Raw genomic sequence first — 57,671 nt, 5'->3', positions numbered from 1 at the left:
TCCTATTTGATACCGCCCTGCTCTTTTTACTGGTCTTTACCATTGCGCTACCATTGAGCGTTTTGCTGGTCTACATCGCAGTGAGACGACGTTTAGTGCCCGTTCAACAGTTTGCTGAGAATATGGCGACACGTAGCGGCAGTAATTTAGAGCCAATCGCACAAGCTGAGCTACCACAGGACTTTTTAGAGGTTCAAAGGGCCACTAATGCCCTACTTGATCGACTTAGAACCGCTCTGGTAGCGGAGCGTGAGTTTGCGGCCAACAGTGCACATGAGTTAAGAACCCCACTGGCTGTAGCGTCCGTTCAACTGCAGAGACTCTCTGATGAGCTTGGTTCGACGGATCAAGCTGAGCGACTCAAGATTGTTCAATCCAGCTTAGCACGCCTAACTCGTCTGATTGATAAGCTGCTTCAATTAGCGCGCGCTGAATCGGTAACCCTATACAAGGGTGAGCCAACCAATCTTGAGCTCATCGTTAAGATGATTGCCCGTGAGCTAGACCCTCGTAATGATCGAGTCGAAATCATCAGCGAATCACCGCCACTGTTAGATATCGATCCTGACGCCTTAGCCGTCATACTCAGTAACCTAGTCGAAAACGGCTTGAAGTATGCGCCCAATGAGAGCCCTGTCATCATCCGATTAGAGTCGAACGGTGCCTTTAGTGTTGAGAATTTGGCACCCGATTTAGCGCCAGAAGATCTAAACGGATTGAAGCAGAGGTTTGTTCGCGGTAATCAGAGATCTCAACCAGGCAGCGGCTTAGGCTTGGCCATAGTCGGTGCTATGGTTGATCAGTTAAATGGCGATCTGGATTTAAAAATCGCTGGAGAAGGTCGCGGCAAGCGGTTGATAGTAAAAGTAAAGATATAACCTAAAGGGCGGGCTCGCCCATCACATAGGTCTGTGCGATTGATCGATCATCCCCCAGAATAGAGAGTGCAAATAAGACATCTTCAATCTGATCAGCCCGTTTCATCCGCTCTTCGATCACCGGTGTAGAGGCCAAGTCGAGCAACACCATATCGGCCTCAAACCCTTCTGCTAAAGCGCCAATTCGATCATCCAGCCCCAATGCCTTAGCACCGGCCAGAGTGGCCATATAGAAGGCTTCTAAAGGTTTAAGAAGATGTCCCGCCATCTGCTGAATTTTATAGGCGTCACCTTGGGTGCTCAGCATAGAGAGCGACGTACCACCCCCAACATCAGTACCCATAGTCACATTAACGCCAGCCTGTTGCAGACGCTTCAAAGGAAATAACCCCGATCCTAAGAAAAGATTGGAGGATGGGCAGTGACAAATAGCGGAGCCACAGTCATGAAGACGTTGCATCTCAGCGTCATTGAGGTGAATGCCGTGAGCAAACACCGAACGATCGGTCACGAGTCCAAAGTGATCATAGGTATCTAAATAGCCCTGGCGATCAGGAAATAACTCCCCTACCCATGCGATCTCATCGACATTCTCAGAGAGATGGGTGTGTAGGTAGACATCACTATTCTCTTTCATTAGAGCACCAGCGACCTCTAATTGCGCGTCGGTCGATGTGGGTGCAAAGCGAGGTGTTACCGCGTAACCCAACCGTCCACTACCACGCCATTTGTCAATTAACGAACAGGAGTCGTCATAGGCCGATTGAGGGGTATCACACAGATCATCTGGTGCATGCCGATCCATTAAAACCTTGCCGCTGACCATACGTAGATTACGACGTAGGGATTCTGCAAAAAAGGCATCCACTGAGTTAACCGAAGAGGTCGCAAACACCAGGGCGGTTGTCGTGCCGTTCGCCAATAACTGGTCGAGAAACCGTCCAGCCTGCTCTGTCGCGTAATCAATATCGCGATACTTTAATTCCACAGGGAAGGTGTATCGATTCAACCAATCCAACAGTTGAGTCCCGTAGGCACCGATCATTTCAAGTTGTGGGTAGTGAACATGGGTATCGATAAATCCAGGAATCAGTAGATGCCCAGGACGATGCTCGATTTGAAGATCAGAGGGGATATGCTCTCTTAAATCAGTGTAACTGCCTACCCGTTTAATCAATCCATCGACTATCCAGATAAGCCCATCTGAGTGATAGAACCACCCTTCATCATCTTTAGGTTGAGAAGTACAACTCAGGATCTGACAACGTAACGCCCAGGATTGACTCATAATTCACCCCGCTGTTGCTGCAGCCGAGTCATGACATCAGCCGCAACCGAAATCGCAATCTCTACCGGCAATTTAGTATGCAAATTCTGCAAGCCTATAGGCGAGTGAATGGAGTCAATGATTTCCTGAGAGATACCCCGCTGAGCAAGACGCTGTCTGAATTTCAATGCCTTAGTTTCTGAGCCTATCATGCCAGTATAGGTCGGCAGACCTCCATCGATAGCTGCCAGTAGAAGATCCAGATCCAGTTGATGATCATGGGTCATAATCAACATCCATGCATCATTCGGAATATCTCGCGCCACATCAATGGGATCACGTTCAATGCGGGTCACACCATCTGGAATAGGCTGAACAAAGAGCTCATCTCGGTCATCCACCCAGTTAACGGCAAAATGCAGTTGCGCGAGCAGAGGCACTAACGCTTGAGCTATGTGGCCGGCACCAAATAGGTAAAGAGGCTGTAGAGAGGTATTAAAAACCTCAAACAGCACCCTAACCTCTCCACCGCAGCACTGCCCAAGATTACCGGCCAGAGTGTACTCAAGTTCGTGCAGACCATCTTTCTGCTCTGTCAGTAGCTGTCGTGCGAATTCAATCGCCTGATGCTCAAGATTACCCCCACCGAGTGAATCCACCGTGGCGTTACTGGTGACCAACATCTTGGCACCTGACGAACGTGGACTGGAGCCTCTCTCACCGACCTGTGTGATTAAAACAACCGGTTGCCCCCGCTTTAACAGCTCAGCAAGTTTGTAGCTCCAACGTTGAATCACAGAGAGTCCTCAAGGGTAGTAATGGCGTTTAAAATGGCCTCAGGGGTTGCCGGTGCATCTAAGGTAGGCGATATACCATAGCCGGAAACACTCGAAATTGCATCGCGAATTGCACACCAGACAGAGATGCCAAGCATAAAGGGTGGCTCACCGACTGCTTTAGATCTTGCTATGGTTGCCGCACTGTTCGGTTTATCCAGTAATTCGATAATTAGCCTAGTGGGTCGATCACTAATCGCTGGGATCTTGTAAGTTGCTGGGGAGTTTGTCAGTAGACGCCCTTTGTCATCCCACTTAAGCTCCTCACTGGTTAACCACCCCACTCCCTGAATAAACCCACCCTCTATCTGTCCCTTGTCCAAGGCTGGATTCAATGAGCTACCCGTATCGTGCAAGATATCGACTCGTTCGATATGAGTGGCGCCCGTTAGTCGATCGATAATGACCTCCGAGCAGGCGGCACCGTTAGCGTAGTAAAGAAATGGGTTGCCTTGTGCAGAAGCTCTGTCATACCAGATATTTGGCGTTTTGTAGAAGCCTGTGGCAGAGAGCTGAACACGATCCATATAGGCTGCTTTTACAGCCTCGGCAAAAGTGATTGAACTGGCACCCCAGCTCAATAGCCCCTGTTTGAATTCAATCTCTTCGGCACTAATCGATTCGCGATTGGCAATGAAATCTGCAATTCGACTCTTCAGGGTGGTCGCTGCGTCATGGGCTGCCATACCATTCATGTCGCTGCCGCTTGAAGCTGCTGTCGGTGACGTGTTGGGAACCTTGTCAGTTCGAGTGCTGCTCATCTTCACTCGATCGATCTCAATGCCCAATACTGAGGCAACCACTTGAGCCACTTTAGTGTAAAGTCCCTGCCCCATCTCAGTACCCGCCTGACTGACCAGAACGGAACCGTCTGTATAGATGTGAACAAGCACGCCCGCTTGATTGAGATGCTTAACAGTAAAGGAGATACCAAACTTCACCGGGGTTAACGCCAGCCCTTTAAGATAACGAGATGAAGCTAAGTTATGTTTAGCTATTTTCTGACGACGACGGTCATAGTCAGCACTCTCTCTAAGGCGGGTCATGATCTCCCGCAGCGTTGTTCCGTCGACGGTTTGACCATAGTGTGTCTGCTGACCTGAATAGAGGTTCTTAAGCCGTGTATCTAAAGGATCCTGTTTACAGGTGCGTGCAATATCATCCAACATCGCTTCAGCCGTGATGACCCCCTGAGGCCCGCCAAAGCCACGAAACGCCGTGTTAGAAACCTTATCGGTTCGCCAACGCTCACCAGTGATTTTTGCAGCCGGGTAATAGTAGGCGTTGTCACTGTGGAACATCGCACGATCTACAATGGCATCACTCAAATCTGGAGAGCAGCCACAGTCGCCATTAATGTCAATCTGTACCGCTTCGATTTGACCATCACTACGGAATCCCACTTGATATTGGTTAATAAAGGGGTGTCGTTTCCCCGTCACCGTCATATCAGTTGATCTAGGTAGACGAAGTTTTACCGGTCTGCCTAGCTTGTGCGCCGCCAGTGAGGCTAAACAAGCCCAAGGCGCTGCCTGTGTCTCTTTACCGCCAAAAGCGCCTCCCATGCGTCGTACTTCAACAACCACCTCATGAAATGGAAGGCCCAACACTTCAGAGACTAGGGTTTGCACCTCAGTTGGGTGCTGAGTAGAGCAGAGAAGATGAATACCTCCCTCCTCTGTTGGCACTGCCAAAGAGGCCTGCCCTTCAAGATAGAGATGTTCTTGACCGCCAATTCGCAATTCACCAGAGATCTGATTTTCAGATCTGTCCATTGTGGACAGATCGCCTCTCTGCATCACATGAGGAGGACGTACTCGATACGCCTGGGACTTGGCCTCTTCAATAGAGAGGATTGGCTTAGACTCTTCGTATTGAACCTCAGCCAATAATGCCGCAGAGCGAGCTTGCTTCTCATCCGTAGCCACCACAAGAAAGATCGGTTGACCGTGAAAAAGCACGTCGCCATCCACTAAAAGTGGGTCACCCGGAAAGACAGGACCGATATCTTTGATTCCAGGAATATCCTTGGACGTCAGCACGGCAATAACACCTGGAGCCTCTTGCACTGCACTCAGATCCAAAGATAACAGACGGCCTCGGGAGATGGATGCTTGCCCGATGGCAGCAAACAGGGTGCCTTCAGGTAAGGGAGTATCATCCACATATCGTGCTCTACCCGTCACATGCAACAACGCACTGTCGTGAGTGACTGAAACGCCTACAGGTTTCATACTGACTCCTTCGCACTGATTAGATGGAAGTGAATGACACGGGCACAGGCTTTGAGGCGATAATCAGCGCTGGCCCTGAGGTCTGATAGAGGCGTTAACTCGCCTAACGCATCAGTGACCTGATCCAGGGTAATGGATGAGGGGGCTGTACCTTCAAAAGCGGCCATAACACCCAGTGCCAAAACCGGAGTGGCTGCCATACCCCCTAACCCTATGCGCAATGAGGTTAACCGTCCCTCATGCATCCTGTAATGAGTCGCTACAGCGACGGCAGAGATATCATCATCCAGGCGCTTGGATACCTTCTCAAAATGCACTTGGGCCTGATCAGCAAGGTTGAAGTTAATCTGACTGATCACCTCATCCGAACTCAACGCGGTCTGCTTATAGCCTAAGAAGAAATGTTTTAGCGCAACCCTTCGCTCTTGTTGAACAGAGCTCAAAACCAACTCTGCATCTAAAGCGAGCATCAACGGAGCTAAATCGCCAATTGGAGAGGCATTTCCGATAGAACCACCCAAGGTCGCGCGATTACGGATCTGTTGTGATGCAAATCGACTGAGCAGCTGATCAAGAGCATTAAAATCAGACGCTTTTGCATGATCTTTAATTCGACTCAAAGTGACCGCTGCACCGACTGACCAGTGGCCACCCACAATAGTTAATTGATGTAAGGCGGCAACTCTGTCAGTACTAATAAGCGTCTCGACCTGTTCAAGCCCCTGAGTCGCCCGCAGCATCCAATCAGTACCACCGGATAACAAAATGGCCTCTGGATGTTCCGATTTTAATTCACAAAGCGCCTCTAATGTTCGAGGTTGATGGAAACCGGCAACGGATGCCGTTGAGTGTTGTAACTGCTTTAGGGAATGGATTAACTCAACTTCACATTGAGCAAATCGATCATGGCTGCAATCGGCCAATTGAACCGCTTTAACAATGGGTGAATAGCCGGTGCATCGACAAAGATTGCCGCCTAGGGCTTCATCGATCGCCTCCACATCAGGATTGGATTCGTGCTTTTTCAATGCAAGTGCAGAAAGAATGAACCCTGGGGTGCAAAATCCACACTGCGATGCGTGCTGATCTATAAACGCCTGTTGCAGAGGGTGTAGATCATCGCCTTGCGCTAGATCTTCAATCGTAATCAGCGCTTTACCAGCCAATTCCGCAACCGGCATCAAACAGCTATTGACCGCTTCATACTTAAGACTTTCATTATCATCTAGAGAGACAAGCACAACCGTACAGGCACCGCAGTCACCAGAGGCACACCCCTCCTTGGTCCCTGTGAGACGTTTAGATTCACGCAGGAATTCCAATAGAGTCTCGGTATTGGAAAGCGGACTATCCTGCTCAATGGAACCATTTTTCCAGTAACTGATCATATGAATGCTGCCTGAAGGGTCATATATAATAGACTTATTGTGCTAAAACCTAACCAAGTGGTCAAACAAATAAACTGACCTTGAAGTTAATTTTTATTTGATTTTTGAGTCAAATATTGGGTTCAATAGACGACTATTTTTCAATTATTAACAAGCTTTGAGATCCGCCAAAGTATGACAGACAATCTTCGCATCTGGTTATCCAATCCATTAGCCATCTACACGGGAAACGATGAGGATGCTTCTGGCGGTATTGTTGTCAGTGGCAAGACGATCGTAGAGCTGGTTGCCAAGGGTGAAACACCCGTTAATATTGATCAAACGATTGATGTCAGTGATCAGGTTCTGATTCCCGGTCTGATTAACACCCACCACCATTTCTATCAGACACTGACTCGCGCACTGCCCGCAGCGCTCAATAAAGAGCTTTTTCCTTGGCTTCAGACGCTCTACCCTGTCTGGGCCAATTTAGATCCTGAGGTTCATCGTGCCGCCACAAAACTGGCACTGGCCGAGTTACTGTTGTCCGGCTGCACAACCGCTTCTGATCACCACTATCTGTTCCCAGCCAATCTTACTGATGCCATTGATCATCAAGTTGAAATCGGCCGTGAGATGGGTGTGCGTATGGCGATGACCCGAGGCTCTATGAGTTTGGGCCAAGATCAAGGTGGATTACCGCCTAATACCGTGGTTCAAACAGAAGATGAGATCTTGCAGGATTCTGAACGCCTAGTCTCTCGCTATCACGACAGCGAACCCTATTCGATGTCACAAATCGCCTTAGCACCCTGTTCTCCCTTCTCTGTGACGACCGAGTTGATGCGTGACACGGCCAGTCTGGCCAAACAACTCAATGTACGACTCCATACGCACCTAGCAGAGACCATCGACGAGGAGAACTTCTGTGAACGCTCTTTAGGAATGCGAACGGTAGATTACCTAGAGTCTGTTGGTTGGCTATCCAGTAACACTTGGTTGGCGCACGGCATACATTTTAATGACGAAGAGATTGCCCGATTGGGTAAAGCTGGCGTCGGAGTCTGTCACTGCCCAAGCTCGAATATGATGCTGGCATCGGGCATTGCTAAAGTGAAGGAGCTTGAAGCGGCCGGTTCACCGGTAGGTTTGGGCGTCGATGGTTCTGCGTCGAACGATTGCTCGAATATGATTCAAGAAGTTCGCCAAGCCATGTACATCCAGCGCCTGCGTTACGGATCCTCTGCGGTCACCCATTTTGACGCCTATCGTTGGGGTACCAAAGGCTCAGCGCAGGTATTAGGCCGTAACGATATAGGTGAGCTCGCGGTGGGCAAAGCAGCCGACCTAGCTCTCTTTAAGCTTGATGAGCCGCGCTTTAGCGGTGCTCACGATCCATTAGCCGCCCTGCTGTTGTGTGGGGCACATCGCGCAGAAGCCGTAATGGTGAATGGCGAGTGGCGCGTTAAGGCTGGTGAGTTAGTCGGTCAAGATATTGAACAGATCATGCATGAACATAAAGAGGCTGCTAATACGCTTGCGGCTCGTACGATTTCCTAGGAGAAGATAATGACCCCTTACAGCAAAGACTTTCCCGTGAGCTGGGACGAACTGCACCGAAACGCACGAGCGCTGAGCTGGCGCCTTTTAGAGCAAGGCCCATGGAAAGGAATTATTGCCATAACGCGAGGCGGCTTAGTTCCAGCAGCGATCCTTGCTCGAGAGATGGATATTCGTATGATCGATACGATATGTGTTCTTAGCTATTCAAACTCTAACAGTGGAGAAGCCTCTGTCCAAGGGCAGATAGAAGTACTTAAAGGCATTGAAGGTGATGGCGAGGGGATGATTTTGGTCGATGACCTGGTTGATACCGGCCGCACCGCAAAATACGTTCGCGAAATGCTTCCTAAAGCGCACTTTGCAACTCTCTATGCAAAACCGGCAGGCAAACCACTGGTTGATACCTTTATTACTGAGGTCAGCCAAGATACTTGGATTCGTTTCCCTTGGGATATGGTGCAAACCTTTGCACAACCACTATCAGAAGTTATCGATAAGTAACTGATTTCAAAATAACTATTATTTTTATTGGGCGTTCTTTTTTACTTAAATAAAACGTCTAAAAATAAACCTGCAAAAACAAAATCCTCTGCTAGGCTTAAGCTTTCATATGTTTGGAAGGATTTTGTATGGGTTTTAGTTACCTAGTTTCCTGCCTATCTTTGTTACTCATTAGCCAACCTCTTTGGGCTAATGAGAGCTCTCTAATGGCTGAGATAAGACTCCACCCCGTCATCTTTTTAGTCTCTGTTACACTTATCATCATTGTGCTGGCCACAATGACTCGAACCCTGCAGCTACTTCGTTCACGTGGACATAAGCAGTTTAGACAGCTTAAGCGTGAGCGTCACAAGACACAGCGACATCTTGCCATCATCGACAAACATATCTTAATGGTGAATACCGATCCAAACGGCAAGGTGACTAAGGCATCTAGCGCCTTTTGCGATCACACGGGATATACAAAAGAGCAACTTAAATCAGGCACATTAGCTCGTTTAATTCCAGACGAAAACAGCGCACGCCTTTTGCAACAACGATATCAAGAGGCAAGTCAGAAAGGGGGCGTGAGTGTTGAGACCCAAGAGAAAAATGCCTACGGTGGACTCTATTGGGTCAAGCTTCAGATCGAGCCTCAATACGACCGAAACGCTAATCTGATTGGATTCACCGAGATTCGCGAAGACATTTCGACTCAGAAAAAACTGGAAGAGCTATGGATGACGGACCAGTTAACCGGTCTCTACAATCGTTCGAGGCTAGATGAGCTATTTGAAGCAGAGCTTCGACGTGCAAACCGATACGGCACTCAATTTTCGTTGTTGCTGTTAGATATTGATCACTTCAAACAGATCAATGATACCCACGGGCATCTTGTAGGCGATGACGTTCTCTATGCTGTCGCCAAACTACTTCAGAATAATATTCGTGATGTGGATATATTGGGTCGCTGGGGCGGTGAAGAGTTTATGCTGATACTTCCCAACACCAACCAATCTGAAGCGTTGATTCTTGCAGAAAAACTTAGAAACACACTAAGAGATCACCCATTCACACCCGTGAGTAAGGTAACGGCTAGTATCGGTATCAGTAGTTTTATTGCCGGTGTCGAAGCAGATGAGCTATTTAAACGGGCGGATGATGCGCTCTATCGAGCCAAAGCAAAAGGAAGGGATCGGGTAGAGTTAGGCATGGTCAGCATACCTAACCCTAATGAACAGAGTCGCGATCGCAGCGCTTAACTCCAACCCTTTATTTTGCGGTAGAGTGTAGAGGGGCTAACCTCAAGTAACGCGGCCGCTTTAGGGACATTGCCTTTACAGAGTTTGACGGCATTTTCGATGATTTTTCGCTCTAATACATCCAGAGGTTCAATCTCGTCTAAACTCTGAGCCATCACTTTCGAATAGGGTTTAGACTTCTTAGCGGATTTACTCGTTTGAACCTCTTCTGGCTGTTCTGTTTTGACGGGTTGGGGTGCCACAATCTCCTGCAGCGAATTTAACGGGGCCGGGAAATCGGCTACACCGACCATACCCCCCTCGTTTAATACAACGACATTACGAATCACATTCTGAAGCTCGCGGACATTGCCCGGCCAGTGGTACTCCAGGAGTCTACGCTTAGCTTCATCTTCAAAGCCCTCGAAATACTTGGTCTCTTCACGCGCGTAACGGTTAAGGAAGAATTCGGCAATCATTAAAATATCATCACCGCGATCCCGTAACGGCGGCAGGTGAACAGGAATTACATGCAGGCGATAGTAGAGATCCTCTCTAAAACGACCCGCTTGCACCTCAACCAGAGGGTCTCGGTTCGTTGCGCAGATGAATCGGACATCGACCACCTCATCTGAATTACTGCCCACTTTCTGGATAATGCCGGTCTGAATGAATCGTAGCAATTTGGTTTGCAAATCAAGACTCATTTCACCAATTTCATCTAAAAAGAGTGTGCCACCATTAGCCTTACTGGCTGCACCTTCACGATTGGCACTGGCACCGGTAAATGCACCCTTTACATGACCAAAGATCTCACTCTCCATAAGATCTTTAGGTATTGCAGCACAGTTTATCGCAACGAAAGGGCCTTCAGAGCGAGCGCTCTGTTTATGCAGGGCTTCTGCAGTGAGCTCTTTACCTGAGCCACTCTCACCTGTCACAAAGACAGATGCCTTACTGGGGCCCGCACGCTCGATAAGATGATACATATCTTGCATCGCAGGACTGGCACCAATAAAGCTATGGAAGGTTTCACGCTCCCTCTTCTCTGCCAAATCGACAGGAGCAAAGTTGAGTTTTGCCACCTGTGCAAATGCTGAGCTGATCGCTACCTTTAGTCGACGCGCATCAAAAGGTTTTTCTAGAAAATCATAAGCGCCTAAACGAATGGCATCGACGGCCACATCGATCGACCCGTGCGCAGTCATAATAATCACCAACGACTTAATCTGATGCTCAATAATTCGTTTAAGAAGCTCAAAGCCATCACCATCAGGCAGGCGCAGATCCAGAAGAACGACCTGATAGACCTTGGAATCAAGTGCGGTGTGAGCTTCAGCCAGTGTTGCGGCGGCATCAACTAATACCCCCTCCTTCTCAACGTACTGTGCATAGATACGTCGCAGACTGGCACTGTCTTCAACAATTAATACTTGATTCTGAGACATCAGAAATTTCCTCAATTAACTTTATTATGCCGATAGCGCTGATGAAAAACGGTTCAACTCTGCAAGGACAGATTCCAGCTGCGAGGATACAGAAGGCACAAACTGATCAACCGTCGCTTAATCGCCAGATTTGGCTGCTTTTTCTATGCGCTCAGCGGTAGAACGAAGCGTTTCAGCACCAAAGGTTGCTGAGGTACCTTTCAGTGAATGTGCTTCGATACCTAAAGTCGCTAAATCATTTTCAGACATCGCTTTACTGATGTTTTCTAAACGCTGTGAAGATTCTGATTCAAACACTTCGATAAGGCTTGGCAAAAAATCGATCGACGTGTCCTCTAAAAGACGCTCCAGTACTGCAAGATCCAGTACTTCAGAAACCTTTGAAGCAACCGCCTGATCCATTGAATCGATGATTTGTCCCATTTAACTATCTCCTTAAAATAACCCTTCTAAACAGTGAAGGTACAACAGGAGAAAGCAAGGTCCATGCCAACTCTTCTTACTGCTTATAAAAAGATCTATTCATAGTGATTCGCAAAATGCAAAAAGTCTAGATATTTGATTCAGAGCTGTTGGCACGGTTTGTGCTTACCCTCTTGCAATACGAACTAAATAAACCGAGTTTTAAGATGAATATTGCAGTATCAGCGAAGATTAGCGAACAAGACCATTTTGATATCAATAGAATCCTAATGGTTGATGACAGCCCTACCGAACGAGCTCGCCTTGGCGCGATGTTAAAAGACCTAGGCTATGAAGTCGTTGAAGCCTGTGATGGTAAAGAGGCACTCGCACTGTTAGAGAGAGACCAGTTTCAATTGATCCTCTCAGATCAAGTGATGCCAGAGATGGATGGCAAAACACTCTGTCGCACTCTGAGAAGTGACGATCGATACGGATCACCCTACGTCGTTATGCTGACCGCTGAAAATGATCAAAATGAGCTGGTCACCTGTATGGATGCAGGCGCGGATGATTTTTTGCGTAAACCCGCTGTTAAAGAGGAACTTCGTGTACGGCTGGCTGCAGGTGCGCGGTTGGTAAGCATGCGTAAGAGTGTCACCGACCAGAACGAGCAACTTAACGAAACCGTGACTGCACTGGAAGCTGCACAGAAGCAAAATGAGGAAGAGTTGCAATTTGCGACGCATCTTCAAGAGGAGTATGTGCCAAACAATCAGTGGTTATCACCCACCCTAGAACTCGCTACACACTTTAAAACAGCACGTGGCATTGGTGGTGATTCGATGGGATTTGTTACCACCAATAACAATCAAGTGCTCGTTTATCAGATCGACGTAATGGGTCACGGTGTTGCATCGGCAATGCTCTCCTTTACCCTACAAAATGCCATTCAGCAGATGCTGGGGTACTACATCAATCAGAGCGTCTTGCCACCGCTGCATCAAATTGTTCGTCGATTGAATGAGCGCTTCCCGAGTGAGCGTTTTTCAGGCCTCTACTTCACTATGTTCCTTGGCATGATAGATGAACAAGCCAATACCCTAAGGTACTGCCAAGCAGGACACCCTCACCCCTGCGTGTTAAGCGAACAGGGTGATATGATGCAGATAAGCCGCGGCAGCTTTCCAGTTGGAATGTTTGAGTTTGCCGACTTTGAAACACGATCCCTTCCCTTTTTACCAGGTTCTTCATTGCTGTTAAGTAGTGATGGACTGTTTGATATTGTTGATGAAACAAACTCAGCCATAGGCCGTAATGCGATCGAAAACATACTGAAACGTGAACGCAGTAAAGATGCCGCAACTCAGTTAGATATCATTAAGCAATTTGCCTATGATTGGGGTAACCAAGAGACCCCAGAAGATGATGTATCGGTCATGTTGATTAAACGCTCCTCGGAAAACAACCAAGAGACAGAGTTGAACGTCCAGCCATTTCTGACCAGTTTACGCCCTACAGAGAGCGACGTAGAAAAGACACTGGATCATATCTATCTTCACTTAAAACTGCTTAATACCGATGATCTAATCCTCTCTAAGATCAGAACCGCGCTAGCTGAACTACTGAACAATTTTGTTGAACATACTGTTTGGCCTGAAGATTATGTGGAGCTTCCAATAGAGATCATCACAACTACCTCTAAAAGCTGGATTGAGTTCAATATTCAAGAATATTCCGTTGAGCTTCCTCATCTATGCCCACCTAAGCCCTATTCAGGTGAATCAGAGTCAGGGCGTGGCCAACACATCATGATGAGTTGGATCGATCAAATCAGCTGTAAGCGTGCCAATGATGCAAACCTATGGCGACTGCGTTTTAAAAACAGCTAATAACGTCACTCAAAATAAGCCGCATCTATTGCGGCTTATTCATTTCCAGAACTGATCTCTCTATAATCTGAGCACATTTTGAACCGATGGAATTGACGTGAAACCTCTTTTGATTGCCGTTGCCGGTGCTTCTGGATCTGGGAAAACCACCGTAGCTAACGCCCTGTTGCAGGGCATTCAATCACAGGGATTAACGGCCACGCTGTTTAGCCAGGACAATTTTTACAACCCTATTGGCCACCCGCTAAGTAATTACGATGAGCCTCAAGCGCTAGAACTTGATCTACTGGCCGAGAAATTAAATGAACTTAAACAGGGATTGGCAACAGAAATTCCAACCTATGACTTTGTTGTTCACAGACGCCAGCAAGAGACTTTGATCATCGAACCCCTGGATGTAATTATTGTGGAGGGGCTTTTTCTACTGTCACAACCGAATTTAGTCTCAGCCTTTGATGTCAAAATCTACTTAGATGTCCCTCAAGAGATCTGTTTCCAACGCCGTTTTGAACGAGATCAAATTGAACGAGGTCGTGAACCTGACGACATTCGTCGTCAATACAACGACCAAGTGCGACCTGGATTCGAACGTCACATTGCCCCATATCGCGATCAAGCCGATATTAGAATTGACGCCCTCCCCTCAGATGTGAAAAGTTTTATTAAAAATAGACTAAATCTGCCTCGATAATCGGAACAAACCCCTAAGTTGGCACACCTATTGCTAAGGATATATAGGTACATAATTAACTTAGGAGTTACCGATGAGTTTTACAGTCAGTTCTTACGATTCAGCTAACGTCGTTCACATGCCAGAGAAACTTACTATGGCTAATGCGAACAGCGTTAAACAGCAGCTTACCGAGATGATCGAACAGGGAAAAACCAACCTTGTCATCGATTTGGCAGGCATGAGCTTTACCGATTCAAGTGGTTTAGCCGTGCTAGTCGCTGTCTACAAAAACATTCAAAAATTGGGTGGTTCAGCGGTGATCTTGTCGCCTCAACCAGCCGTGCAATCTCTGTTAGAACTGACACGCCTTCAAGAGCTATTCGAGATCTATCAAGATCCGAATGCTGCCATTGAGCGAGTCAGCAAAGCGGCTTAACCAATGTACGAAGCCCTTCGAGAACACCTAGACTCCGCCGTGCTAACATTGGCGGAGTCAAAAGGATCAAAGCTACCCAATGCACTTATTGAGTCGCGCATCACCTCAATTATCTTCTATAAGGCGGCCATTGAGTTGATTGAACGGTTCAATAATGGACAGATAAACATTCTGGACAAACTTCCAGAAAATGTCCGTCGTTCGCTCCTTACGCCCAACTGCATGATGAGTTATGAGCACTGGTTAGATGCCATTTCTAATCTGCATCTTGAGCTAGAGAAGGTCTACTACAGTGATACCCATTTAACGCACGAATCTTTGGCTGATATTCACCGCAATGCGATCGATATTGAGCAGTTTGTTCTCAGTGCGCCCTTTAACGGCAGAGCCAGCCTGTTAATGCCAGGATTAATAAAACGGGACCAGAAACTTAAATGTTTAGCGGCACCCTTTTTAGTCTTTAAGAGGCTAGGTTTACTGACTCCGTTGAAATCGGTTGTGAACGGATAGGAGTGATCATGAAAAAATATGACGGCATCAAGCTGGGTTCATTGGTCAGCTTACTCCTGTCTGGTTGCAGCCAACAGCCGATACAAAACGAAAACGAGACGATCTATTTTTCGCACTCGTTGCCGAATATCGCCACTCCCTTAAAGCCTCAACCAGTCGTCAACATTGTGCTACCGATCATCTACTTCGCCAACGACAGTTATGAAGTGACGCCAACCGAAAGGGTCAAACTTAAAGAGTTTGTTGAGACACTGGGTGAGCAGCGTCCGTCAATCATTTTGAATGGACATACCGATTGGAATCGCAGTGACCAATACAACGATCAGTTGGGGCTTAATCGATCCGAGTCCGTCCTACTAACACTGGTTGATATTGGCTATCCAGCTGAAAAACTGGCCACAGCCTCCATGGGCGAATCCCAACCCGTTGCGAACAACCGAACCGAACAGGGCCGTCAACTGAATCGACGAGTCACTCTATCACTATTCTAATAGAGCCAAATCATGACACGAGAAGACGCGATTGCACGTGATCTAAAGCGCAATGTATGGACAGTCATGGGACTGCCCTTTGACTGCACAACAGAGCAAGAGACGACAGATCACCTGATCGATGCGATGCTAAAAGAAGAGCGTTGCTTCTTCACAACACCGAACCTAAATTTTGCAATCACTGCACAAAATGATTCGCAATTTAGGGATTCAGTCATTAACTCAGATTGGGTGGTCGCGGATGGTATGCCGCTTATCTGGATTGCAAAAACTCTAGGTATTCCTTTGCCGGAACGCGTCGCTGGCTCTTCAGTGTTTGAAAGGGTTAGGCAAGAGTATAGAAACCCACATCGCCCCATCCGACTGGTCTTTTTCGGAGGCCCTGATGGAACAGCAGCTGAAGCGTTTAAAAAGATCGCGGTAGACAACAGCAGCATGGAAGTCGTTGGTTTTTACAGCCCCGGCTTTGGCTCGATGGATGAGATGAGTGATCCTGAGATAATCAAACAGATCAATCAGACAGATGCGGATCTTTTAATTGTTGCGTTAGGAGCAAAACGAGGCCAGCAATGGATCGAACTAAACCGTAAACAACTAGACGTACCGGTCATTTCACACCTAGGTGCCGTCATCAATTTCGTTGCAGGAACTGTCAGTCGCGCGCCGATATGGATACAGAAGTCTGGATTAGAGTGGGTTTGGCGCATATGGGAAGAGAACAGCCTCTTCAAGCGCTACTGGCATGATGGAATGGCGTTTCTGAAATACTACTTCAATAACCTGCGTCCATATAAGAATCTCATCGCTGAACAAAATAAGCGCCCCACTCGCGGTCTAGACACCAGTTTTGATCAAACTACAGGTACCCTGTTCGTCACAGGTGATGCTAGGTTTAATCAACTAGATATACTCCGCCAACAATTGGTAGAGCTCATTACTGAGCAACGTCTTCTGGCGCTAGACTTCTCTGGTATAGCGATATTTGATGCTTCTTTTACAGGATTATTGCAGCTTGTTAATAAGCATGTATCACTCTATGCAGCTGAAGGTTTAAAACTGCACAACCTATCAGAGGAGCATCAGGCTGTACTTAGATATCTAGCACTTAACGAAAAGCTCTAACAATAAATATTCTTTAGGCGTTGTAGAGTTTATCTAACCCTTGTGGTTTGCGCTTAACAAAGGCCGCTTCAACGATCGATGCAACCAGCATCACAAGAGTTGTAGTCTGATAAACAGTTTCAACGTATCCACTCGTAAATGGGTCAATCTTTTGCTGCCACTCCCATACAAGTACTACGAAAACCGCGGCTAACCCAGGAAGGAATGAGTATGAAAGGTTGCGTAGCAATCGATAGATTCGATCAGCAAAGCTACCCATAGCATCATGCAACACAACTAAGAATAAGAAGTAACTGCAAGTATGAACGATGGCAACAGCGCCCACGATAAAGAACCCTAGATCAAGTCGATAGATCTCATAGAGCTGATTTGTCATTAGATTTTGTAGAGTAACTGCAATCACCATCAGGGCAGTCAAACGAACCCCTAGCTCAATAAGCACCAAAAGTACCGGTGGCGCGCTCTTCAACTCGCCATCTGTCGCTTTTTCATGTTCTAGCAGTGATATAGCTCTTGGGGGACCAAAAGCTAAAAGGTAACCAATTAAGAAAAGCGTACTCCAAAAAAACTGCATGAGCCTACCCTTAGTTAAACTTTTAAACCAAATCACGCTTGTTACTGCAATATGGATGCCAACTCTTCATTTTGTTTGGTTTTCTGCTTCGTTTTTAACTATCAGAAGTGCTAGCGATTATGTTGGCACTTTAATTGCATAAAGAAGGGATTGAATCTAAGTGAGTAATGAGTGCCCGATGTCTAAATTATTGATGATTACCATTGAGCTTCCATATCCACCAACAAGCGGCGGTAGGATGAAAAGTTGGAATATGCTTAAGTTCTTTACGAACTATTTCGATGTCTCATTGGTATCCCCACTCAAATACGGCACATCAGAACTTGAGAGCTTCCATAACAACATAGATCTGGATGCCTTTTACAGTGATGCAGTTGAGGTTCCTCGAACCGGTTTAAATCTGGTTAAAAGCTACCTCAAATCAGTTCCACTTAATGTCTTTCGCTCTTGTTCAGAAGAGCTTAAAGCACGTGTTAAGCAGCTGGCCGATCAATTTGACGTCATCGTGTTAGATCACTACGAGTCCTTTCAATACCTTCCAAGTGATTTCAAAGGCAAGGTAATACTGCATACACACAATGCTACATTTTTGATGTGGGAGCGCTATGCTAATGGCGACGGTAGTTTTGTTATGCGGGCAGCATCAGCTCTTGAAGCTAAGCGCGTAAGGGCCTATGAACGAAGCGCATGCGAACGTGCAGACCTAGTGTTTGCATCTCCTAACGATATCGAACAGTTATCTGGATTGGGGGTGGATCTTGGGAAGTTTAGAGAGACCTACCACCTCGGTGATGACAGCCAACTGAGTTTACCCAGCATTACTTTTAGGGAGACTGAAAAACGTCTACTTTACGTTGGAACACTGAGTTGGGAAGCGAACGTCGATGGTTTGGTCTGGTTTCTAGAGTCTGTTTGGCCAAATGTAAAATCGGCACATCCCGACTTAGAGTTCGATATTGTTGGTGGCAATCCAGATAAGCGAATTGTGGATGCTGCAATGGATCTCGATGGGGTAAATCTTTTGGGCTTTGTAGAAGATCTAGAGCCCCTATTCTGTCGTTCTCGACTCTTTATGGCTCCATTGCGATTCGGTTCTGGTATTAAGGTAAAAGTATTAAATACTATGTGCCGTGGTGTTCCCGTTATAACGACCAGTGTTGGCGCTGAAGGTATTGCAGCAGAGCATTTGGTGCATCTCACAATTAATGATGATGCTAATGGCATGGTCGCTTCAATCAATCAGCTTCTTGAAGATGAAGAGTCTTGGAACAAAATTGAACATCACTCACGTCAATTGATCCGCGATCGTTATACCTGGGCAAAGGTTCTCGGATTTATGGTGGACGAAATTAATGAGTTATTAAAAGAGTAATGTTAGTTTCTGGTCGCACGCTCATCGCCTTTGCGCTTGGTATTGTCTTTTATACAGCATTTAAAGGTACCTACTACTTCCTAGCCAACCGTCTACAGGAGTTAGGGCTTCTAATCACCTTTATCCTCTTTGCTTATTCGGCACTAGTGGCCTCGTTAAATGTTAAAGAGAAAAATCTAAACTGGAGCACCTGGATATTTCTAACCCTTGCGTTGGTTGGTTACACCTTTATTCTGCCTGGCTATCAGTTTTCCACCCATGTTGGTGTCTCGATGCTACCAAGCATCATGGCGTCTAGAGAGTTTCTCATTGTCTTCATTGCACCTTCTCTCTACTTTCTCTATCGCATAGGTTTTAGTGCAGAAAAAATTATCGATATCGTTATGGTGGTTTTAGCGCTGATTGTTTTTTCATACATATTTCACTATTTCCGTATAGATCTCGTGGCTGCATACAACTCTCCAGATCCAACCATCAGCGGCATGACAACGCATGATGAAGCTCGCGGTTACCGATTAAAACCGCCACTGGTTGCTGTTTATATGACCTCAATTATTGCGGCCTACAAGTTAGTCACCAGCAAAGAGAACCTATCCAAACTTTTCTGGGCTCTCTCCTTTTGTGCGACGCTCTATGTCTGGTATCTGGTCCAAGCTAGGGCTCCTACAGCGATGCTGATAATAGGAGTGTTTTTCTATCACTTCTGGTTTGCGCGAAAGCCACGCTTAGGTCTTCTGTTTCTTTCACTTTGTGTAATTATTCCTGCTTATATACTGGCTGTTGAACAGTATTTTGCTGTTATGAAAACTGCTGATGATGGTGTTCGATACAAGGCGTATATGATTGCCATCAATACATTTATGGATTATCCATTCTTCGGCTTTGGCCAACAGAGTGCCGCTACGGTGACTGAGCAGGAGATATTTTGGTACAAGTTCTACAGCTCTGACCTAGGTTTGATTGGAATAGCTTTCAAATATGGCGCCATTGGAGCATTTTTGTATGTATCTCTTCTGATAACCGCACTGGTTAAAGCGGTTAAAACTAACTGGTTGTTTCTTCAATACCGGGGGCACGCGAACATATTTTTAGTGGCATCAATCGCTAAATTGAGTACGGATCTATTCAACACACTGTTAGGTGTTCCCTACGTCTATATCGAGGGCTTGACCCACGGCGCTATCATTATCGCGCTGAGTGCCATCTATAAAATCGAGTTCAGTCATAAGCCGAACTGATGGGAAGAGATAGCTGGGTTAATCAACCCAGCTGTTTGAAACTAATGCCTGATCAGTCTCTTTATCCTTATTGACCAAAGTGGCTACTGATGATTCAGAAACTTCTGGTTTATAAGCCTTCAGAGCGCGCGAAAGCTTTCTAAAAATCACCATCGCAATAATGAAAAAGATACCTAAAAAGAGCGTCCCTACGAACGCTAGAACAGTCCACTTCTTACCACTGGGGTAGGATTTAAAGAGTGGCGGATAGGCCGGAAGAATGGGTTCTAATGGGTAGTTCTCTCTTGCGTGAATGATTGATTCAACACCAAGTTGCGCTTCAAGAAGGCGATAGATCGAACGCTGTACCTCGAGGTTATTAACCTCAGTAAGACGTTTTTCAAGATAGGTGCGGCGTGCATTCATCGAATCAACAGAGCGAGCTTTAATAAAGTCATTGAAACTAATCACGTAGTTATTGACCAAATCTGCTGATAGCTCAGGTGAATTTGATGTCGCGTAGATAGTAAGCAATCCACTCTTCTCATCGTGAGAATAACCCATATGCTTCTCTTGGAGATTCTTTACAGCGACCCGGTAATCCACCTTAAATCCATCGATCCAAGTTGAGGTTGCACTATCCCACTTCTCTGGAAATAGCATCGGTAACAACTCAAAACGATTGATAAAATAGACATTAAACTCATAAGCGCCAAGTTTTGAGAGTAGTCTATCTAGCTGGTTACTTGGAGCCGCATCTAGGATGAAGTCGTGCTCGAGCAATCCCAAGGCATCAGAGCCTATGTAGTTTTCAGGACTTACTCCACCTGGTTTCTCGTTAATGTTGATCGCAGCAACCCCAGATGCTGTAAACCGTTCATCGAGCAGCTTTGAGAATATGAAGAGCGACGCAGAGACAATTAGAGCGACCAGTATTAGACGATATTTGTACTTTAATATCGCATCTAAATATTCAAGTAGATCGACCTGTTGATCGATGTTTAACGGCTGCTGACTTTCGCTAACACTGTTCATGCTTTTCACTTAAATAGGTATCACTTAAATAGGTAATCAACGCTTGCTGTTGAGAGCGCAAGCTTGTAGAAAATATCAACCCAAGACTGGGTAAACTCACGGCCATTGATACGATCGACACTTAGAGGCACATAGACAGTCGCACCAGGAGTTACTTCAACATTAGCCGGAGACATCAACCAACCCCAAGTACTCGCTTTAGAACGTACTGTCATCACCTCACCATTAGCCTGCACGATGTAAGCGTGCTCTCGTTGAGCTAGCTCTTTAGTACCACCACTTAAATTGATGTAATCAAGTGCAGCGCGATCGCTTCTAAACTTGTGTGAAGTCGGGAAATAGACCTGCCCCACAACAGATACTTCATCTTGATATTTAGGGATAATGATTCGGTCCCCGTCTTCAAGCACCAAGTCTGCTGTTTCATTACAATTGGCAACAGCAGCATCCATATCAATGACTAAGCGGCCACGAGCCTGTTTAGGTGCCAACTGTTTAATTACTTGGAAGGTGTCGTTAGTTCCTTGGTTAACTGGCATCTTCTGGTCTTTCTCATATCCAGGTGAGAGGTGGACCTCGGCTAGTAGGTCATCCATTTCAGCTAGGATTTTATCTAACGCCTCTTGCTCTTTCTTACGAACACTCTCGCGCAAAAAGACGGTGCCAAATAGATAGGCATCTTCTGTAAACCCGCCCGCTTGCTGAACTACGCCGCATAGAGTCTCGCGTTTATCCACCTCAAAAGTACCAGGATATAACACCTCTCCCTCAATGGTGATTCGCTTAGGTTTATTAATCCACTCAGGCTTCTGATGCAGCACTAAGCTGTCATAGGGCTGTAGGATTGAATCACCACTCTCAACCAACGCACTATTTGATGTAAGCGCAATATCAAAGCGATCAATTTTAGAAAATTCACCGTTAAGCAGGGAGCGACGAGATAGTGTTGCGGTTAACCCATAAGCACTCTCAGTCATTCCACCGGCCGCTATTATCAAATCGTTAATTCGCATGCCCGCAGTCATCGGATAGGCTCCAGGTTTCGCTACTGCACCACCAACTTCGATAATAGGTGCTAGCTCGCCAAAGCCCACCTGCTCTCTAAGACGCTTCACTTCATCTTTCAAGATCGCAGGACGATCACTCTCCGGCCCAAAGAGATAGAGTCGGTCGCCCGCATTTAATATAGGGTTGTGACTAGTTAAACCACGGTTGAAGCTCTCAAAACTGAGCGCTGTAATATCAACTAAGCCTGACGGCCGGATTGTTCGAGCCAACACGGCATAATGATTATCGGTACCAGATTTTAGACCGCCAGCATATTCAATCAGATCTAAAACCCGTGTTGTCGACTCAATCGGGTAGGCACCACCATGTTTAACAAAGCCGTATAGTTCAACAATAGGTGCCGGTTGTGCGGCTGTCGCTTCATTTCGCATCTTATTAACGATGGATGCGAGCTGATCTGCACGCGCAGTATGCGTATTGAAGACAATAACTCTATCTCGCGGCATTAAAACAGCATTTTGATCAGAGTTTCGACTCTGTAGGGCCTCTTCAAGAGAGAAATAGCGAATTTCAGTCCGTTTACTCTCAACATTTTCGCGTTCTATTGCAGCTATCGAGAAGTCAGTGCCCTGAAGAAGCATTTTTTTCGATGTAATTAGATCTGATACACGCATCTCTGGGCGCCATTGATAGCCGCCAGGAGTAATCACATGTCCATTCAGCAGCACCACGTTATCCATCTTTTCAACAACAGGCAGTACTCTAATTAGGTCGCCATTCTCAACTGCTGCATTAGAGCCATTAGAGAGATCGACCTGAACAAGTGTATAGCCATTATCCCCTGCTATTCGCTCAATTTGAGTTTTAGACTTAGCCGCTGTGGGGAGAAGCCCCCCCGCTAATGATATTAGTTGAGCAACTGTATTCTCTTTGCTCAATTCATAAATAGCAGGGCGATGCACTTCGCCTGCTACGCCAGCAGTTTTTCCTATGGGTGGTACAAAAACGATATCACCTTGACGTAGGTAGACATTGCCAGTTTCTACCCCTTTTAGAAGTAGTTCATAAAGGTCAAAACGAGCTATAACTGCACCCCCACGTTTCACCTGAATATCACGAAGTGATCCCGTTCGACTAATGCCGCCCGTCGCGATCAAGGTGTTGAGCAGTGAAGATAAGCCACTAACTGTATATGAACCCGGTTGAGCAACCTCTCCAACCATTAACACTTGAATTGTGTGAAGCTCAGATAAGGTAACAACAGTTTTGGCACCCACTCGAATTCGATTAAGAGACTCCCCTAGAACGGTTTTAGCCTCTTTAAATGTTAGGCCAGCTACTTGGATATCGCCGACCTCCGGAACAAGTAAGCGCCCCTCTCGGGTAACCACCAAGTTATATTCAACATCAGTGACACTAAACACCTGAACCTTAAACGAGTCACCAGGCCCTATTACATAATCCTCAGGTACAGGGATACCCATTACCGGCGCGAATGTTGAAGGGATAGCACTGAAAATATCGTAACCGAACTGCTCAAGCTTAGGCTGCACTGTCTGATCTTGGATACGCTCCTCTAAAGTGACAGGCTCTAGTTTCTGAGCAACAGTTTTCTCTAGCTCTGAGGGTTGATCCAGAGCAACGCTCACTAGTGCATCCTTCGGAAGTTGCACTTCAGAATCTACAAGCGGCTTGTCCGCACCAGATGGAGCTGCGGCTAGCGCACTCTGCTTCTGAAGGTCCTCTGGCTGCAACACGCCATATCGGCTTTGTGCAACGACAGAGTTAGAAGTTACAACAACGAGCAAACTCATAAGAGCTGGTAATAGATATCTACGGATAAGCATTACAAATTACCTTTTGCTTGAAGGGTGCTGAATTTTTCGCATCCTTTAAAATTGACGAGGGTATTAGCTTTACTGTTTGGGCATTGATCTTGATAGTCGTAGATCCCATCACCGTCGCTATCTTTAGGACCCAAGAGAACTGTTTTCTCTACGAAGTGGGTCATATCTCTGGGTTGAGAAATTTTGTCGGCGGCTACAGAGAAACCACAGCGTTCGGCTTTATCAACTAGGGTACGAGACATTCGATTACCGACGCCCACTAGATAGAAGCATAGCCCCTTTTCCTGTTTGGAGGTCTGCCAATTTGATACTCCATTTGAGATGGTCTTGCCGGATTCAAATTGGCTGTATTGATAGGCACGATCGATAGTGTCAAGTACACCTGGGGTAATCTGTTCCCAATTACTAATGAGCAGAATGCCATTTCCTACACCCATACCACTATCCGTCTCTTTAAAATGGCTGCCAATTCGCTCAATTGCCGCATTTAGATTCTCACCTGCTATAGCAATTTTTGAGGGGTTCGTTAGTTGATCAAGCAGCGTTTCGCGAGCAGTACCTGCTGGAATACTTTCTACCGCACCTCGATTGTTGATCTGCATGAGACTTACTTCGGCTTGAATATGGGTTGGCAAGCTTGCTATATAGCGACGCGCAATTTCACGCACATAGGTATCAAAAGGTACATCTCGATAAGAATTAGGAAGTGCATTGGATCTATCAATTAAGATAACCAATTGCGATACACGTTCTGTCAGCTTTTGCGTTGCTATTTTTTCATCGAGTGAGACTGGATCAAATATATGAACAGAGCGTTGGTGTGTCTCTGTCTCATAGCCAGTGATAGATGCACTGCCATTGTGTGCAGGCACATCGACCAATGCCTCCATAGAAGTACAACCCGCCAATGCAACGAGTGTCGTAAGAGTGAGTAATGCATGTTTCATAATCATAAGTACAAATCAGCCCTTTTGGCCCGGCATCAAATAGATATCAAATGGCAGTACATCGTGTAGATGAAAGTTCGGGAATATATCGATCCCCATCCGACTTTTTATAAGGTAGAGAACAGTAAATAGCGTGCTAAAAATCGCAAAACCGATCACCGCCGAAGCGGTTAAATAGATACCTCGCCTAAACCAACGGGGTAATCTATGTATACGCGCCAATTCAGAGCTTAAGGTTTTATTTCTTCTATCGCGGCCCGCAAAAAGCACGAAATAGTAAGTTCGTAACACTAAGGGTATTGTGAAGCGGATATCGATTGTGTGGCGGGCACTCTGATCCATTCCGATCAAAGCTTGTCGAATTGCCGATCTTTGAACTTCGCTCAATGAGTCACGAATCTCTTTAGGGATTCGACTCATTGTGAATTCAGCAAAGACCTCACCACGTTTATCCATTAACTCAATACTCTACATTTACCGTTCAACCTGAACTGTATATGCAAAGAATGGGCCAACTTGTTAGTTTAATTAATGCTAGCCGCTACTTAATGGCTTCAAGGTAGAGTGTTTCATATGCAGAGAGCATTTTCTCGTCAGTGTATTTAAGTGACTCTTCTCGGCACTTAATGCTTAATTGGCTGTAGTCCCATGAACAGAGAGTATTGAGGTCAGTCTCAAAACGTTTATGGTCTGTTATATCTGTAGCAATACCTGTCTCCCCCTCTCGAACTAACTCTAGTAGGCCTCCACTGCCATTCACCATAACCGGTACACCATGAGAGAATGCCTCGATAACAACCAATCCCATGGGTTCATACCACAGTGAGGGGACAATCAGATAATCGATTTCGTTAAAGAAGGCTGCAGGGTCCACAAATCCACGATAATCGATAGAACTGTCCGCTTTGAGTTGGTTCTCTATGGCCGCTTCACCTGCTCCTGCGATGATAAATCTATACTCATCGGTGTTAGCAAGAGACCTCATGTTATCGATGAGATTCAATACCCCCTTTGAGTACTCCAAACGACCTAGGTAGCCAATTTTCTTCGGGATATTGGGCGTACTCACATTCGAAAGCTGATCTATTGGAGCTTTACCTGAAGCAGCGTGAGAGACGCTATCAACAGAGTTATAAATCACCATGGAACTCCCAGATGGAAAGAAACCGTCGGTAAGATGGCTTTCAAGGATAAAATCACTCACGCCAGCAACACTTTTAACTCCTTCAGAAGCCCAACGTTTTGGAGTGCTATAGAGCCGACATGAGTCACAAATAGTTTTGCAATTTCGTTCACTCTTGCGACGTGAGTCTCGGTGGCACTGCAGGCTGTAATCATGGATTGTGTGAGCAATATTGATACCTAACTTCTTAGCTATACGCCACACAATCACAGAGATACCTTTGAGGTTATGAGTATGTATAAGATCGGGCTTAAATGAACTGATAGCATCAGTGATATCTTTACGGTAACGATAGTTATTAAGGTCCAAAAGCCGCTGAAAGAACTTGATTAACGCTCTCTTGATACGGTTTTTAGTTGTTAGTGTTACGAAGGGCCAGTAGATGTTTCTATCTGGTAGATAGATGGCTTCGACGCCATTATCTAAAACTGTTGTTGTCGTTTCTGAAACCTGGTCTGAGATACTAAGCACAGATACGGTATGTCCCCGCCTTACTAAACCTTCAGCAAGTTTATAGACCACCTTCTCAGCGCCACCATACTTGAGAGGATAAAACACTGAGTTAAAAATTAAGATTCGCATGCTGTACTCGCTGATTCTGGTGAATTCACAACCTGTTTTGATCGGAAGATAACTACCCCGATTAAGATGTAATAGAGCACTGCGTTTACAACACTTAAAGCGGCAACAGCAATGAGTGGATCGCCATAGATGACTCCCATATAAATTGCACTTATGCGAAGCGCTATAGAGACTATTTCATAAACAAGAAACAGCTTTTGCAGCTCGAATATAGCGATAGCGGATATAGCAGGACGTGCCGCCAAACTTGCCAATAGCCAAACTGATATCCACTGTGCATACTCACCAGATACCCCCCAGTCAGAGCCAAATAGAATCTCAAATAGCCAAGGGCCTAGAAGAGTGATCGATCCAAAAGGAACCACTCCTACCAGCAAAAGGGTTTTACTAGCACGCCACAGTAAAGAGGTAACATTTTCCCCTTTGTGAAAACGCTCAACAATTTCTGGATAGAAAACATCGCCTACACTTTTTCCTAAAAGAGTAACGGGTACTGTGAGAACGTTGTAACCAATGGCATAGAGTCCCGCGACCGCAGGGCCAAAGAAGGTTGCGAACATCAGAGTTGGAGCACTTAACGAAATCGAGTTCAACATTACTTGAGGCGCCCGGTATATTGGAAAATCTGAATAGCGTCTCATAAGTGGTAAAAACCTAATCCGACTCATTTCAAACGCTAGCTTCGGTGCACTTTTAAAAATAAATAGGATTTGGATAGCCATGCCGACTGTGTAAACCAGCACCAGGACCACACCTTTAGGATGAAACAGACCAATTAGAGACTGTGCTGTCCCGACAAGTATTGAACGAATAGTTAAAGATTTGGCCAAAACAGTAAATTTCTTAAAGCGAATAATCCACTGCTCTGCTATCTGAAAAAGTCCCGCAATAAACACCGCTATTGGGATGATCCAAGCAAATGGAAGTAAGGGCTCGGCATTAAGAGTTGCGAAAATTGGATCACTAAATAGGGTTAAACAAACACCCAGTGTTATCGACAATAGAGTAACGGCAGCAAGGGATAGTTTAGCAACGGCAAAGGCCTCCGAATGTTCTTTAGCAATCACTATAGCCATAGGTAAAGTTAACGCTATAGGTGGCGCAACGAGATAGACCATGGAGGTAAAAATTCCTAAATAGCCGTACTCATCAGGACCATAGATTCGTGTAATTACCATTGAGAAGAGCATGGTAATCGCATTAGCAAAGGCAGCGCCTGAAGCCAAAATGAGAACATTTTTAAATAGGTCGTTCTTTTTCAATGCGTGAAATTTAGATATCACAGTGACTCCGAAACCAAACAAAATCAAAAAGCAGGTGCAGGTTTCAATGCAGGAAGCGTGCCAAATATTTTATCCGCGCAATAAAAAGAGTTGGCACGCTTCCTGCAAACAGAACGCATAAATCAGTTATGGAGTTTTGTGTGAATACTCTTGATCAAAATAGAAAAATTGCATTTGTCACCTGTTCATACGGGCCAGATTTTCAGCGTTGTAGCAGACTCTGTGCCTCTATGGATGAGTTCGTTGATAGCGGTTTTGAGCATGTAATCATTGTGCCCAAACGCGATATGGCACAGTTTTCAAAACTACAAGGAGGCCGCAGAAAAGTTGTCTCGGTTGAGAAGACAGTGCCTGGGCTCTACCTACAACTCCCCTTTTCAAATAAGTGGTGGCTAGACTCACAGCTCTTTCCTGTTCGCGGTTGGATCATGCAGCAGATCACCAAGTTAAGCGCCGGCTTTGCAACAGAAGCTGACTACCTGGTATTCACAGACTCAGATTTGCAATTTATCCGCCCATTCTCTGCAGAATCAGTGCTTAAAGATGGTGAGTTACGTCTTCACCGAATCCCTGGTGTGAAAAATGATGGCGTACATCTTAAGTGGCACCACAAAGCAGGTGCACTGCTAGGCACAGAGCAGGCCTATGCTGGAGCTGACTATGTTGGACAACTAATTACTTGGCGCCGAGATGTTTTATTGCTGATGCTAGATCAGATTGAAAAAGCCACGGGTAAACGCTGGTATCACGCCGTGGGGCATAGCCTTACGTTCTCAGAGTACATAACTTACGGAATGTTTGCCGAGAAAGTGTTAACCAAAGATTCTGGTCACTATTTCGAAGAGCGCGACCTTTGCCATTGTTGCTGGACAGCTGATGAAGCTGCTGATCTAAAGGCTAGAAACGCAAATATCGATGATCAAGCTGTAGCTCTCCTTCTTCAATCCAATCTTGGCCTTACTGCTAACCAAGAGCGAGAGCTTATTCAAATAGCTAAAGAGATGATGAGCTTTAACCAAAAACAGCATGATAGGAAGTCAGTCGCATGAACAGACAAGAGATAAATGTTAAGGCTCAAGCAATTGTTGGCCTCCCCTTCGTGCGCCTATCTCAGGAAGAGTTTATCGACTATCTAAACCTTGCACTGAAGCAAGAGGACGTGACTCAATCGCTAGTTTTTGCAGATGCCGAAACTGTAACCTACTCAGTATCTGATGAACTAGTACGCGATACTATGACTCATGCAGACCTGCTAATACCTAGAGGCAAAGGGGTTAACGCGCGTCTAAATATGAGAACTCGTGGTCCAGTAGAGAGTGCAAACGTATCGCAACTTTACCGTGAACTGATCTATACCCTTGAATCCAATGGTTCCCGAGTAATTATATTCAGCGACAGCAAACGCGAGCTTGTTAAGTTTGAGATGCAGGTATCTAAGTTCTTTCCAGCACTTAACATTCAGTTTCAACTGCTAGATGTGAATTACGACCTAAGCACAGCCTCTATAAAATCGGTATTAGCTTCAAAACAGACTGAAGTAGCTCTATTTGCTGCAGCTTCTCCGATACAAGAGCAACTAGTTTCAAGGTTGCAAGGTCTAGCAAACCTTAAGATGATCGCCGCCTTGGGGCACCCATTTTTTGAAGCGATTTCTGAAATCGAGGGGCAATCACTTTGGCATAAAGTGCGTCACAGCCTACTACTTAAACCAGTGAAATTAATCCGTTTTCTTAAGGCAAGTATCGCCCTTAGGCCAAAGACTACTGATTCGAAACCATCACGATTTAATAGAGTTTTACAGGGTTGGGGTTGGACAACTCGTTTGAGTCGCGTATTGATTCGCCTCAAAGCGTGGCGGTGGTCAATGCGTTGCATAATGCAACGCATTACGAAACGCATTATCGATATGACGGGAGCCTTTTTTGGGCTGCTAGCTCTATCGCCCCTTCTCATTCCTGTAATGATTATCATCAAAGTCACATCGCCTGGCCCAATCTTTTACTCACAAATCCGAGTGGGCCACAAAGGCAAGCTCTTTAGAATGTGGAAATTCCGTTCAATGTATATTGATGCTGATGCTCGCAAGGCTGCTCTGCTCGAGCAGAATGAATCAGAAGCAGGGGTTATTTTTAAAATGAAGAAAGACCCAAGAATTACGCCGATTGGTCGCGTAATTCGCCGCCTATCAATTGATGAGCTACCCCAACTCTATAACGTCTTAACGGGTGATATGTCCCTTGTAGGACCAAGACCTGCTCTTGAGGCTGAAGTGGCTCAGTACCCAGTACTGGCGCGTGCCCGTTTAGAAGCAATTCCGGGTTTAACGGGATTGTGGCAGATCTCAGGTCGCTCTGACCTCCCCTTTGATAAGCAGGTTTTACTTGATACCGCTTATGTAAACCAACAATCAGCTGTCAACGATATCAAACTGATCGCTAAAACCATTCCTGCTGTTGTCAGTGGCAAAGGAGCATACTAATGACTACAACTACTGCTGTGCTGTTTGCGGATCGAAATGGTGACGAGCTCGCACCGCTCAATACGGTATACCCTACTGCACTCATGCCTATCGCTGGAAAATCACCGCTTGAGTATTGGTTTGAGTATCTTTGCGATAAGGGCTTCAAGTCAGTTTATATAATTACGTCGGCGATGACTAAGCAGGTGAAGGACCAGTTTCCAGATGGTGATCACTGGGGGCTTAACTTCACTTACCACAGCTCTTTGGGTGAAGAGCATCCTTCTAGCCTGATCGAACGCATGGGTCTAAATATGCCGTTTTTTGCAGCACGTGGAGACACCCTGCCATGTTTTGAAGAGAACCAGCTGATCGCAGCACTAGAGGTTGATTCAGCGACGCGTTGCCTGCTTGATAACTTAGAGTGGTCTAGGTTTAAAGAGATTAATGGCGAATGGGATACATCGCTTAGCTCGCTTAAAGGGCTCTATGAAGCCACATTCAATGTCCTCAATAGCAAACACACCTACCTCGTACCTCGGGGTTTACGTGCTGAAGATGGTAAATGGCTTGCAACACCAACCTTTAGTTCTGCTCGAGCTCATCAAATGAATGGGGCCCTCTACGTAGGACGTGACTCAATGGTTGAACGTGACGCCCAATTTGAAGGGAACGTTGCTGTAGAGGCTAATTCATACGTTGACCGTAACACTAAGGTAGCTAACTCAATCATCTTCCCAGGCACCTATGTTGGCCAGGATATGTCTGTGAATGAGTCCATTGTCTGCGGCAGTACAGTGATTGATCTTAAAAACGACACTGCGATTCAAATTAGTGATCCAGCACTCTTCAGCTTTCTAGTACCCGCTGCTGCGCTCGTTCGAACAACCAAAACAGAGCGTTTAGTTGCGGCGTTAGTCATGCTCGTTACAGCGCCGGTAGTGATGCCATTGGCATTGATAACAAAGCGCGGCAAGTTTTTTTCATCGGAGTTTGCCTACTCCAATAGGGGTTCACGCGCACACCCAATAAACTTTGAACTCTACAAATTTAACAGTCGCCTTACTTCTGTAAATCACTGGCCTAGATTGCTCCACGTTATTGATGGCGATTTAAAACTGTTTGGTTCGAAACTCGAGTCTGGAGAGGTTCAGGTACCCATTGAGGAGCTACCACTTTGTCAGGGTGTTATCACACCATCTCACCTTAAACCTAACTATGAATTTGATGAGATCGAAGAGCAGTTATGGGGATTTGAACTGGCCAATGAGAAGCAAGGTTTCTTCACCAGTCTGTTTAAAACCATTAAAGCGTCATTCTAAAAAGATACAAAAAAGGAGAGCATCTGCTCTCCTATCTTTTCTCTAATTCAATTAGCTATCGCTATTGAAGATATCTCGGGTAAATACCTTATCAATAACATCCTCTAGCTCTTCATCCATACGGTTGCAGACAATCACATCAGCGTCTGATTTGAATGCCTCTAGATCAGCATAGACCTTTGAGTGAAAGAAGCTCTCTTCATCCAGCACAGGTTCATAGACGATGACTTGAATCCCTTTGGCTTTAATACGTTTCATAACACCTTGAATAGCAGAGGCGCGAAAGTTATCAGAGCCAGATTTCATTACCAAACGATACAAACCAACTGTTTTTGGATTGCGCTTGATGATTGAATCGGCGATGAAATCCTTACGGGTGGTGTTTGACTGAACGATCGCGCCAATAAGGTTACTTGGTACGTCGTTGTAGTTAGCCAGTAGCTGTTTGGTATCTTTTGGCAGACAGTAACCACCGTAACCAAAACTTGGGTTGTTGTAGTGCGTGCCGATACGCGGGTCTAACCCTACCCCTTCTATGATCTGTCGCGTATCCAAGCCGTGTGACAGCGCATAGGTGTCCAACTCATTGAAATAGGCCACACGCATTGCAAGGTAGGTATTGGCAAAGAGTTTGATCGCCTCAGCTTCGGTACTACCGGTGAATAGTGTGTCGATATCCTCTTTAAGAGCCCCCTCAACGAGCATTGCAGCAAACTTCTCTGCACGCTCAGACCGCTCACCTACCACGATACGTGATGGGTATAGGTTGTCGTACAGAGCCTTACCTTCACGTAAGAACTCTGGCGAAAAGATAATATTGGGTGAATTGAACTCTTCACGCAGATTTCGAGTGTATCCGACAGGAATGGTTGATTTAATGACGATCGTCGCTTCAGGGTTAATGCGAATGACATCTGAAATCACCGCTTCAACCGAGCGAGTATTGAAGAAGTTAGTCACCGGATCGTAATCGGTCGGTGTCGCAACAATGACGTATTCAGCTCCTGCATACGCCGTTTCCGGATCCTTTGTCGCAACCAGGTTTAACGCTTTTTCGGCTAAATAGTGTTCAAGTTCAGTATCTTCAATAGGCGCTTTGCGGTCATTGACCAGTGCTACCCTATTCTCATCAAGATCTATGGCTGTCACTTCATTATGTTGAGCCAAAAGAACGGCGTTGGACATGCCCACATAACCAAGGCCTGCAACCGCTATCTTTGTCATATAAAAATCCTAATCGTTAAGTCTGTCTCTCTGCTAACAGCTAGCTAGAGTCACACACTCAAATTACAAATGCGTTAAGAACGGCCGTAGAGATCTTCAAAACGGACAATATCATCTTCACCTAGGTAAGAACCTGACTGAACTTCAATCAACTCTAGTGGGATCTTGCCTGGGTTCTCTAACCAGTGAACACAGCCAACCGGGAGATAGACCGACTCATTCTCGGTTAGCATGATCTCTTCGTCATCGCGCCCGACACGAGCCGTACCCGACACAACAATCCAGTGTTCAGCACGGTGGTGGTGCATCTGAACCGAGAGTTTATTACCCGGCTTCACGGTAATGCGCTTAACTTGGTAACGTTCGCCGCTATCAATGGAGTCGTATTTACCCCATGGACGGTAGACTTCACGGTGCAGCTCATACTCACTGCGACCCTCTGCTTTTAAGCGCTCAACGATCTTTTTAACGTCTTGCACCTGATCCTTGCCTGCCACCAACACTGCGTCTTTGGTTTCAACCACAACAATATCTTTAACACCGACAGTCGCAACCAGTTTACTGGTCGATTTGATCAAGGAGTCTTGGGTGTTGTGGGTCATGACATCACCACTGACGGCATTGCCGTCGCCATCCTTAGGGGTAACTTCCCAAAGCGATGACCAGGCACCCACATCATTCCAACCGGCATCCATTGGCACGACTACAACATTGTCAGCTTTCTCCATCACCGCATAGTCGATCGACTCATCCGGACAGGCTTTAAACGCCTCTTCATTAATGCGCACGAAATCTAGATCCGGAGTAAGAGTTTCTAAAGAAGCGGTACAAGCATCTAGGATATCTGGGCGGTGTTTACCCAACTCTTCGATGTAACGTGACGCTTTGAAGAGGAACATACCGCTGTTCCAGTAGTAGTCACCCGAATCTACGTAGGCTTGTGCACGTTCAAGATCCGGTTTCTCAACGAATTCCGCTACCTGATAGCCCTCTGCTTCAGCAGCGCCTCGTCGAATATAACCATAGCCAGTTTCAGGACCCGTGGCGACAATACCAAAAGTCACTAAAGCACCCGCTTCAGCAAGGGGTTTGGCTCTGTTCACTTGCTGCTGGAAAACCTCGACGTTTTCAATGACATGATCCGCCGCTAACACCAGTAGCAAAGGGTCATCTTCGGAAGTCAGTGCTTGCAGTGCAGCCAATGCAATGGCCGGTGCCGTATTGCGACCGACGGGTTCCAATAGAATATCGGCCTGGGTATCCATCGCACGCATCTGTTCTGCAACGATGAAGCGGTGCTCCTCATTACAGATCACCAACGGCTTTCCATCGCTGATACCGTCCACACGTGAAGCCGTTGTCTGCAGCATGGTTTGTTGGCCTGCCAAAGCTAGAAACTGTTTCGGATAGAGGGAGCGAGACAGTGGCCATAAACGTGAACCGGAGCCACCGGCCATAATTACAGTTTTCATTTAATCCATTCCTTTTAAGATCTATCCAAAACACTAAGCAATGATTGTGCCAAAATTAAGTCTCCATTGCGCGCTTTAGTGCCAAATAAGTCCCATTCGTCCAACCGAAACCATCTTGAACAGCATATTCTCCGCCACCGGCGATCTCACCGGGTGTGACAACGTTGTACTTCTCCAACATTTTGCCCGTTTGGCTAAAGACTAGCTCTAGGGTGCTCAGCCAGCGTTTAGCGCCCTCTTCTGCCAACTCATCAAACTGGTACTGTTTCAACCCTTGAAAACAGATCCACTGCAAAGGGGCCCAGCCATTCGGCGAATCCCACTGTTCACCCGACTCAACATTGGTCGTTACCCAACCGCCCGGTTTTAAAAACTCTTCATTTAACTTAGCAACGACGCAAGCGGCTCTCTGTGGTGAAGCAATACCAGCAAATAACGGGAAACTCATCGCCAGTGACTGATGGTCTCTCTGTTTAAACCCATCTAGGTCCAAATCGACATAACAGCCAAGATCGTCATTAAAGAAGTAGTATTCAATCGCATCGGCACGCTGCTTAGCCAACTGTTCATAATGGCTCGACAGTTCTGGTAAACCTTTTATCGTGGCCGCTTTGGCAATCACTCGTTCTACCATGACCAATAGCGAGTTAAGGTCCACAGGGATAATGTTTGACGTTGAGATGGAACCGAGATCATCACCGTTTAACCATCGAGATGAGAAGTCCCAACCCGATTCAGCCCCCGCTCTTAGATCTCGATAAAGGGTCTCTCCATCCCTATCAGAAGCCTTAGCAAGCGACTCATCCTCTCTGAAGCTCTCCTGACGCGGTGTGGCGGCGTCATCCCAGTAGCGGTTCAGTGGCCCTTTTTCGGTCATAACAACACGACGATTGGATTCACCAACAGAGAGTTTTGCAGCGCCATCCATCCAGAAGAGAAGATGCTCACGCATCATATGGGGTAGAAATTCAGCCAATACCGATTCATCGGTTTGATTCGCTAGCAGATCGACCATCAAAGCAAAAAACGGTGGCTGACTTCGTGTGGCAAAGTAGCTTCGGTTGCCGTTGGGTATAAAACCGAGTGTCTCGATAAGATGTGCAAAGTTCTCCACCATATGGCGAACAGTTTCCACGTCACCTGACTCTACTAAACCCAGCTGGGTGAAGTAGCTATCCCAGTAGTAGATCTCATTAAATCGCCCACCCGGCACGATGTAGGGATTAGGCAGTGGGATACAACTACTTCCCTCGACATGCTGATCAGACGGGCGCTTGAGCAGAGTCCAGAGCTGTTCGATGTGCTCATGAGGATTGATACTCCCCCGCTCTGATGCCGATGACTCAAGGGTTTCTCGCTTAAAGAAACGTGGAATAAAGTCAGCCAGCTCAAACCCCACTTCACTCTTACACTCTATGAATGCTTGGTTTATTTCATCAGCTGAGGCCCTAGGCACTAAATCAACAAAGGTTTTAGAGTCAGGAAAAAGGCCTGAACGTTGAACGGCAAGAAAGAGTTCCGGAAACATAGCGTCCGGTGGGGTTGGCAATGACACAGTATCCCTCCAATAATCACAAACGCCATTGTAAATAAAACTTCGAGAAAACCCATAACAGGTCTATGCTTAAGTTATCTAAACAGTGCTTAATTTGTTCGAGAGACCTTTATGAGCTACGAAAACCCAAAAGATCTTCAACTGAAACTGCGCAACCTAACCCTGGACGATCTAGATCAACTGGTCGAGTTGATGGATCGGGTCTACGACGATCTTGGGGGCAGCTGGCCAAAAGAGTCCCTAGCTCTGCTTCTAAAACAGTTTCCTGAAGGGCAAATTGTCATTGAAGATCGCGGCACCATTGTGGCTGGCGCGCTCTCTGTTCAATGTGCTTATAACCGCTTCACTAGAGCCCACACCTACGACGATTTGATCGGTCGACGTGAGACCTTCCAACACGACAAGAAAGGCGATGCACTCTACGGTTTGGATCTGTTTGTACACCCAGACTATCGTGAATATCGACTAGGCCGAAGGTTATATGATGCTCGAAAAGAGATCTGTATCCAATTGAATTTACGATCAATTTTAGCGGGTGGGCGCATCATAAACTACTACAAGCACGCTGAAGAGATGACGCCTAAAGAGTACATCGAAGCGGTGCGCAAACGTGAGGCTTATGACCCCATTCTAAGTTTCCAGTTTGCTAACCACTTTGAAGTGAAACGTATTCTTCGAAACTACCTGCCAGAGGATGAGCGATCTAAAGGGTTCGCGACTCTGCTGGAGTGGATCAACATCGATTACGAACCAGAAGATGAGTCTCTGCAAGCCGAAAACTTCAGAAAACGATCCGTTCGCGTCAGCGCCATACAGTGGCAGATGCGCACCACAGAATCCTTTGAACACTGGTTAACCCAGGTTGAGTACTTTGTCGACTCTATGGCCGACTACACGGCCGACTTCATTATGTTCCCAGAGTTCTTTAACGCCCCGCTCATGGGGCTCGGCAATCAAGAGAATCAATATGAGGCGATCAGATTCCTAGCAGGCTATGCCGAGAGAACCATTGAAGCGATCTCTGGCTTTGCCGTCGCTTATAACATCAACATCATCTCGGGCAGCATCCCGGTACTGGAAGGTGACACTCTCTACAACAATACCTACTTATGCCGTCGTGATGGCAGCATAGAGGTGCAACCGAAGCTCCACATCACACCGCACGAGCGTCGTGACTGGGTCATTGAGGGTGGTGACACACTGCAGGCCTTTGATACTGATGCGGGTCGTATCGGTATTCTGATCTGTTACGACGTTGAATTTCCTGAGTTGGGTCGACTGTTGCGTGATGAGGGCATCGACATTCTTTTTGTCCCTTTCTGGACAGATACAAAGAACGGATTTCTTAGAGTACAGCGATGTGCACAGGCGCGCGCTATTGAGAATGAGATCTATGTTGTCATCGGAGGCAGTGTCGGCAACCTACCGCAGGTACACAATGTCGATATCCAATATGCTCAGTCGGCTGTCTATTCGCCGTCTGATTTCGCCTTCCCGCACGATGCGATCATCGCGGAGAGTACACCGAATACTGAGATGGCACTGATAGCCGATTTAAACTTGGATTCGTTGTACGACGTCAGGGAGAAAGGGTCAGTGACCAACGGAAAGGACCGTCGAACCGACCTCTACTCTTTGGTGTTGCGGAAAAAAGCGACCGATGCGCTGAAAGAGAGTGAATAAACTTGTTGGAGCATCGCGGCCTTTTCAAGACCGCTCCAACATGCCAACCTTATTGTAGGAGCTAGCCCAAAGGGCGAAGCGACCTGTTGGAGCCTTATCGAAGATGAGGCGAACAGGTGTCAAGCTTAGCAAGAAACCTTGAAGGAGAGCATCGCGGCCTTTTCAAGACCGCTCCAACAGGAACAGCCATGTTTCGACGCAACCTGTTGGAGCCTTATCGAAGATGAGGCGAATTAGCCTACTTAGCCGTCAACACACCTTCAGGTAACTGAACGCCAGCCCAACCCGAATTCATGAAATTACGAATATTGCCGTGATCGGTTCCTTCAGGATTACCCAACACATCATCGCGGTAGTAAGTACCAAAACAGGCCAGCGTCTCTGATTCAGAAAGATTATTCAGCTTAGCAAAGCTCAAAATCTTAGCCGAGCCCTGGTTTTGCTCTGCTGAGTTTTCTAGATCACCGTTTACAAAAGCAGAAGGTTTATGGTCAAACGATGCATCAATAACCGCCATCACCTCAGCGAACTCTACGCTCTCAGGTGCCTGTTTAATCTGTTCCAATAATTCATTCATGTTCATTCTAATTACCCTTAACCTGTAACCTGTGATTTATAATGTGACCAGAGCATCTCAAGCTGATCGACCACCTGAATTGATTGGGCCAGCCAGTGGGTTAACGCCTGCTCGTCAAAAGCGTTCAACAGAGGCAACTGCATCAACTCACTTGCGGTAAAGCCTAGATCTCGAATTAACACCGCGTAATCCAACCATGCGATTCCAACGCCTGCGTACTCCCAATCAATAATGGTGGCGTCGCCATTCTGCCAGCAAATATTACCCGGGTGAAGATCATGGTGAACTAACACCCTAGGCATGTTAGGAAGGGAGAGTAGTTGCTGCTCAGTCTCATCAGTTAACTGTTGATGTCCTGAATCACGCAACTCGTCTCGATACTGCTGAAATAGCGCAGCATAATCTAACATGGGCAGTTCAGTAAGGCTCTGCATCTCAGTGATAGCCTTCAATAGAACCGTTTTTTGAGCCGATGAGAGCAGCTCTGAGCACTCACCTGCGTGACGCATAATCAACACACCCTGCTGAGGCTCGTTGATCATTAACTTAGGGGACCATTGAAAATGAGCGATGGCATCAAGAATGTTTCGCTCACGAAACGGGTCCACCCCTGGGAGGGTCTCTTTGTCAGGTTCTGCCCTAACAACAAACCGCTCCCCTTTTTCCTCAAGTAGATACATCCTATGACGCGTAGCAGACGTATCAAGAGGTGCTATCTGACTGTTCAAAGGAATTTTGTCTGAAATTAATTGCGACAAACTTCCCGAAACCGCCCTAGATGCAATGACAGCCTCTAGCTCACTTAGTATCATTCAACGCCTAACTTAATAATGGATGTTTAAGTTTTTTAAATTACAGGAGTTTCTTGATGGATTCAGCAACCACACTCAAATTATCTGTTGCCGGTGCAATGTTAACGGCTTCTTTTGCGGCAGTCGCTTCCGATAAGCCCGAACTTAACGTGTACACCTACGACAGCTTCGTCTCTGAGTGGGGTCCAGGCCCTCAGCTCAAAACAGCCTTTGAAGCACAATGTGGTTGTACTCTTAATTTCGTCGCAGCAGAGGATGGTGTCAGCATTCTGAATCGCGCACGTGTCGAGAAATCCAACACCCAAGCCGATGTACTGCTTGGCCTTGATAACGGTTTGATGACAGAAGCTACGCAACTGGGTCTGGTTCAATCTCACAGCGTCGACACCTCAAAGATCACCAGCGACTTAAACTGGAACAATAATCAGTTTGTACCCTTTGACTACGGCTATTTTGCATTCATTTATGACGCGCAAAAGATCCAAGCGCCAGCAACAAGCTTTGCTGAACTCTTAGCTTCCGACGCCTCAGTTATCTACCAAGACCCACGTACGTCAACGCCAGGCCAGGGGTTAATGACCTGGGTTAATAAAGCGTACGGTGAGGAAGCGGCGACTGCATGGGCAGATCTAGCTAAGCAGACCGTTACCGTCACCAAAGGTTGGTGGGAAGCTTACAGTCTGTTCCTAGAGGGCGGTTCTGACTACGTTTTGAGTTACACCACATCGCCTGCATACCACGTTGTTGCTGAAGGTAAGGATCAGTACAAGGCCGCAGAGTTTACAGACGGACATGTAGCACAGGTTGAAGTGGCCGCGATCAGCGCATACAGCGATCAAACTGAATTAGCGAACCAGTTCCTTGAGTTTCTAATCTCAAACGAAGCGCAGCAGATCCTACCAGTGACCAACTGGATGCTACCGGTTATTGATAATGTAGAGCTACCAGAGGCATTTGAGCAGTTGGTAACCCCACAGCAGATCAAACTTGGCAGCGACGAACTGGCCGAAAACCGTGCTCGCTGGATTCGTGAGTGGCGTACCGCTGTTTCACAATAAAGCGATCGCGTGAACCACTCCTGATGTTACTAGGCCGCACTTTCACCCCACTGATGAGTGCGGTTGCTTATCTGGGCACCCTCTCTCTGACGGTGCTCGCCTTTTGGGGGTTGATCGGATTCGAAGAGACCCGATTCACCCCCGAACTGTTACAAGACACATACCTACAAAACATTTTAAGTTTTACTCTCTACCAAGCCCTGTTAAGTGCCTTGGGCTCTCTTCTTCTGGCAATACCCATCGCAAGAGCCCTTCATCGTTTGCGACCCGCTGGTAGAGATCAGTTTCTAAGACTCTCACTGTTGGCGTTCGTGATGCCATCACTCATATTGATTACCGGCATCGTCAACCTGCTAGGACCGCAATCGCCTTTTACAGATCTGTTAAAAGAGTGGAAACTCTTTGGCCTCAATGGAATCTTAATTGCTCATATTTATCTGAACTTTCCGCTAGCCGTTCGTATTCTCTATCAGGGCTACAGCGCTATCCCTTTAAACCGAGAGCAATTAGCCGACCAGCTTAAATTCAGTTTTTGGCAACGCCTTCGACACATTGAGTGGCCTGCAATCAAGAGCCAGGTCGCAACACTGGCGGGCTTAATCTTTATTCTCTGCTTTAACAGTTTTGCGATCGTATTAACGCTCGGCGGTGGACCTAAAGCCACCACCTTAGAACTGGCCATCTACCAGGCCCTCAAATACGACTTCAACCTCAACGAGGCGCTAACCCTTGCCTGGTTGCAGTTTGCGATAGCCGGTCTTATTTATCTTGCCCTGATCTATGCCAGCCGAGTGAACTGGCTCGGTTCCACTCGCGAACAACCTGCTTATCGATTAGAGCAAGGTGTAAAAGTGCCTATTCAATTGGCTTTCTACCTGCTGGGGTGGGTCTATCTATTAGGGCCGCTAATTGCACTGTTCATGACACTCAATCAAGAGGCACTAATTAACTACCCCTACGCTGCTATGTTGAAAGCGATGGGTGTCTCACTGCTCATCGCATTAAGCGCATCACTGTTGGCACTTCTCACCGCCATCGCACTGCTGACACCCATCAGAAAAGCAGCCCAAAAAGTTAAGCCGATGCAAGAGACGCTATTCAGTTGGTTAGCCAATCAGTCACTGGTCGCTCCAGCCATGGTGTTGTCGACCGGTAGTTACATATGGCTAATCAGCCGTGGGCTGCTCGAGACATACGCCACACTTATGCTAATACTGCTTAACGCCTTTGTTCTGCTACCCTTTTTGCTTAGCCAGTTACGCCCAAGATTCATTCAATTTGATTCGCAATATGCAAAACTAGTAGGCAATTTAAAACTCACACCGATGGAGAGAGTGCGCATCATCTACCCGTTTATTCGACGCTCACTATTGGCCGCTTTCTCTTTGGGACTTCTGTTGGCCTTAGGTGATGTCTCCATTTTTGCTATATTTGGCAGTTATGAATCACCGTCCCTCCCTTGGCTGATCTACACCTTTGCTGGTACCTATCGCATGTCAGAGGCCGCTATCACATCGGTTATTCTGTTGGGACTTTGCTACCTGCTATTAATTCTACTGGAGCGCAGTGTTCACAATGAGCAATAACCTTGGCCTGCAGATCAACAACCTCATAGTCAGCTACCCCGATTGGGAGTACTGTTACGACTTGAATGTCCTTGACCAATCCAGAGTCGCTCTCCTTGGCCAAAGCGGTATTGGTAAAACAACCCTGCTGTTGGCTATTGCCGGCTTTGCACCGATTAAATCAGGTGAAGTGCGTTTCAATGATCAGGTCATTACTGATCAGCCTCCAGAAGAGCGTCCTGTCGCGATGCTGTTTCAGGAGGATAATCTCTTTGAACACTTAACCATCCAGCAGAACTTGAGATTGGGATTGGACAAACGTCAAAACCCGGACAAACGCATCCAAGAGGCGATGCAAGAACTGGATCTGCTCGGCTATCTCAACAAGATGCCTAATCAGCTCTCTGGCGGGCAACGTCAGCGTATTGGCATCATCAGAACCCTACTGCGTCCTGAACCGATTATTGTCCTGGATGAGCCTCTAACAGGCTTAGACAGCGAAACTAAGCAGAAGGTTTTGGACTGGATCGATAGACAATTAACCGAACAACAGAAGATGTTGATTATGGTGACCCACCAGCGCAGCGAAGCAGAGCGATTGGGGTGTGAAATCAAGAGTGTCTGACTAGCACCAAATCATGTTGGAGCGGTCTTAAAAAGGCCGCGATTACCTTCCTAGAGGTGTCTGGCTTTAGCCTGACACCTATTTCGCCTCATCTTCGATAAGGCTCCAACAAGTCGCGTCGAACTGTGGCTGCTCCTGTTGGAGCGGTCTTGAAAAGGCCGCGATACTCGTTAAGGCAACAACACGGTTGAACCGGTCGTTTGACGCGACTCCAAATCGATGTGAGCTTGCGCTGCATCAGCCAAGGGGTAACGCTGGTTGACCTCAATCTTCACCTGCCCTGATTCAACGCGCGCGATCAGATCCTTGGCCATACTCTCCAACATCGGACGATCATGGACATAGGTCATCAGTGTCGGGCGGGTCACTTTAAGGGACCCTTTTGCTGCCAACATGCCAATCTCGAACGCTGGAACCGCACCGGTTGCGTTACCAAACGAAACCATCGTGCCACGCGGTGCTAAACAGTCGAGTGACTGCATAAAGGTATCTTTACCAATAGAGTCGTAGACCGCTTGCACCCCTTTACCATCCGTCAGCTCACGAGTACGAGCAACAAAATCCTCTTCGGTGTAGATGATCGTCTCATCGCAACCAAAGCTCTTAGCCAAATCCGCTTTAGCCTGATTGCCGACCGTACCTATAACACGCGCACCCAATGCCTTAAGCCACTGCACAGCAATCAAACCGACACCGCCTGCTGCAGCATGAAGCAGGATGGTATCGCCCGCCTGCACCTTGTAGCTGTCATTCAGAAGGTACTGAACGGTTAGACCTTGCAGCATCATAGCAGCACCCTGCTCGAAGCTGATGCTCTCTGGTAGTTGAATCAACGTATCCTGCGGCATCACGCGCTTTTGACTGTAGGCGCCAAGAGGTTGCCCCGCGTAAGCCACTCGATCACCGACGCTGACATAGGTCACACCTGAGCCAATTGCCTCAACCACACCGCTACCTTCCATGCCAATCTTGCCCGGCATCTCTTGTGGGTAGAGACCGGTACGGAAGTAGACATCAATGTAGTTAAGGCCTACCGCTTCATGACGAACCAACACATCAAACTCGCCCAGTTCAGGAAGTTCGACATCAACCAACTTCATCTCTTCTGGACCGCCATTCTGCTCAATTCGAATCGCTTTAACTGTCTCGCTCATTATTAATCCTTTATTTTTGACACTGGTAAGTTAAAGAGGCCCAATCACTGACCCAATCCTTACCCTTAGCTCTTGGTTCAGATCCGTAATCAATACGAACGGCATTGATTAAAAATGGACCCTCTTGTGCAGTAAATCTTACTTTACCATTCTGGTTAGTACGGTACTGTTCTGTCCCGCGTTTACCTTTAACAAACCGTCTTACAAGGGCGCCCTCAAGCGGTTTACCCTGCCATAAGAGTTGGAATGTGGGGGCGGTGGAACACTGGGTGAAGGATGCAACCGGGATCAGCTCCAAACGGTGACCCAAAGGTTCGGTTAGCCATTCAGCCTCTTCACTGCCTTCAACAGAAAAGAGTGTTTTAGCATGGCGATAGTAGGTCTCTGTTACACCCTCTCTGGACCTACCCTGCTCCTGATACCAATCGAGCACCCACTTGAGGCCTTCGCCGTTGATATAGTCGACAAACTTCTTCTCACTATCAAAGGTTAGGTCATAGGCCTTAGACTCAAGCGCCACCCAGCGAAAACCCATTTCTGGCATTTTAGAGGTGTAAGCCGGCTTATCTCCGGTGATGGCATCAACGTTACGCAGACCAGCTGCATCCCGCTCAATGAACTGCGCTGTCTCATGTTCAAGGTAGGGATAGGCGTACCCTTTGAAGTTTTGCCCAATCCGGATATCCGCTTTTATCGTAGCTTTCGGACGTATCTGATACTGGCTAGGCTCTAACCATTGCTCATGAGCACTTGCGAACGATGAACTAATCGCTACTATCAGTGCTAATGGTTTAACTATTTTCACATCCAGCTCCGTTAAGGAAATTCAATGACTCTACGTGCTCGTCTCTATTTTGGCCTTCTTGGCACTCTACTATTATTAGTCAGCACGTTAAGCCGAGCCCATGAAATTACTCCAACCATCATTGAGATGGAAGTATTACCCGACAATAGTTTGGAAATGCGTGTTGATACCAACTTAGAGGCTCTGATGAGCGAAATCGGGACTGAACATGCGGATACTGATAACGCCCCCACCGCTGAGCAGTATAATCAATTAAGAGCACTGCCCACTGCTGAACTGTCAACTAAAGCAGATCCCTTCGTTGCTAAGCTGTTTAATCAGATCACACTCGCCTCAACAGATGGGCCAGTACCTAAATCACTCCTTAGCTCTGATCTAGCCGTTATCGATCAACCCGATATTGATCTGGCCCGCCAATCTTTGGTCACCTACCGCTTTACTGTCGAATCAACCTCGTCAGAGATCACCTTCAGCTGGCCAGAGGCCTATAGCGATGCCGTCGTCCGGTTAAGTGAACAGGGTGAGATCAAAGGGGCATCTTGGGTAGCCGCTGGCACTCAATCAGAATCGATCAATTTAAGTCGTCTTGAGTTGAAGCGCCAAGGGCTTTTGGATTACGTAAAGCGGGGCTTTGAACACATATTACCCTTAGGCCTTGATCACATTCTGTTTGTGCTCGGCCTCTATCTATTAAGTCAACGTCTTAAAGATCTTCTGTGGCAGGTCACCGCCTTCACAGCCGCGCATACATTGACTTTAGCACTGGCCATTTTAGGGCTTGTGAACATACCCCCATACATTGTGGAGCCTCTGATCGCCCTGTCGATTGTCTATGTTGCCATTGAAAACCTGTTTAAAGATCGAGTCTCTAAATCCCGAATTGGGTTGGTCTTTGGCTTTGGATTGTTACACGGACTAGGATTTGCGGGTGTGCTACGCGAAATCGGCTTACAGTCGGATAGCTTCGTGGAGAGCTTAATCGCCTTCAATATTGGCGTGGAGCTCGGGCAACTCGCAACACTTGTGATTGCGCATCTGCTGGTTGGATACTGGTTCTCATCCAAAGCCTTTTGGAATCGATGGGTACGCGTACCGTTAAGTTTGGGGATTTCGCTACTTGGAGCGATTTGGTTTGTAGAGCGGGTGTTTTATTAAAGCTGTTCGCTTCGCCCTGTTGGAGCCTTATCGAAGATGAGGCGAATAGGTGTCAGGCTGAAGCCAGACACCTCGAAGAAGAGCATCGCGGCCTATTCTAGACCGCTCCAACAGTGACGAACCCAATCGTAGGAGCTAGCACGGAGTGCGAAGCGACCTGTTGGAGCCTTATCGAAGATGAGGCGATTAGGTGTCAGGCTGAAGCCAGACACCTCGAAGAATAGGATCGCGGCCTTGGTAAGACCGCTCCAACGATTAAAGACCCGCTTTATCCAGCGCCTCTTTCAAGTAATCCAACGTACGATCAACGTTCATTAACTTATCGATACCGAACAGACCGATACGGAAGGTACAGAAGCCTTCCGGCTCATCACACATGAGTGGCACGCCCGCTGCGATTTGGAAACCTGCTTGTGCAAAGCGAGAGCCATTTTGAATATCGCTGTCGGTCGTGTGGTTAACGATGACACCAGGCGCTCCAAAGCCGTCAGCCGCTAAGCTCTTAATGCCACGTGATGCCAGTAGTTCTCGAGCCTCTTTACCTAAGCGTGCTTGAGCCGCTTTCAGTTCCGCAAAGCCAAATTTCTCAGCCTCGGCCATTACATCACGTAGCTGACGCAAACCATCGGTAGGCATAGTGGCATGGTAGGCGTGGCCACCGTTTTCGTAAGCTTCCATGATCTGAAGCCACTTTTTAAGGTCGCAAGCAAAGGAGTTACTAGTGGTATTCTCGATCGCATCACGAGCTCGTTGACTCATCATCACAAGGCCCGCACAAGGTGAACCACTCCACCCTTTCTGTGGCGCACTGCAGAGCACATCAACACCCAGAGCCTTCATATCAACCCAGATAGCACCTGAAGCTATACAGTCCAGAACAAACAGCGCACCCACTTCATGAGCCGCATCCGCAACCGCTTTAATGTACTCATCAGGCAGAATCATACCGGCCGAGGTTTCGACGTGTGGTGCAAAGACCACATCTGGACGCTCGTTACGAATGGCATCCACCGCCTCTTCAATTGGGTACGGCGAGAGTTGCGCTTGCGCATCGTCTGAATCAAAACGGGCTTTTAAAACCAACTCTTCACGAGGCAAGCCAGCCATCTCAAAAATTTGAGTCCAACGGTAACTAAACCAACCGTTGCGAATCACCATCGCTTTTTTGCCGTTAGCAAACTGTCGAGCCACCGCTTCCATACCAAAGGTACCGCTACCAGGAATGATCGCAACTGCATCGGCGTTGTAGACGGATTTTAACTGACCCGAAAGATCACGCATGACATGCTGAAAGGCATTCGACATGTGGTTTAGGGAACGGTCTGTGTAAACAACCGAGAATTCTAGCAATCCATCTGGATCAACGTTTGGCAGTAGTCCTGACATAGTCTGTCCTTATCAATAATTATTGAGCACATAATGCGAAAGAACCGTTTTTGAATCAAGGCATAATCAGGCAAAGTCACATGATGTAATCCTAGGTGAACAACCATCGGTTCCCTTATGATGGCTAAGCTTGCAAATAAATAGAGATCAACCGATTAGATGCCTACTTCACAACTGCTCAATCTTTTCACACTGTCGCTGCTTTGGGGTGGCTCGTTTCTATTTATCGGTATTGCCGTTCAAGAGATAGATCCCCTTCTACTGGTTTTTTTAAGGGTGATGATTGCAGCACTGGTGATGTTAAGCCTGCTGCCTCTTTTCAAAGTTCCGCTTCCTAAAGATGTTGATACCTGGAAGAAATTCTTTGCAATGGGGCTGCTCAATAACGTTATCCCCTTTACCTTCATCTTTTATGCACAAACACTGATCAGTGTCTCATTGGCCTCCATCATCAACGCCATGACACCGATCTGCACCTTTATTGTGTTAGCCCTATTTAAAGAGGAGTTACTCAAACCCAATAAAGTCATTGGTAGTCTGTTGGGCGTATTGGGAGTCGCGCTGCTTAGCGGCCTAACCCAATTAGCTCTCCATACCGATCCTCTGGGAGTTCTGCTAAGCTTTTTAGCGACCGTAAGTTATGGTTTTTCAGGATTATGGGCGAAACGCCACCTCGCCGGACGCAACTCGATTCAGTCTGCGACATGCCAGCTTAGCGCCTCAAGCCTTATCATGATTCCAGTACTGATACTGACCTCAACCAAATTACCCGAAACGCTACCCTCTTTCAGCGTGATCGCTTCAATATTAGCGCTGGCGGTGGCCTCAACATCCTTTGCTTACATACTCTTTTTTGAGTTAATCAGTAAAGCAGGTGCCGCTAACGCCATGCTGGTCACCCTTCTGGTTCCTATTAGCGGCACTCTGCTAGGTATCAGTGTTCTTAATGAGACCATTACACTGATTCAAGTGACGGGAGGTTTGTTCATTGGTTTCGGACTGCTTGTTATAGATGGGCGTATATTTTCTCTACTACAAAAGAAGTAAAACAAGTCAGGATCTATAGACTATAGTTAACGAATGAGAAACAGATGTTTATTGAGACAGCGCGTTGATTCGAAACTCCATTAAAACTAAGACGATCTTAGGGGTAGCTGCTATCGAAGCGGTCCTTCTGATCACGCTGATCGTTATGATGCTCGGTTTTATTCGTGATACGAACTTCAACGAGATGAACAAGCGTGCTAACGCGACGGCACAACTCTTTGCGATTACCGTTAAAGACGCTGTTTTAGCTTATGATCTAGCCTCTCTGAATGCGTTTGTCGATGAGGTCATGAAAAGTGACGACATTCTGTACGCGCGTGTTCTCGATCAACAGGGTCGCATCTTAACTCAATCCGATACCATCTCTCCGGGTGACATTGACCTAGAAGCGTCAGAGGTTGATGACGGTATCTTTGATGCAAAAGCGGTCATCGAGGTCGAAGGCGATCAGTACGGCATGGTAGAGGTCGGGTTTAGTATCTACCCTATACTCAACACGATTGAAGAGGCTAAACGTTGGAGTTACGCCATTGCCGCTTTAGAAATGGTATTAGTGGCAATCTTCTCTTTTGTCTTGGGACGCTATCTGATTAATAAGCTCTCCCTGCTTCGTGATGCTGCAGAGACCATTAGCCGAGGCGAACTTAGGACTCAAATAGAGGTTAAAGGAAACGACGAAATCGATGTCGTGGCAACCGCTTTTAACCGAATGAGCTCCACCCTCAAAGCGACGCGCGAACAGGAAAAGACCTTAGAGCAGCAGCTGCGTAATTTAAATGAAGAGCTAGAAAACAAAGTTGAACAGCGAACTCTAGCGCTATCAGAAAAAAACCATCTGCTTGAATTAGCCAATCATGAAATCAAAGCCGCACAAGCCAAATTGATTGCTGCTGAAAAACAGGCCTCACTGGGGGTTCTAGCGTCAGGCATTGCCCATGAGGTGAATAACCCGCTATCAATTGTCCGTTCTAACATCGACACCCTGCGCGATTACATAGAGCAGTGTGTCAGCGCGATAGAGCAGATTAAAAAAGAGTCGATGAATCCTGAACAGCTCAATCCAATCCTTGATAAAGCAGATTTTGATTACCTCTCATCAGATTATCCATCACTGATAGATGAGTCCGAAGCGGCTATTTTGCGGGTAACACTGATCATCTCGCAACTTCGTAATCTGGAGTTAAACAGAGAGGAGTCAGAGTTAGAGTTGGTCAACCTACGAAGCCTCGTTGAACAAAGCGCTGAACAAGCTGTACAGCAGTTACCTGATCGCTCTGCAGGCAATTGTCAGATACTGATTCAACTGCCCGACTCTCTATTTGTTCGAGCGAATGCACGCTTAGCAATGGATGCTATATCGGGCGTTGTCACCAATGCGCTTCAGGCTGTTCCCCCGGAGAAAGAGGCCCTGGTAAACATTCAATGTGAAAGAGAGGGTTCAGAACTTAAACTGACGATCGAAGATAATGGCATGGGTATAGAGACCCAAGACATCAACAACATCTTTGATCCCTTCTTTACCACACGCGAGATTGGAGCTGGAACGGGGCTAGGGCTCTTTAAGGTGCAAACCCTGATGAAAAGCATGGATGGTGATATTGAGCTGGTTAGAGCGAAACCGAGCGCACTTTTCCAGCTCAGGTTTCGCTTGGATTAAGTTCGCGGCCTTCTTAAGACCGCTCCAACAGTTCGAAATCTTTTCTTAAGTTCGCGGCCTTTTTAAGACCGCTCCAACGGTTCGAAATCTTTTCTTAAGTTCGCGGCCTTTTCAAGACCGCTCCAACGGTTCGAAATCTTTTCTTAAGTTCGCGGCCTTCTTAAGACCGCTCCAACGGAGCGAAATCTTTTTATGTTGGAGCGGTCTTGAAAAGGCCGCGATCGATCAATCCAACAGACTATCCAACAGCGTTAGCTTCAGCGCTCGTACATCATCCCAGTCACTGTCATTAGCGGCTCTAAGCGATTGAATACCTAAACCTGATAACGCAGCTTTACCCTCTTCAGAATTACCCATATCAGCCAATGCCGCTGAAACTTTCTTGGCTATATCGGCATCAACTCTTGGGTGGTTAGCAAAGGCATGGGGGGTGTACTCTTCGGTTTTCCAAAGAACTTTTAATTGGCTCTTAATATCATCTTTAGAGTTATTAAACGTGCGTCCTATGCCGCCTCCGGCCAAGAAAAACTCACGAGACACACCCAAATAAACTGAGTCATGCGAACTGACATAACGGGGGGTGATAGTAATACCCATTTTTGCCAACTCCCCACGTGGAACCAACGAAGCCGCAAAGGCTGCTGGCGAAGGGAAAGCGACCTCCTTACCCTCTAACTGGCTTAACTCAGTAATGGAGCTGTCGGTACGCGTAACAAGAAGACCCTGAATTCTCTTATCCGCTCGATGCGCAAGCGCAGTGTAACCCTTGTGCTCATTAAAGAAGGTGAAGTGGTAGGGGTTCATGTAAGCAAAGTCATACACACCGTCCATTAAACGCTGCTCAAAGGTAGGAATATCGGTAGCGGTAGCAAACTGAAACTGCATGCCCGTTTTATCTTCTAGATGCTTAAGAACAGGCCCCCACACTTTAGCTAACTTGGTTGCTGATTGCTGAGGGACAACACCAAAGGTGAACGTCTCTGCCCAAGCTTGACCACTAATCGCCGTCGCCAAAACGCCAACTGACAGAAAACGCTTTAATAACTTATTCATCACTCATTCCTCTTAACTATTAACGATTTTGACAGATTGAGAGTGCAAAAACGCCTCGACGCTGTCGATTTTTAATGGTTTTGCCAACACAAGATCAGCACCTGCTTTTAATAGCTGATCTCGCTCTCCTCCAATGGTTGCCGCTGTTACACCGATAATGGGTGTATCAACATCCATAGACCTCAGGGTTTTAATCATCTCATCTCCATCCATGACCGGCATCATTAGGTCAGACAGCATAAGATCAAAGGTTTGTAATTTAGCTTTTTGAAGACCCTCATCCCCGTTAGAGGCGGTCACAACCGATGCGCCTTTTGATTCCAGCATCTTTTTGGTTAACAGTTGTATTGTTAGGTTATCCTCAACGACCAAAACGGATAATCCTTCTAACACTGAGAGTTCCATCTGAGGTAACTCAGATGTTGGCAAAGAACTCTTAGCCTCTTCAATCGCCAATGAGAGTGTAAAGGTAAAACGGCTACCCGTTTTCCCGTCACTCTCTAACACCAACTCCCCGCCCATATTAGTCACCAACTCCTTACAGACACTGAGTCCAATACCGGTCCCCTCAGTCTGGCTATCACCTCTAGTAAAGCTCTCAAACACCCGAGCCTGAAGCTCTGGCTTAATGCCCTTACCATCATCGGTAATAGAGACTTCAAGACGTGCAAAGTTTGGGTTAATGCGTTGCAGATCGGCCGAGATAGATAAGGTTTTACACTGGCTGTGAATGATGGCGTTTCGCATTAGATTTGAGACGATTTGACGCAGCGCCTTCTCTGATGTTTTAACCTGCGTCCCGGTAAGCGCCATCTCATCGACTAAACGAATTCCATGTGCATAGGCTTGCTGTCGATAGCTGGTAATAAGACCACTGAATAGCTCACCCAAATCGACTGAATCGACGTTCATATCACGACCAGAACCCGCTCGTGCGACCAAGCTCATATCATCAATAAGCGATAGAGTATGTTCAACATTCGAGCGGATGCGATTGAGATTAATAGATTCTCTATTTTCTAACTCCATCATGATGATCGATATGGGCGTGCGGATCTCATGACCTAAAATGGCAAACACATCGGCTTCACGCTGTTTGGACTCTTCCGATAGTGTAAGCGCCTGCTGAAGTTCTTTGGTTTTACTTTCGACTTGCTGCGCTAAATTGTCCTGGGTTTGAGCCATAAGTGTACGAGCTTCAACTAACTCTTTGCGCATCCCTTCAAGCAGCTTAGCAAACTGCGAGATCTCATCATGGCCAATAATCTTCACCTCAGTATCTAGGTCACCCTTGGCAATCGATTCGACACTTTTAGAGAGCTCTCGTATGCGACAAGTCAGGTATCGACCAAGCAGGTATGAAAAGAAAGCTACCAACAGAAGCCCGCCAATCGCGATTTGAAAACCTAACAGTTTGGCAAAATTGGAGTTATCGTCAACGATTGAGATGCCATAGGTAAACTCCACCCAGCCAAAGGATTGTTGATCAATAATAATAGGCATCTGAACATCGTATATGGATTCAAGCCCACTAAGCTCACTCTGTGTCTGGCTCGCCATGACTCGATCATTAGCTGCTATAACTGAAACGCCCAATACCGTTTCACGCTGCATGAATTGAGAAATGGCCGATTCTATCTCGGCAATATCAAAGCTGATGACCGCGTTGGTGATGGACGAGGCAAAGAGCTCTGATATGTCTCGTGCAGACTCTTCATAAAGCGCTTTATTCGTATCATGAACAATGGCTGACTCTGTCAGAATCAAGAAAGAGAAGGCGCAGATCTCGATTAACGCCACACCAATGATGGTTTTAGCACCAATACTTAACTTGGACACAAACTTAAAAATACTGCTCTCTACAAATTTTCGTTAGTAAATTTAGAGCAAGTATCGTGCCAACTTATTAGATGCTGGAGTGTGTATGTAAAGCTATCGCGGCCTTTTTAAGACCGCGATAGAAATTGTTGGAGCGGTCTAGCAAAGGCCGCGATGATAAGTGTAGTAATAGCCCAAAGGGCGAAGCGAATTAAGCGTTAAAACGAAGCAGACAGCGTATAGAAAAGGTAACCCGCATAACCTATATAGACGGCCACTAACAACCCACCCTCAACACGATTAATGCGACGACGCCCCAACACTCCGTAACCCAGAACAAACAGGGACAGAGTTAACACGCCCATGATGGTCCAATCACGGTAGAGAGCTGCAGCTTCAATACCCAAAGGCTGAATAGCACCGGCTATACCAACAACGGCAAGCGTATTGAATAAGTTAGATCCAATGACGTTACCCAAGGCTAAATCATGCTCGTTCTTCTTCACCGCAATGATTGACGAAGCTAGCTCAGGCAGCGAAGTGCCTATCGCTACAATGGTCAATCCAATGATCAGATCACTAACACCCAAAGCCATCGCAATATCGACAGCGCCCCAAACCAACAGGCGTGAACTAGCAATCAGAATCACCAAGCCTAACACCAACCAGAAAAGCGCTCGACTTAACGGCAGGTAGTCGTCATCTTCAAACTCAGATTCAAAGTCCGCAGAGAGTGTGTCGTTTTTGGCTCTCATGCTGGAGTAGATCGACCAGCCCATGATCAGCGCAAACACAAACAACATCAGAAAAGCATCAAAACGAGTGATCTCTAAATCGTAGATCAACGCACCGACAAGCAGAGTTGCAAGGGCGAGTAACGGAAGCTCCGTCTTAAGAATCTTGGACTTAACGCTGATAGGACTTAACAGCGCGGTAATCCCCAAAATTAACGCTATATTAGTGATGTTTGAGCCAAAGCCATTACCAATGGCTAAGCCAGGGTTTCCTTGGGAAGCAGCTAAAGCAGAAACCACCATCTCAGGTGCAGAGGTACCAAACCCAATAATGACCATGCCGATTAATAAGGTTGGCATACCCAAATGTTTAGCGGTAGCAGCCGCCCCATCGACAAAACGATCGGCACTCCAAACCAGTAACACAAGACCCGCAACCACAGCCAAGATAGGCATCAACATCAATCAGTTCCTAATGAAAATATTAAATCTGTGTGTATTCTAAACGAAACCACCCACAGTAACAGCACAAGCCGCGATAAACCCTTGTGATTTAAACCATCTTTGCTAGAATCCGCGCTCGCGTTGAAGAGCACGCCTGAAGAGTGATGTGCCAATAAAAAGTTTAGGTCAGTTGTCCGAGTGGTCGATTAAAAACGCAAGGATAGCGTTTTTGAACGAACGAAGTCCGACCCCAAAGGGGTGAGTGTCAGGAGACGCGAATAACGAGCACGCCTGGAAAGTGTTGTGCCAAATTAAAGTTTAGGTTGAGTGTCCGAGTGGTCGAAGGAGCACGCCTGGAAAGTGTGTATACGGCAACGTATCGAGGGTTCGAATCCCTCCTCAACCGCCATCCAAAACAAAAAGCCTCGCACAAGCGGGGCTTTTTGCTTTGGGTTGTTTGGATAAGAACCCGACCAGAGGGTTCGACAAAAACGCAGGATAGCGTTTTTGAACAGCGAAGCTGGGCAGAGCCCGAGCGACAGGGATGTCGCGAGTTAATCCCTCCTCAACCGCCATCCAAATCAAAAAGCCTCGCACAAGCGGGGCTTTTTGTTGGAGCCTTATCGCAGATGAGGCGATTGGCATCATCGCGGCCTTTACCAGACCGCTCCAACAAAAGCGCAAGTACTATCGCGACCTTTACAAGATCGCTCCAACATAAGGCTTATTCCAACAAAAAAGGCTCCCTAGGGAGCCTTCATTCAACGTCATTCTTTACAGTTGAACGTTGTGGTAAACGTGCTGAACATCATCAAGATCTTCTAGCATGCCTAAGAACTTATCAAACAACACCTGATCTTCTTCGCTGATCTCTGTGTAGCTGTTAGGTACCCACTGGATCTCTTCTACTTCAAGATCCGTGATGCCCATCTCAGTTAGAGCCGTTTTAGCTTTGAAGTAGTCGGTAGGAGCAACAAAGGCGGTTAGCATGCCCTCTTCGTTCTCTAGATCGGTTACATCAACGTCGGCTTCCATCAGTGCTTCAAGCACAGCGTCTTCATCATCGTGTTTGAATACAAATACCGCAGCGTGTTCAAACATGTGCGCTACGGCACCTTGGTTACCAATCTTACACTTAGTCTTAGTAAACGCTTGACGAACATCACCAAAGGTACGGTTCGGGTTGTCAGTTAGACACTCAATGATCGCCATTGAGCCGCCTGGGCCGTAACCTTCATATCGAGCAGGTGCGAAGTCTTCACCGCCACCACCTTGCGCTTTATCGATCGCTTTATCGATAACGTGCGCAGGTACCTGATCTTTTTTAGCACGATCAAGCAAGCTACGCAGAGAGAGGTTAGCATTGGGATCCGAACCACCGGATTTGGCACTCATGTAAATTTCACGGCTGTAACGACTGTAGACCTTAGCATTCTGGTCAGAAGTTTTAGCAATCGAGGCTTTTCGGTTTTGATACGCACGACCCATCGGGAAGTCACTCCAGTAGTTCAAAAAAGAGGCGACAGTTTAATCCCCTAGCGCCCTTCAGACAATCCTAAAAAGCGCTGTTCACTGGAAAAGCATTGTGCTATCGTACTAGTACATGAATACATCTAGCCATTTTGATCAACTCATTACTCACCTCTTCTCTTGTCAAAGCGAAGAGACACTTTCCGTTGCGCTGCAGGAACTGTTAACACCCAGTGAAGTCACAGAGATCAGTAAACGATTACAGATCTTCCGACTTTTAGAGGATGGTGTTCCCCAACGCGAAATTGCGAAACAGCTAGGTGTAGGTATAGCGACTGTGACGCGCGGTTCGCGCGCATTGAAAGCCAAAGAAGGTAACGAATGATTAACCGTAAACCGGCCAAAATTGAGCTTCCCCGAAAACCTCAATACGTCAAAATGGCGGCCGACATCGATTTTTTCCAACTGTTTAAGAAGATCGAAAAGCGCTTTGATAACTGCGTGATGCTCGAATCTTTGGGTGAAGAGAGTTACATCTCACGCCACTCCATCATCGGTTTTGATCCTGAGCAGATTTTGTGGGCCGACGAAGGTTATCTTCATATCGAGGATCGCCAGGGCAACCGCGAGTCTTACGCCAGTGAAAACCCATATTACCTTCTACGTGAGATCGTTCCTCAAAACATCATCTCGCGAAAATATGCGGGTGGTTTGACCGGCTATATCGGTTACGACTGTATGAACTACTTTGAACCCTCACTGAACCTACAACACAGTGAGATGTTCGATATCTTCCGTTTTGGTGTTTTTAAAGACGGTCTAATTCTCGACAAAATGACCGGTGAAGTTTTCTACTTCTACTACACTGATAGCCGCATTGAGTTGGTCGATGAGATTCTCGCTTCCGACTGCCCTGCCAATGGCCCGCTGAAGATCTACAACCTCGGCGATACCATGACCCAACAAGATCATGCTGATGCTGTTATGAAGGTTAAACAGGACATCATTGAGGGTAAGATTTTCCAGACGGAAGTGGGCTTTAAAAAGCGTTTCCGCCTCGAGGGTGACACCATCAACATTTACGAACAATTGCGCGAAGTGAACCCATCGCCGCAGATGTACTACGTAAAGTTTGGTGAGCAGAAGCTAATTGGCGCAAGCCCCGAACTACTCTTCCGCTTACGTCAGGGTGAAATGGAGACCTTCCCACTGGCCGGCACAACAAAACGTGGCGCCGATGCCGTTGAAGATCAGCAGTTAGCTCGCGCCCTACTCAACGATCCTAAAGAGATTGCCGAGCACAATATGATCGTCGATCTACATCGAAACGACATCGGTCGAGTGGCACGCTTTGGTACGGTTAAAGTGCGCAACCTTATGGACATCAAACGATTCAGTCATGTCCAACACATCTCAAGTGAGATTGTCGGCATTATCTCTGATGAGCATGACATGTTCTCTGCTTTAGCCAGCAACTTCCCTGCCGGCACACTGACAGGCGCGCCAAAAATTGAGGCGATGACGATCATTGATGAGTTGGAAGCAGATGGCCGGGGCCCTTATGGAGGTGCAGTCGGTCACTTCTCCTTCAATGGTGATTGTACCTTTGCCATTCCTATTCGCACGGTATTTGCCAACGGTGAACAGGCGTATGTGCAGACCTGTGGTGGTAATGTCTACGACTCTAATCCGGAAGATGAGTACGAAGAGATTCGTCGCAAGTTTGCCGGTACTAAAAAAGTACTGGATCAATTTATGGTGGAGGTACAGGCGTGACCGACTCAACAACCATGAAGGTTTACATCATCGATAACTATGACTCCTTCACCTACAACCTCTACCAGTTCATTGGCGAGATTCTTGAAGCTGAGCACCTCGCAGGCAACTTGGATAATTTTGAGATCATTGTAAAACGCAACGATGAGGTCGATGTTGAGGCTGTTCGCCAGGCCAACCCAGATAGAATCATTATCTCGCCCGGCCCTGGCTCACCGGATGACCCTAAATATTTTGGCGTCTGTGCTGATGTGATAACCAGCCTAGGCAAAGAGACGCCATTAATGGGCGTCTGTTTAGGTATGCAAGGCATAGTCCACTGTTTTGGTGGAAAGGTGGTGAAAGCCCCACTGCCGATGCACGGCAAGATCAGTCCGATCACCCACAACGCCGAGGGTGTATTCAAAAATATCCCCGATCAACTTGAGGTGATGCGCTACCACTCTCTCATTGCAGAGTCGGAATCGATTCCAGACTGTTTAGAGGTCACTGCAGCTGTCGGTGAGCTACAGCAGAACGACCTGACCAACATCGATCGAATCCGCCAAGGCGGTGCCTTTGAGATTATGGGTGTTAAGCACAAAGAGTATCCAATACACGGCATTCAATTCCACCCAGAGTCCTTTGCGACCGAAGGTGGTAAAGAGCTGATTCGCAACTTTTTGTTTGTTTAAGCCCACATTGTCGAGGGAGCTTTGTTGGAGCCTTATCCTAGATGAGGCGAAGCTCTTCGTAGGAGCCTTATCGAAGATGAGGCGATAAAATCGCGGCCTTTTCAAGACCGCTCCAACGCTCCAAAAAAAAAGGGGTCTAATGGGATGGTCCGTCCCGCTTCTTAAACGGCATCACAATGTGCCAGGATATTAGTTACCACACTTTTATCCAAAGGAGACGGACCATGACGCAGACTATAACAAACGCAGAAGTACATAC

50 protein-coding genes and 1 tRNA gene (1 of these 51 running past the window's edge) are annotated in these 57,671 nt (G+C 46.8%); 26 read left to right on the top strand and 25 right to left on the bottom strand.

Features of this window, described 5'->3' with window-relative positions; all coding sequences use genetic code 11:
• Positions 1 to 878, top strand: partial view of an ATP-binding protein gene (locus XMM312_RS11665; RefSeq protein ID WP_173482500.1) — the 3' portion only. It extends 481 nt beyond the left edge of the window; only the last 878 of its 1,359 coding nucleotides appear in the window; its start codon lies beyond the left edge, outside the window; it ends in the stop codon at positions 876 to 878.
• Position 879: 1 nt separating this feature from the next.
• Here XMM312_RS11665 and guaD read toward each other — a convergent pair whose 3' ends face one another.
• Genes guaD through XMM312_RS05955 form a run of 4 tightly spaced genes read right to left on the bottom strand, consistent with a single transcriptional unit; the run spans position 880 to position 6,603 of the window.
• Positions 880 to 2,166 carry a guanine deaminase gene (gene guaD, locus XMM312_RS05970; protein WP_173482501.1) on the bottom strand — a complete coding sequence of 429 codons (1,287 nt, stop codon included), beginning with the start codon at positions 2,164 to 2,166 and terminating at the stop codon, positions 880 to 882.
• Positions 2,163 to 2,942, bottom strand: a complete 780-nt coding sequence (gene xdhC, locus XMM312_RS05965; protein ID WP_173480951.1) for a xanthine dehydrogenase accessory protein XdhC — start codon at positions 2,940 to 2,942, stop codon at positions 2,163 to 2,165. Before xdhC ends, guaD begins: the two co-directional genes overlap by 4 nt.
• On the bottom strand, positions 2,939 to 5,215 hold the full coding sequence (gene xdhB, locus XMM312_RS05960) for a xanthine dehydrogenase molybdopterin binding subunit (RefSeq protein ID WP_173488858.1): 2,277 nt from the start codon (positions 5,213 to 5,215) through the stop codon (positions 2,939 to 2,941). Before xdhB ends, xdhC begins: the two co-directional genes overlap by 4 nt.
• Entirely contained in the window at positions 5,212 to 6,603 is a 1,392-nt protein-coding gene (locus XMM312_RS05955; protein ID WP_173488857.1) for a xanthine dehydrogenase small subunit, read from the bottom strand. Before XMM312_RS05955 ends, xdhB begins: the two co-directional genes overlap by 4 nt.
• 174 nt (positions 6,604 to 6,777) lie before the next feature.
• Between XMM312_RS05955 and XMM312_RS05950 the strand changes: the two genes are divergently transcribed.
• The 3 genes from XMM312_RS05950 (at position 6,778) to XMM312_RS05940 (ending at position 9,887) form a co-directional block, all read left to right on the top strand.
• On the top strand, positions 6,778 to 8,142 hold the full coding sequence (locus tag XMM312_RS05950; RefSeq protein WP_173488856.1) for an 8-oxoguanine deaminase: 1,365 nt from the start codon (positions 6,778 to 6,780) through the stop codon (positions 8,140 to 8,142).
• Between the two features lie 9 nt (positions 8,143 to 8,151).
• Complete coding sequence (gpt, locus tag XMM312_RS05945) at positions 8,152 to 8,646, top strand: xanthine phosphoribosyltransferase (protein WP_173488855.1); 495 nt, start codon at positions 8,152 to 8,154, stop codon at positions 8,644 to 8,646.
• 206 nt (positions 8,647 to 8,852) lie between these two features.
• Positions 8,853 to 9,887 carry a diguanylate cyclase gene (locus XMM312_RS05940; RefSeq protein WP_173488854.1) on the top strand — a complete coding sequence of 345 codons (1,035 nt, stop codon included), beginning with the start codon at positions 8,853 to 8,855 and terminating at the stop codon, positions 9,885 to 9,887.
• Here the strand turns inward: XMM312_RS05940 and XMM312_RS05935 are convergent.
• Both XMM312_RS05935 and XMM312_RS05930 read right to left on the bottom strand, forming a co-directional pair.
• A complete protein-coding gene (locus XMM312_RS05935; protein ID WP_173483967.1) occupies positions 9,884 to 11,314 on the bottom strand; it encodes a sigma-54 dependent transcriptional regulator in 1,431 nt (476 codons plus the stop codon). The two genes, XMM312_RS05940 and XMM312_RS05935, sit on opposite strands and share 4 nt — an antisense overlap.
• A gap of 117 nt (positions 11,315 to 11,431) precedes the next feature.
• The gene (locus tag XMM312_RS05930) at positions 11,432 to 11,737 is read right to left on the bottom strand and encodes an Hpt domain-containing protein (protein WP_173488853.1); all 306 of its coding nucleotides are present in this window, start codon (positions 11,735 to 11,737) and stop codon (positions 11,432 to 11,434) included.
• A 206-nt stretch (positions 11,738 to 11,943) separates the two neighbouring features.
• Between XMM312_RS05930 and XMM312_RS05925 the strand changes: the two genes are divergently transcribed.
• From XMM312_RS05925 to XMM312_RS05900, 6 genes are all read left to right on the top strand, one after another.
• A complete protein-coding gene (locus XMM312_RS05925; protein WP_173488852.1) occupies positions 11,944 to 13,608 on the top strand; it encodes a SpoIIE family protein phosphatase in 1,665 nt (554 codons plus the stop codon).
• Between the two features lie 97 nt (positions 13,609 to 13,705).
• The gene (locus tag XMM312_RS05920; protein WP_173488851.1) at positions 13,706 to 14,299 is read left to right on the top strand and encodes an AAA family ATPase; all 594 of its coding nucleotides are present in this window, start codon (positions 13,706 to 13,708) and stop codon (positions 14,297 to 14,299) included.
• Positions 14,300 to 14,372: 73 nt separating this feature from the next.
• Positions 14,373 to 14,717, top strand: a complete 345-nt coding sequence (locus XMM312_RS05915; protein ID WP_173488850.1) for an STAS domain-containing protein — start codon at positions 14,373 to 14,375, stop codon at positions 14,715 to 14,717.
• Positions 14,718 to 14,720: 3 nt separating this feature from the next.
• Positions 14,721 to 15,227 (top strand): hypothetical protein, encoded by a 507-nt coding sequence (locus tag XMM312_RS05910; RefSeq protein ID WP_173488849.1) that lies wholly within the window; start codon positions 14,721 to 14,723, stop codon positions 15,225 to 15,227.
• 8 nt (positions 15,228 to 15,235) lie between these two features.
• Entirely contained in the window at positions 15,236 to 15,718 is a 483-nt protein-coding gene (locus tag XMM312_RS05905; protein ID WP_173488848.1) for an OmpA family protein, read from the top strand.
• Positions 15,719 to 15,730: 12 nt separating this feature from the next.
• The gene (locus XMM312_RS05900; RefSeq protein ID WP_173488847.1) at positions 15,731 to 16,840 is read left to right on the top strand and encodes a WecB/TagA/CpsF family glycosyltransferase; all 1,110 of its coding nucleotides are present in this window, start codon (positions 15,731 to 15,733) and stop codon (positions 16,838 to 16,840) included.
• Positions 16,841 to 16,853: 13 nt separating this feature from the next.
• Here the strand turns inward: XMM312_RS05900 and XMM312_RS05895 are convergent, their stop codons facing one another.
• Positions 16,854 to 17,414 (bottom strand): hypothetical protein, encoded by a 561-nt coding sequence (locus XMM312_RS05895; protein WP_173488846.1) that lies wholly within the window; start codon positions 17,412 to 17,414, stop codon positions 16,854 to 16,856.
• Between the two features lie 178 nt (positions 17,415 to 17,592).
• Between XMM312_RS05895 and XMM312_RS05890 the strand changes: the two genes are divergently transcribed.
• Together XMM312_RS05890 and XMM312_RS05885 are read left to right on the top strand one after the other, a co-directional pair.
• On the top strand, positions 17,593 to 18,786 hold the full coding sequence (locus XMM312_RS05890) for a glycosyltransferase (RefSeq protein ID WP_173488845.1): 1,194 nt from the start codon (positions 17,593 to 17,595) through the stop codon (positions 18,784 to 18,786).
• Entirely contained in the window at positions 18,786 to 20,024 is a 1,239-nt protein-coding gene (locus XMM312_RS05885) for a hypothetical protein (protein ID WP_173488844.1), read from the top strand. The genes XMM312_RS05890 and XMM312_RS05885 overlap by 1 nt, the downstream gene beginning before the upstream one ends.
• A gap of 18 nt (positions 20,025 to 20,042) precedes the next feature.
• Here the strand turns inward: XMM312_RS05885 and XMM312_RS05880 are convergent, their stop codons facing one another.
• The 6 genes from XMM312_RS05880 to XMM312_RS05855 form a co-directional block, all read right to left on the bottom strand.
• The gene (locus tag XMM312_RS05880; protein WP_173488843.1) at positions 20,043 to 21,038 is read right to left on the bottom strand and encodes a hypothetical protein; all 996 of its coding nucleotides are present in this window, start codon (positions 21,036 to 21,038) and stop codon (positions 20,043 to 20,045) included.
• A 20-nt stretch (positions 21,039 to 21,058) separates the two neighbouring features.
• On the bottom strand, positions 21,059 to 23,860 hold the full coding sequence (locus XMM312_RS05875) for an SLBB domain-containing protein (RefSeq protein ID WP_173488842.1): 2,802 nt from the start codon (positions 23,858 to 23,860) through the stop codon (positions 21,059 to 21,061).
• 32 nt (positions 23,861 to 23,892) lie between these two features.
• The gene (locus XMM312_RS05870; protein WP_173488841.1) at positions 23,893 to 24,846 is read right to left on the bottom strand and encodes a hypothetical protein; all 954 of its coding nucleotides are present in this window, start codon (positions 24,844 to 24,846) and stop codon (positions 23,893 to 23,895) included.
• A gap of 9 nt (positions 24,847 to 24,855) precedes the next feature.
• Positions 24,856 to 25,296: a 3-phosphoshikimate 1-carboxyvinyltransferase gene (locus XMM312_RS05865; RefSeq protein WP_173488840.1), complete on the bottom strand. Its 441-nt coding sequence runs from the start codon at positions 25,294 to 25,296 to the stop codon at positions 24,856 to 24,858.
• Positions 25,297 to 25,381: 85 nt separating this feature from the next.
• A complete protein-coding gene (locus XMM312_RS05860; protein WP_173488839.1) occupies positions 25,382 to 26,605 on the bottom strand; it encodes a glycosyltransferase family 4 protein in 1,224 nt (407 codons plus the stop codon).
• A complete protein-coding gene (locus tag XMM312_RS05855; protein ID WP_173488838.1) occupies positions 26,593 to 27,888 on the bottom strand; it encodes an oligosaccharide flippase family protein in 1,296 nt (431 codons plus the stop codon). The genes XMM312_RS05860 and XMM312_RS05855 overlap by 13 nt, the downstream gene beginning before the upstream one ends.
• Before the next feature lie 140 nt (positions 27,889 to 28,028).
• Between XMM312_RS05855 and XMM312_RS05850 the strand changes: the two genes are divergently transcribed.
• The 3 genes from XMM312_RS05850 to XMM312_RS05840 are packed head-to-tail and all read left to right on the top strand — an operon-like array spanning position 28,029 to position 31,668.
• Positions 28,029 to 28,937: a DUF6492 family protein gene (locus XMM312_RS05850; RefSeq protein WP_217363886.1), complete on the top strand. Its 909-nt coding sequence runs from the start codon at positions 28,029 to 28,031 to the stop codon at positions 28,935 to 28,937.
• Positions 28,934 to 30,367: a sugar transferase gene (locus tag XMM312_RS05845; RefSeq protein WP_173488836.1), complete on the top strand. Its 1,434-nt coding sequence runs from the start codon at positions 28,934 to 28,936 to the stop codon at positions 30,365 to 30,367. Before XMM312_RS05850 ends, XMM312_RS05845 begins: the two co-directional genes overlap by 4 nt.
• A complete protein-coding gene (locus XMM312_RS05840; RefSeq protein ID WP_173488835.1) occupies positions 30,367 to 31,668 on the top strand; it encodes a hypothetical protein in 1,302 nt (433 codons plus the stop codon). Before XMM312_RS05845 ends, XMM312_RS05840 begins: the two co-directional genes overlap by 1 nt.
• 51 nt (positions 31,669 to 31,719) lie before the next feature.
• Here XMM312_RS05840 and XMM312_RS05835 read toward each other — a convergent pair whose 3' ends face one another.
• From XMM312_RS05835 to XMM312_RS05825, 3 genes are all read right to left on the bottom strand, one after another.
• Entirely contained in the window at positions 31,720 to 32,892 is a 1,173-nt protein-coding gene (locus XMM312_RS05835) for a nucleotide sugar dehydrogenase (protein ID WP_173488834.1), read from the bottom strand.
• Between the two features lie 74 nt (positions 32,893 to 32,966).
• Entirely contained in the window at positions 32,967 to 34,364 is a 1,398-nt protein-coding gene (locus tag XMM312_RS05830; protein WP_173488833.1) for a mannose-1-phosphate guanylyltransferase/mannose-6-phosphate isomerase, read from the bottom strand.
• Positions 34,365 to 34,419: 55 nt separating this feature from the next.
• Positions 34,420 to 35,919 carry a trehalase family glycosidase gene (locus tag XMM312_RS05825; RefSeq protein WP_217363885.1) on the bottom strand — a complete coding sequence of 500 codons (1,500 nt, stop codon included), beginning with the start codon at positions 35,917 to 35,919 and terminating at the stop codon, positions 34,420 to 34,422.
• Positions 35,920 to 36,030: 111 nt separating this feature from the next.
• On the opposite strand from XMM312_RS05825, the gene XMM312_RS05820 reads away from it, so the two are divergent.
• A complete protein-coding gene (locus tag XMM312_RS05820) occupies positions 36,031 to 37,602 on the top strand; it encodes a bifunctional GNAT family N-acetyltransferase/carbon-nitrogen hydrolase family protein (RefSeq protein ID WP_173483982.1) in 1,572 nt (523 codons plus the stop codon).
• A 238-nt stretch (positions 37,603 to 37,840) separates the two neighbouring features.
• Here the strand turns inward: XMM312_RS05820 and XMM312_RS05815 are convergent, their stop codons facing one another.
• Both XMM312_RS05815 and XMM312_RS05810 read right to left on the bottom strand, forming a co-directional pair.
• Positions 37,841 to 38,179 (bottom strand): HopJ type III effector protein, encoded by a 339-nt coding sequence (locus tag XMM312_RS05815; RefSeq protein WP_371731435.1) that lies wholly within the window; start codon positions 38,177 to 38,179, stop codon positions 37,841 to 37,843.
• A gap of 17 nt (positions 38,180 to 38,196) precedes the next feature.
• Positions 38,197 to 38,859 (bottom strand): phosphotransferase, encoded by a 663-nt coding sequence (locus XMM312_RS05810; RefSeq protein WP_173488832.1) that lies wholly within the window; start codon positions 38,857 to 38,859, stop codon positions 38,197 to 38,199.
• A 188-nt stretch (positions 38,860 to 39,047) separates the two neighbouring features.
• Here XMM312_RS05810 and thiB point away from each other — a divergent pair, with 188 nt between their 5' ends.
• From thiB to XMM312_RS05795, 3 genes are read left to right on the top strand one after another with little or no spacing between them, the layout of a single operon-like run.
• On the top strand, positions 39,048 to 40,049 hold the full coding sequence (thiB, locus tag XMM312_RS05805) for a thiamine ABC transporter substrate binding subunit (protein ID WP_173483770.1): 1,002 nt from the start codon (positions 39,048 to 39,050) through the stop codon (positions 40,047 to 40,049).
• Between the two features lie 23 nt (positions 40,050 to 40,072).
• Complete coding sequence (locus tag XMM312_RS05800) at positions 40,073 to 41,635, top strand: ABC transporter permease subunit (protein ID WP_173488831.1); 1,563 nt, start codon at positions 40,073 to 40,075, stop codon at positions 41,633 to 41,635.
• Positions 41,625 to 42,239 (top strand): ATP-binding cassette domain-containing protein, encoded by a 615-nt coding sequence (locus XMM312_RS05795; RefSeq protein ID WP_173488830.1) that lies wholly within the window; start codon positions 41,625 to 41,627, stop codon positions 42,237 to 42,239. Before XMM312_RS05800 ends, XMM312_RS05795 begins: the two co-directional genes overlap by 11 nt.
• Positions 42,240 to 42,409: 170 nt before the next feature.
• Here XMM312_RS05795 and XMM312_RS05790 read toward each other — a convergent pair whose 3' ends face one another.
• Together XMM312_RS05790 and XMM312_RS05785 are read right to left on the bottom strand one after the other, a co-directional pair.
• Positions 42,410 to 43,393: a quinone oxidoreductase gene (locus tag XMM312_RS05790; protein WP_173480987.1), complete on the bottom strand. Its 984-nt coding sequence runs from the start codon at positions 43,391 to 43,393 to the stop codon at positions 42,410 to 42,412.
• Between the two features lie 10 nt (positions 43,394 to 43,403).
• On the bottom strand, positions 43,404 to 44,198 hold the full coding sequence (locus XMM312_RS05785) for a DUF4198 domain-containing protein (protein ID WP_173488829.1): 795 nt from the start codon (positions 44,196 to 44,198) through the stop codon (positions 43,404 to 43,406).
• Between the two features lie 24 nt (positions 44,199 to 44,222).
• Here XMM312_RS05785 and XMM312_RS05780 point away from each other — a divergent pair, with 24 nt between their 5' ends.
• On the top strand, positions 44,223 to 45,353 hold the full coding sequence (locus XMM312_RS05780) for a HupE/UreJ family protein (protein ID WP_173488828.1): 1,131 nt from the start codon (positions 44,223 to 44,225) through the stop codon (positions 45,351 to 45,353).
• Positions 45,354 to 45,608: 255 nt separating this feature from the next.
• Here XMM312_RS05780 and XMM312_RS05775 read toward each other — a convergent pair whose 3' ends face one another.
• The gene (locus tag XMM312_RS05775; RefSeq protein ID WP_173480990.1) at positions 45,609 to 46,739 is read right to left on the bottom strand and encodes an aminotransferase class V-fold PLP-dependent enzyme; all 1,131 of its coding nucleotides are present in this window, start codon (positions 46,737 to 46,739) and stop codon (positions 45,609 to 45,611) included.
• A 159-nt stretch (positions 46,740 to 46,898) separates the two neighbouring features.
• On the opposite strand from XMM312_RS05775, the gene XMM312_RS05770 reads away from it, so the two are divergent.
• Both XMM312_RS05770 and XMM312_RS05765 read left to right on the top strand, forming a co-directional pair.
• Complete coding sequence (locus tag XMM312_RS05770; RefSeq protein WP_173488827.1) at positions 46,899 to 47,786, top strand: DMT family transporter; 888 nt, start codon at positions 46,899 to 46,901, stop codon at positions 47,784 to 47,786.
• Positions 47,787 to 47,850: 64 nt separating this feature from the next.
• A complete protein-coding gene (locus XMM312_RS05765; protein WP_173488826.1) occupies positions 47,851 to 49,443 on the top strand; it encodes an ATP-binding protein in 1,593 nt (530 codons plus the stop codon).
• A gap of 225 nt (positions 49,444 to 49,668) precedes the next feature.
• On the opposite strand, the gene XMM312_RS05760 is transcribed toward XMM312_RS05765, so the two are convergent.
• The 3 genes from XMM312_RS05760 to XMM312_RS05750 form a co-directional block, all read right to left on the bottom strand.
• Positions 49,669 to 50,496, bottom strand: a complete 828-nt coding sequence (locus XMM312_RS05760; protein WP_173488825.1) for a phosphate/phosphite/phosphonate ABC transporter substrate-binding protein — start codon at positions 50,494 to 50,496, stop codon at positions 49,669 to 49,671.
• A 12-nt stretch (positions 50,497 to 50,508) separates the two neighbouring features.
• Positions 50,509 to 52,335, bottom strand: a complete 1,827-nt coding sequence (locus tag XMM312_RS05755) for an ATP-binding protein (protein ID WP_173488824.1) — start codon at positions 52,333 to 52,335, stop codon at positions 50,509 to 50,511.
• Positions 52,336 to 52,532: 197 nt separating this feature from the next.
• Positions 52,533 to 53,510, bottom strand: coding sequence for a calcium/sodium antiporter (locus XMM312_RS05750; protein WP_173488823.1), 978 nt, complete (start codon positions 53,508 to 53,510; stop codon positions 52,533 to 52,535).
• A gap of 303 nt (positions 53,511 to 53,813) precedes the next feature.
• Between XMM312_RS05750 and XMM312_RS05745 the strand changes: the two genes are divergently transcribed.
• Positions 53,814 to 53,901 (top strand) — tRNA-Ser (locus XMM312_RS05745).
• A 365-nt stretch (positions 53,902 to 54,266) separates the two neighbouring features.
• On the opposite strand, the gene XMM312_RS05740 is transcribed toward XMM312_RS05745, so the two are convergent.
• Complete coding sequence (locus tag XMM312_RS05740) at positions 54,267 to 54,980, bottom strand: YebC/PmpR family DNA-binding transcriptional regulator (protein ID WP_173488822.1); 714 nt, start codon at positions 54,978 to 54,980, stop codon at positions 54,267 to 54,269.
• A gap of 115 nt (positions 54,981 to 55,095) precedes the next feature.
• On the opposite strand from XMM312_RS05740, the gene XMM312_RS05735 reads away from it, so the two are divergent.
• Genes XMM312_RS05735 through XMM312_RS05725 form a run of 3 tightly spaced genes read left to right on the top strand, consistent with a single transcriptional unit; the run spans position 55,096 to position 57,412 of the window.
• A complete protein-coding gene (locus XMM312_RS05735) occupies positions 55,096 to 55,347 on the top strand; it encodes a Trp family transcriptional regulator (protein WP_173481000.1) in 252 nt (83 codons plus the stop codon).
• Entirely contained in the window at positions 55,344 to 56,738 is a 1,395-nt protein-coding gene (locus tag XMM312_RS05730; RefSeq protein ID WP_173488821.1) for an anthranilate synthase component I family protein, read from the top strand. Before XMM312_RS05735 ends, XMM312_RS05730 begins: the two co-directional genes overlap by 4 nt.
• A 14-nt stretch (positions 56,739 to 56,752) precedes the next feature.
• Complete coding sequence (locus tag XMM312_RS05725; RefSeq protein ID WP_173488953.1) at positions 56,753 to 57,412, top strand: aminodeoxychorismate/anthranilate synthase component II; 660 nt, start codon at positions 56,753 to 56,755, stop codon at positions 57,410 to 57,412.
• The last annotated feature ends 259 nt before the right edge of the window (positions 57,413 to 57,671 follow it).

Source organism: Marinobacterium sp. xm-m-312 (genome assembly GCF_013283295.1).
Lineage (GTDB): Bacteria > Pseudomonadota > Gammaproteobacteria > Pseudomonadales > Balneatricaceae > Marinobacterium_E.
Note: the sequence above shows the minus strand (reverse complement) of the source record. Positions and strands in the feature narration are given on the sequence as shown.

Excerpts from the sequence above, each read along its gene's own strand:
- XMM312_RS05810 (WP_173488832.1), bottom strand. The coding sequence starts at position 38,859 with ATGTATCTACTTGAGGAAAAAGGGGAGCGGTTTGTTGTTAGGGCAGAA.
- XMM312_RS05735 (WP_173481000.1), top strand. The coding sequence starts at position 55,096 with ATGAATACATCTAGCCATTTTGATCAACTCATTACTCACCTCTTCTCT.
- XMM312_RS05760 (WP_173488825.1), bottom strand. The coding sequence starts at position 50,496 with ATGAATAAGTTATTAAAGCGTTTTCTGTCAGTTGGCGTTTTGGCGACG.
- XMM312_RS05865 (WP_173488840.1), bottom strand. The coding sequence starts at position 25,296 with ATGGATAAACGTGGTGAGGTCTTTGCTGAATTCACAATGAGTCGAATC.
- XMM312_RS05815 (WP_371731435.1), bottom strand. The coding sequence starts at position 38,179 with ATGAATGAATTATTGGAACAGATTAAACAGGCACCTGAGAGCGTAGAG.
- XMM312_RS05740 (WP_173488822.1), bottom strand. The coding sequence starts at position 54,980 with ATGGGTCGTGCGTATCAAAACCGAAAAGCCTCGATTGCTAAAACTTCT.
- XMM312_RS05830 (WP_173488833.1), bottom strand. The coding sequence starts at position 34,364 with ATGAAAACTGTAATTATGGCCGGTGGCTCCGGTTCACGTTTATGGCCA.
- XMM312_RS05860 (WP_173488839.1), bottom strand. The coding sequence starts at position 26,605 with ATGCGAATCTTAATTTTTAACTCAGTGTTTTATCCTCTCAAGTATGGT.
- xdhB (WP_173488858.1), bottom strand. The coding sequence starts at position 5,215 with ATGAAACCTGTAGGCGTTTCAGTCACTCACGACAGTGCGTTGTTGCAT.
- XMM312_RS05750 (WP_173488823.1), bottom strand. The coding sequence starts at position 53,510 with ATGTTGATGCCTATCTTGGCTGTGGTTGCGGGTCTTGTGTTACTGGTT.
- XMM312_RS05820 (WP_173483982.1), top strand. The coding sequence starts at position 36,031 with ATGAGCTACGAAAACCCAAAAGATCTTCAACTGAAACTGCGCAACCTA.
- XMM312_RS05890 (WP_173488845.1), top strand. The coding sequence starts at position 17,593 with ATGTCTAAATTATTGATGATTACCATTGAGCTTCCATATCCACCAACA.
- XMM312_RS05795 (WP_173488830.1), top strand. The coding sequence starts at position 41,625 with ATGAGCAATAACCTTGGCCTGCAGATCAACAACCTCATAGTCAGCTAC.
- XMM312_RS05955 (WP_173488857.1), bottom strand. The coding sequence starts at position 6,603 with ATGATCAGTTACTGGAAAAATGGTTCCATTGAGCAGGATAGTCCGCTT.
- XMM312_RS05935 (WP_173483967.1), bottom strand. The coding sequence starts at position 11,314 with ATGTCTCAGAATCAAGTATTAATTGTTGAAGACAGTGCCAGTCTGCGA.
- XMM312_RS05835 (WP_173488834.1), bottom strand. The coding sequence starts at position 32,892 with ATGACAAAGATAGCGGTTGCAGGCCTTGGTTATGTGGGCATGTCCAAC.
- gpt (WP_173488855.1), top strand. The coding sequence starts at position 8,152 with ATGACCCCTTACAGCAAAGACTTTCCCGTGAGCTGGGACGAACTGCAC.
- XMM312_RS05840 (WP_173488835.1), top strand. The coding sequence starts at position 30,367 with ATGACTACAACTACTGCTGTGCTGTTTGCGGATCGAAATGGTGACGAG.
- XMM312_RS05925 (WP_173488852.1), top strand. The coding sequence starts at position 11,944 with ATGAATATTGCAGTATCAGCGAAGATTAGCGAACAAGACCATTTTGAT.
- XMM312_RS05915 (WP_173488850.1), top strand. The coding sequence starts at position 14,373 with ATGAGTTTTACAGTCAGTTCTTACGATTCAGCTAACGTCGTTCACATG.
- XMM312_RS05885 (WP_173488844.1), top strand. The coding sequence starts at position 18,786 with ATGTTAGTTTCTGGTCGCACGCTCATCGCCTTTGCGCTTGGTATTGTC.
- XMM312_RS05775 (WP_173480990.1), bottom strand. The coding sequence starts at position 46,739 with ATGTCAGGACTACTGCCAAACGTTGATCCAGATGGATTGCTAGAATTC.
- XMM312_RS05900 (WP_173488847.1), top strand. The coding sequence starts at position 15,731 with ATGACACGAGAAGACGCGATTGCACGTGATCTAAAGCGCAATGTATGG.
- XMM312_RS05880 (WP_173488843.1), bottom strand. The coding sequence starts at position 21,038 with ATGAACAGTGTTAGCGAAAGTCAGCAGCCGTTAAACATCGATCAACAG.
- XMM312_RS05800 (WP_173488831.1), top strand. The coding sequence starts at position 40,073 with ATGTTACTAGGCCGCACTTTCACCCCACTGATGAGTGCGGTTGCTTAT.
- guaD (WP_173482501.1), bottom strand. The coding sequence starts at position 2,166 with ATGAGTCAATCCTGGGCGTTACGTTGTCAGATCCTGAGTTGTACTTCT.
- XMM312_RS05905 (WP_173488848.1), top strand. The coding sequence starts at position 15,236 with ATGAAAAAATATGACGGCATCAAGCTGGGTTCATTGGTCAGCTTACTC.
- XMM312_RS05950 (WP_173488856.1), top strand. The coding sequence starts at position 6,778 with ATGACAGACAATCTTCGCATCTGGTTATCCAATCCATTAGCCATCTAC.
- XMM312_RS05930 (WP_173488853.1), bottom strand. The coding sequence starts at position 11,737 with ATGGGACAAATCATCGATTCAATGGATCAGGCGGTTGCTTCAAAGGTT.
- XMM312_RS05730 (WP_173488821.1), top strand. The coding sequence starts at position 55,344 with ATGATTAACCGTAAACCGGCCAAAATTGAGCTTCCCCGAAAACCTCAA.
- XMM312_RS05780 (WP_173488828.1), top strand. The coding sequence starts at position 44,223 with ATGACTCTACGTGCTCGTCTCTATTTTGGCCTTCTTGGCACTCTACTA.
- XMM312_RS05725 (WP_173488953.1), top strand. The coding sequence starts at position 56,753 with ATGAAGGTTTACATCATCGATAACTATGACTCCTTCACCTACAACCTC.
- XMM312_RS05940 (WP_173488854.1), top strand. The coding sequence starts at position 8,853 with ATGGCTGAGATAAGACTCCACCCCGTCATCTTTTTAGTCTCTGTTACA.
- XMM312_RS05910 (WP_173488849.1), top strand. The coding sequence starts at position 14,721 with ATGTACGAAGCCCTTCGAGAACACCTAGACTCCGCCGTGCTAACATTG.
- XMM312_RS05870 (WP_173488841.1), bottom strand. The coding sequence starts at position 24,846 with ATGATTATGAAACATGCATTACTCACTCTTACGACACTCGTTGCATTG.
- thiB (WP_173483770.1), top strand. The coding sequence starts at position 39,048 with ATGGATTCAGCAACCACACTCAAATTATCTGTTGCCGGTGCAATGTTA.
- XMM312_RS05875 (WP_173488842.1), bottom strand. The coding sequence starts at position 23,860 with ATGAGTTTGCTCGTTGTTGTAACTTCTAACTCTGTCGTTGCACAAAGC.
- XMM312_RS05770 (WP_173488827.1), top strand. The coding sequence starts at position 46,899 with ATGCCTACTTCACAACTGCTCAATCTTTTCACACTGTCGCTGCTTTGG.
- XMM312_RS05895 (WP_173488846.1), bottom strand. The coding sequence starts at position 17,414 with ATGCAGTTTTTTTGGAGTACGCTTTTCTTAATTGGTTACCTTTTAGCT.
- XMM312_RS05845 (WP_173488836.1), top strand. The coding sequence starts at position 28,934 with ATGAACAGACAAGAGATAAATGTTAAGGCTCAAGCAATTGTTGGCCTC.
- XMM312_RS05790 (WP_173480987.1), bottom strand. The coding sequence starts at position 43,393 with ATGAGCGAGACAGTTAAAGCGATTCGAATTGAGCAGAATGGCGGTCCA.